The following is a 53,306-nucleotide window of genomic DNA, read 5'->3' as shown; positions in this document are numbered from 1 at the left end:
AACTAACAACACGCCGCCATTAGCAACGATTTTTGTCTATTAACCCGGGGAGTCCCGTCGTAGCGACCCGCTGGAGTACCGGACTTGAAGAACTGGCCGCCAAGCACACCACGCATGAACTTGCCGGTGTGATGCTGCTTCTTACGGAACTCCAAAACGCGCTTCACGTAGATGTTCTGCATGTGGGTCATGCATCCGCCAATGAACTCGATATTGACCCAGTTCAGGGCCTTCATGGCGACTGAGTCAGGTTCGTATCCGATACGCCAGTGATTGATCAGACGCGTGCGACCGCCCTGAAGCGGAACGACGTAGAAGCACCATGCTGCTGCGAAGTGGGTCATTCCAGGGAAACGGAATGCGTAGGAGCCAGGTGCCTTTGGCGGATTCTTGGTGTCGACCCACTGAACCATGTATTTGCCGGGGACAATATCGGCCCATTCCATTGACATTCCGTGGTAATCGAAAGCGGCGATATCGCCGGGCATCATGGAATCTGGCTGTTGGAATTCTTCTTGAATTTCGTAGGAATTAAAGAAGGGGAGTCGAGCAAATGTTCTTTCTAAGAATTCTGAAGAAAATGAACCACTCTTTTCCGCGCCGATTTGTTTGAATAATCTCCACACTGCGTAAGCGGGGGCTTCAATTGTAATAGCGTAGGTTGAAGAATAACCATTATCGTAATTTGCGTCGATTAAATCGTCGCCCGGATAACGCCATGCTTGTTCTTCCGGAGTTGCTTTGCCGCTGAGCTGGCTGAAGCCATACATCCCGCTCAGGACACCTAAAGCCCCCAGACCGATAGCGGTGCGAAGGCCACGTTTCGACGAATTCTTTGACATTTTCTTCCTCTCGTCAAGGCCCAGTTGTGGGCAAGCAGAGGAGATAAATAAAACCCCGGCCAAAAGTCCTAAGCGTCTTTGCTAAAAAAACTTTCTGCGGAATTATAAATCCCTCTTTGGGTCAATCTCGCTCCGCGTTTTTTCTTGTTCACTAGACTAGCCGAATAACTACTATCCCGTCTGTGTTTCAAGGAGGAAACTGATGGAGTCACTTTGGCTGTGGGAAATTGGCTCCCCGAAGGTCTATGCACTGTGGCTAGCGGTATTCGTCGCTCAGATGCTTGTTGCTGAGATCAACCGGCGGTGGAACTGGACCATCTTCGTTATCTGGACGATCGGTGGCATTGCACTTATGCCCTATGCTTGGATTCACGGCACACCAATGGTCGGTTGGTTCCCATTCGGCAAATACGCCATCATGATCCTTACTGCAACAATGACCGGAACCGTCCTTGTCTATGCGAAGAAAAATCCGCAAAAGGCGCACAAATACGCTATTTGGCTGGGTGTTGCACTCTGGATCGGTCTCGCAGTCAACATCATGGAAGCTAATATTCGTGACCTCACCATCTATTTCAACGCGGACACCTACTATGCGTGCGGAGCAGATTGGCAGTGCCTGAAGCATGTCAATGACACTCACACTCTCGATATGATCGCGGGCCTTCCGGAAGCCAGGGGCGTGACCGCCGAACTCCATTCACAAGCATGGTACGAAGCAGTCGCGTCGAATCTTTCCGCTCGCCATATCGGTATTGATCCAGAAACCGGTTTTAGAACTATTGGTGGCTACTGGAACCTGATCAGCGCAGCAGCTGGCTTGCTCAACATCATCACAATCACCGGTCTAGGCAAGATCATCGCCACATCGCCAGGTAAGCAGAAGGTTCGTGGCCTGATCTGGGTTGACATGGTGTGGCCGTGGGTTATTGCCTACGACCTGTGGAACCATGCTTTCCTCTACAACTCGCTTGCTGACTACACCTGGTATTGCACAGCCGCCCTTCTTCTGGCATGTACAATTCCCGCCTTCACATGGGCAAAGGGTCAGTGGATTTGGTTCAGGTGCTTCACGTTGGTGTTCTGGATTTCTATGAACACATTGCTACCGGAAATCCTCGTTCCACCAAACAGCACCTTTAACTTCTCCACGATGGATCCGAACGCGAACATCATCTGTGCTGTTCTTGCATTGATCGCGAACATTGCTCTGTTCGTCTACTGGCTCTACAAGATCGTTCGCTACCACCGCAACCCGATCACCGGTGTTTTGTACCCCGAGCTCGCCGAATTCAAGACGATCGTTCGCACCCACTGCGATGACAAGGACAAGTACTTCCTTGTTGATCGCATTCCCGAAACTCCGACAGAACTCGGCTTCGAACCCGATTCTCCGAACCCGCCAGCTGACGGCTATGTGTCATACATGCCGTGGTGGGGAGATAAGGACCATCGCTACCCGAAGGCTCGAACCGAGCGCTGACTATCATCAGCGTTCGTGTGCTACGCCAGAGTTTGGGGGTGTTATCGTCATTGATGGCACCCCCAGACGAATTTCATGGTGGTGTATTTAGTCTGACGTTGGAGCAGGAATCCCGACATAGCGAGGCCTGAGTACGGGCTGGGGGATATAGGTTTTTGCGTCGATTTCCCGCTCAAACTTCAGAAGGTACTCTTTGGCTTTGCGCCCGCCACCATACTCACCGTACGACCCATCTTTTCGCGTGATCCGATGGCATGGAGCAAGGATAGGCAACGGGTTATGGGAACACGCTGACGCAGCCGCGCGATGAGCTTTCTTATTACCTGCAAGCAGTGCCAGGCCTGAATACGGCAATGTCGTACCGAAGGGAACCATCGTCAATTGTTGGGCAGCGCGCGCATAGAATCCCGAGATCAGGGACCAGTCCAGTACAAGATCGAAAGTCTTACGCTGACCAGCGAAATACTCTTCAATCTGCTCTACGGCCTCAAACAGTTCTTTACTGTCTTCGACCATCTCATCATTCAACGAGTTTGCGACATCACGTCGTACTGTGGCGAAGTCTTCGCATTCGAAGGCAACTCTGACGATGCCTTTGCCAGACTTGATGAGCATCAGGTCGCCAATGGGGGAAGAAAGTGTTGTCCAGTGAAGCATCATTACTCCTTGGGTGAGCTCAACAGCGAATGGTACGAAACAGACTTTATGCACAAAGTCAACCCCGTGGTAGTTATCCACAGGGTTGACGTGTAAAAACGAGTTGGTTCGGTGCCCGTTACTTGCGACGACGTTCGCGAACGCGCATACCGATCTGAATCGGAGTCCCTTCAAAGCCGAACTCCTCGCGCAAACGGCGTTCAATGAAACGGCGATATTGCGGGTCAAGGAAACCCGTTGTGAACAGGACAAAACGCGGGGGACGTGATGACACCTGCGTGCCAAAAAGAATACGAGGTTGCTTACCGCCACGTAGCGGGTGCGGGTGGGCGGCAACGAGTTGACCGAGGAACGCGTTCAACTGACCTGTGGGGATACGCGTTTCCCAACCGGCAAGAGCCGTGTCGAGTGCGCGCGTAATTCGGTTCGTATGCCACGTGGTCAGAGCGGACACGTTGATTCGCGGAGCCCACTGGACTTGGACAAGTTCGCGTTCGATTTCGTTCTTCAGTTCGTTCTGTCGATCTTCGTCAACGAGGTCCCACTTGTTCGTGACAATCACCAGTGCACGACCAGCATCAACGACCTGCTGAACGACGCGAATATCCTGTTCTGTCAGTGACTGGGAGCCATCGAAGAGGACAAGAGCAACTTCCGCCTTCTCAATTGCTGCCTGAGTGCGAATCGACGCGTAGTAATCAGCACCGGTCGTACGGTGCATCTTGCGACGAATACCCGCGGTGTCAACAAACCACCAGAGGCGCCCATCAAGCTCAATGAGTTCGTCGACAGGATCGCGGGTCGTGCCAGCAAGTTCGTTGACGACAACGCGTTCGGCTTGCGCGAGCGCGTTGAGCAGAGAAGATTTGCCGACATTCGGGCGTCCGACAAGTGCGATGCGACGAGGCCCACCCTTAGGCAGTGCGCTTGCCACGGCGGATTCATCGGGCAGAACATCCATGATGGCGTCCAGCAAGTCGCCGGTACCGCGGCCGTGGAGTGCAGAAATCGGGTGGGGCTCACCCATTCCGAGGCTCCACAGGTAAGCGGCGTCGGCTTCTTGTTGAGGAGAATCAACCTTATTTGCTGCCAGAATCACCGGCTTGCCTTTTGATCGAAGCATCGTAACGATGCGTTCGTCTGAAGCGGTGACGCCAACGGTTGCGTCAAGAACCAGAACGACGGCGTCGGCAAGGTCAACGGCAATTTCTGCCTGCTCAGCAACCGAACGGTCTAGACCTTTAACGTCGATTTCCCAACCACCGGTGTCGACGACTGTGAAGTCGCGACCTGCCCATTCGGCGGGGTAGGAGACCCTGTCACGAGTAACACCGGGAGTGTCCTGAACGACAGCTTCGCGACGACCAATAATGCGGTTGACCAGCGTTGATTTGCCGACGTTCGGGCGTCCAACGATGGCGAGAACCGGTAGACCGGCGAGTTCTTCTTTAGGCTCATCGAAAGAAGCTTCACCGTCGATCAGTGCAAGATCATCCTCGTCAAGCTCGAATTGAGCAAGAGAAGCTCGCATGTGCTGAGCGCGTAGCTCAGCTTCTTCTTCGGTGGCCGGGTCCTGATTCAGGTTCTCGTCATTCACCCGTTCATCTTACGTGGCATCACACCCATAAGCGGTGTCAGCCTTGCGTTCACGCGTAATCTCACACGTTCTTAGATGTGCGAGCGAACGTCGTAGTAGAGCACTTCGCGCGATACGGGAACGTCGTTGTACTCGTGTTTAATGCCTTCGAAATCTTGGTACCACTCCGAGCCTTTGCCGGTGATAATCACCGTGTCACCTGGCTGGGCTGCCAAGATTGCTTTGCGCACTGCATCGCGACGGCACGTCTTAATTTCTGTTACATCGTGCATGTCCGGACGTACCGAAGTAATACCGCGCAACAGATAGTCGCGAATAGACTGCGGGTCTTCGGTACGTGGATTTTCGTCGGTCACCCACAAGACGTCAGCTTCTCGTGCCGCGATTTCGGCAAGGTATTCACGCTTTGATGCGTCACGGTCTCCGTCGGTACCGAATACGATATGAAGCTTTCCAGTCGTCAGCTCAGCTGTTGAGCGCAGAGTCCACTCAAGAGCCTCGGGAGTATGGGCATAGTCGACGATGACGAGTGGCTGATTATGAGGCTTGGGATTAATCATTTCCATGCGCCCTGGAATCTGCTCCGCCTTTTCAATGGCGGCGATTACTGCATCCACGTCATACCCAAGCTGAACGGCAGCAACAATGGCGACGGCAGTGTTCTGAACGTTCACTTCACCAAGAATCGGCATTGCGACATCATGCCCTGCGCCATTCGGATCCACCAACGTAAAGACCGTGCGACCGATCGAACGGTCGGGGTGAGTATTTTCAACGTGCCACTCGGCTTCGTTCGAGCTCAGCGCGGCAACGGTTGTCACCGGTACTTCAGCTTCGCGGGCAAGGCGCTGGCCCCACTCGTCATCGACGCATACAACCCCACGTCGTGAGTGTTCTTGAGTAAACAGCGACTTCTTCGCGGCGAAGTAGTTCTCCATGTCGCCGTGGTAGTCGAGGTGATCGTGTTGCAAATTCGTGAAGCCGACAACGTCAAACACAATGTCGTTAACGCGCTCGAAGCTCAGAGCGTGCGAGCTTGTTTCAATAACCGCTGCGCCAAGGCCTTCTTCCAGTGTTTGGGCAAGGAAGCGCTGGATGACAGGGGATTCAGCCGTAGTCTGATCGGAACGGAAACGTAGGTTACCGATGCGTGTTTCGACGGTTCCGCAGATGGAGGGATTCGGAAACTCAACTCCCAGAGCTGCACGCATGAGGAACGACGTAGTGGTCTTCCCGTTCGTGCCGGTCACGGCCATCGTCTTCAACTTTGTCGCAGGCTGGCCGTAGAGGGTTGCGGCGATAGTCGCTGCGCATCGACGAGGATCCTTAAGAACAACGATCGGCAATCCGACTTTCTCATCGATTGCTCGCTTCGCTCCCTCGCTATCCGTGACAAGGAGGGCTGCACCAGCCTCGGCTGCCGCGTGGGCAAAACGAACGCCGTGCTGGGTGAGCCCAGGAATAGCGATGAACGCCCAGCCTTCTTCACAGTCGTTCGAGGAAACGGTAATGCCCGTGATGGTAAGCACGCTTGGATCCCCAAAAGGATTTCCCAAGGCATCGCATACTGAATAGGAACCAGCGTTGGCCAGAGCAACCGGAACACTCAGTGGCACAACTGAGGGGCGAATATCTACGACTGAGCTCATACCTCATACTGTAGCGCCGGATAGCGAAACGCTTACAGCCACTTCTCGAAGTGTTCAAGAACGCGCCGTAAACTACGGTTATGCACGTCTTATCCCGCGATGAAGCCCGTCAACGTTCACACGCAATCGACCTTTCGACGATGAAGGTCAATCTTGATGTGCGCGGTGGGGATAGCCAAGACAATACCGAGTTTGTGGTTACGTCCACCTTCACCCTGACCTCCCACGCGGATTCCACCTTCATCGACATCGCAGGCCAGGTTACCCGGCTCAGTGTGAACGGCGAGGCGCGAGAGATCACGCAAAATGACGAGTGTCTGACCCTCAGGGGCCTGCCCGTCGATACTGAGTGCACGGTTGAGGTTCAGGCGCGATGCCCGTATTCACACTCCGGTGAAGGTCTGCATCGGTATATTGACCCAGAAGATGGGCGCGTTTACCTGTACACGCAGTTTGAGCCCCAAGACGCTCACCGCGCATGGCCGTGCTTCGACCAACCAGATTTGAAAGCCGAGTGGTCATTCATCGTCGATGCACCCAAACAGTGGGTTGTTGCCTCCAACGGAGCAGAGCTATATACCGAACCCATTGAAAACGGCACACGACATGTCTTTGCTCGAACGCGCCTGTTGTCCAGCTACATCACCGCCGTCGTCGCCGGTGACTGGGCTGTCATTGACGGAGGTACTTGGAGCGGGGGAGCAAGCGACGGTCAGAAGATTGACGTCCCACTGCGCTTGATGTGCCGTTCAAGCTTGGCTCAGGCGATTGATTCCGACGATATTCTGTCCGTTACTCGCGCTGGCTTGGACTTCTACCACCAGCACTATGGCATCACATACCCTTGGGGCAAGTACGATCAGATCTTCGTTCCCGAATACAACTTGGGAGCCATGGAGAATCCGGGATGCGTGACCTTTAACGACTCATATCTTTCACGTGACACCCCGACCTTCGCCCAGCGTCAGCATCGAGCAAACACGATTCTTCACGAAATGTGCCACATGTGGTTTGGGGATCTTGTGACACCTCGATGGTGGGACGACCTCTGGTTGAAGGAGTCATTCGCCGAGAATCAGGGTGCCCTGGCAGCAAGCCGAGCAACCGTGTACACGGGGGAGAGGGCCGCATTTGCTGCAGGTCGCAAAATCTGGGCCTACGAGCAAGACCTCATGCCGACAACTCACCCGATCATTGCTGACATTCCCGACGTTGGCGCAGCCAAGACCAACTTTGACGGCATCACCTATGCCAAGGGCGCTTCGGTACTCAACCAGTTGGTAGCAACCGTCGGCGAAGAAGCCTTCTTTGAAGCCGCGCGAATTTACTTCCAACGCCATGCCTTCGGATCGACCTCATTCCAGGACCTCGTCGATTGCCTGCAGGAAGCAACGGGCAAGGACTTATCCCACTGGGTGTCCACGTGGCTTACTACCTCCGGTCCCTCGAAACTCGTTCCTCACTTTGATATCTCCCGTATTGGTAGCGTCACCAACTTCCAGATCACGGATGAGTCTGAGTCAGATACGACTCGCCCGCATCGTTTCGATGTCACAACGTGGGCGATGAAACGCGATCAGCTTCAGATGACGCATCGTTTTGAGCTAACAATGGAGGGACGATCCCAAGAGGTTGACCCCTCGGGGCTTCTTAGCCGACCAGCCGGTATTACGGATATGGATCTAGTCGTCGTCAATGACGGCGATCTGACGTATGCGGTCACCTACCTCGACGATCGCTCAGCATCCAATGCACTTGCCTTGATTTCGGCATGTCCCGACCTGATGACGCGATGCGTCGTGTGGGGTGCCCTGTTCAACGCTGTTCGTGACTGTCGCTTGAACCCCAGTGACTTCACTCTTGCAGCATTCCGTCATGCAGAAAACGAAGTCGACGAGACACTTGCGGATCGTTTGTTGGAGCTCGGTCGCATTACCCTGGGCACCTACGTGCCAAAGGAACAGCGTGGCGCGATTGCTACAACGGTAGGAACACTTGCGCTACGTCTGTCGCGTGAGCACGTCACAGATCGTGGTCGCGCATGGTTGAAGACCTTGTTCTTTACCTATCCGATGACCGATGACCCCGCGATTAGTCAGACCGTGGAATCGTATGCAAATACTTTGACCAGTGAGATCGTTTGGACAGGTCGTACTGTCATTGCTGCTTCAGGTTCGATTGGACGCGATCGTATTGAAGCATGGCTCGCTACTTCCTCAACAGGCGAAGCAAAGACCGCATCAGAACGCGCAATTGCAGCTCTGCCGTACGAAGAAGAACGCGAGGCCTCGTGGTCGAAACTCTTCGTTGACGGGATCGCAAACGACACATTGAGCGCAATCCTCGACGGATTTGCTGCCTCCTCGTGGCAAGGCTCAAGCTTCATTGACCGAGGTCTTGGCTCACTCGAATACTTCTGGAATACACACTCGATTGCCCTGTCGATTCGCTACATCAAAGGTCTTCTTTCGCTCCCGGTTTATGCCGACAGCCCCGAAAGCGTCGAGGACCATATTGATCGGGTGAATCGTTGGCTCGGCGAACACGAGAATGCAGCATGGCCGTTGAGACGTCTTCTCATTGAGCATGTTGATTACGCATCTCGCGCAATTAACGTACAACGCAACTGGATGTAGGCGTGCAAGAATACAATAAGCACACAACGTCTTCTTCGCCGGCGCAGGGCAGTGATCCTGCTGCGTCGATGTCGTTGCTGACCTCGTTGCTGAATAATCCGCTCGATGTTGGGTACGAAAGCTATGACGATACTCAGCATCCCAAGCATTGGTGGCATCGCCCGATTGCTTTTGTTTTCACGCTGGCGCTCGGCTTCACGCTCACAATCGCAGTGATGTCATTGCGTACCGCTCAGGACGCTGACATTACTCAAAGCCTTCGCGATCAGGCACAATCGAGTCAAAGCGTCGTGGCTTCCCTTCAAGACAACGTTCAATCGTTGTCCACCCACGTCAACCAAGCTGCGTCGTCGACAGCTCCTCAGGTCCTCGTTGATCCTTCGGTTGCACTGACGAATGCAATGGAACCCGTGGTTGGTCCGGGAATTACGGTCACGGTCAAGGATTCGTCGTCAGCGAAAACACTGGCACAAGGGTCCCGAGGTCAGGTCCGCGACATTGACTTGAATGTGATCGTGAATGCCCTCTGGGCTGGGGGAGCCGAGGCAATTTCAATCAATGACCTACGAATTGGCCCAGGCACGTTTATTCGTACTGCTGGTTCGGCAATTCTTGTGAACGTCACTCCCGTTGAATCTCCGTACGAGGTGAGAGCTATCGGAGATGCGAACACACTGTCCGTTGGTCTTGTGCGCGGGTCAGCAGGTGATTTTCTTTCAACTGCGAAGTCAATGAACGGCATTGAAATCTCGGCTGCGGGCACCGCCGAAATTCAAATGCCAGCGCTTAATGTCCGTACTCCGCAGTATGCGGTAGCGTCGAATTCCCAAGGAGAATAGTCATGGTTGTTGTCATTGGCCTGGCGGCTGGCATTATCTTGGGACTTTTCCTTGATCCGACGATTCCGATTTGGCTTCAGCCGTTCTTGCCGGTTGCGGTAATCGCGGGCTTGGACGCTCTCTTTGGCGCGACACGCGCTTGGCTTGAAGGGGTGTTCCATGATCGCGTGTTCATCACGTCGTTCTTCTGGAATGTCGTTGTTGCCTGTTTGCTTGTGTGGTTGGGAACTCAACTTGGCGTGGGGTCCGCGATTACGACGGCCGTCATCGTCGTGTTGGGTATTCGTATCTTTTCGAATACAGCGTCGATTCGTCGTCTGATTTTTAAGGCGTAAAGTCCATGAGTTTAGATCCGAAGAATTCGCGTCATGGGCGACATGGAGCTTCTCGAAGGGACGAGGTTGCGTCCACTGAAAAGGACGTTAAGCCGGGTCGCGCGCAGTTTATCAAAGCTCTTTTTGCCGTTCCGCGCACGATTCACCTTGTCCTTGTTCTAATCTGTTTGGTTCTTGGTTTTGCGCTGGTGACAACCGTTCGTGCTCAACGGGAAGATCCCTTGGAAGCGTTGAGCGAACAAGACTTGGTTGTGTTGCTTTCTGAGCTGAATTCTCAGGAGAATAACCTTCGTCAGGAGCGTTCTGCTTTGCAACAGCAGGTTGACGAGATTGAAGCCAACAAGTCGGAGCAAGAAGCGGCAGCTCAGACGGCTCAGAAGATTAATCAGCTCGCTCAGATCAATGCAGGCAGAGTTCCTGTCGAGGGACCCGGGGTGCTCATGCACATCGGTGATGACGCGAATCGTTTAACGGCTACCGAGTTTGTGATGACGCTAGGGGAGTTACGTAATGCCGGGGCTGAGGCAATCGAGTTGAACGGCGTGCGTCTTTCCACCCGGAGCGCGTTTACGTCTGACAATAATATGATTGCGGTCGATGGCGTTGTCTTGTCGCAACCGTATGATTGGCATGTGATCGGCGAGGGGCAGACGATAGCGACTGCTCTAGAGATTCAAGCTGGTTCGGCTGCCCAGATGCGCGCAAAGGGCGCGAATGTGACGATTTCAGTGGTCGGACACATTTCGATTGATTCGGTGTCATCTGTGCCTCAGCCTCAATATGCCGTGGTTGATACGTCAGAAGATTCCAAATCTTCTGACGAGTGAGTACATTTGCCCTTTACCCTTTAGACTATTGAGGGTAATTAATGCGTCTATCACAGGGGGAGATCATGGAATCCACTAACGATTTTGATCCAACCGCAACTTCCATCTTTGGGCTTTCGCCGGTTGAAGAGCAAGTTGATGCTCCTCTTGTGTTGTCTGCACGCGACCAGGAAGCGGTGAATTCACTTCCCGCTGGTTCTGCTCTGCTGATCGTTCAGCGTGGCCCGAACTCGGGTGCTCGTTTCCTTCTCGATGGTGAGATAACGAATGCTGGCCGTTCCCCGAAATCCGATATTTTCTTAGACGATGTGACCGTTTCTCGTAAGCATTGCCAGTTCAAGGCTGAAGACGGCGGTCATATTGTGCGTGATTCCGGTTCGTTGAACGGCACGTATGTGAATCGGGAGCGCGTTGACTCCATTCGTTTAAACGCTGGCGACGAGGTCCAGATTGGAAAGTACCGCCTGACATACCAGCCTTCACCCTTGCAAGCATGAGTTCTCAGGCTGCACAGTTCAGCTCTGAGGCTGAACACACGAGTATTACGGGGCCGTGGCCACACGATGCGTCCAGGGACCCGGTTCTTTCGATCGGTAGAGTTGTCGAGGAACTGAAGAAAGAGTTTCCTGCTATCTCTGTGTCGAAGGTTCGCTACCTCGATGACCAGGGGTTGGTAACTCCTGCGCGTACGAAGTCGGGCTATCGCAAGTACTCGCAGACCGATTTGGAACGTATGCGTTATGTTCTGACACAACAGCGCGACTCTTTTACTCCTCTTCGAGTAATCGGTGAGCACCTGCGCGCCCTTGATGCGGGTCATCAGGTTGAAGCAGTCAGGCGGCCTCGTATCGTTTCTTCTGAGGGCGTCAGTGTCGCGCCGTCTTCTCCCTATCTGTCGGCTAGGGAACTGACCGATCTGGCCGGCGTCGATTTCTCAACGCTGGAACGTTATTCTTCTGCGGGATTGATTGCCCCTGATATTGCGGGCTATTTCCCGGTGCGCTCGTTGCAGATTGTGCGACACGTTGCCACTCTTGAATCCCAAGGATTCGATATTCGTCTGTTGCGTGCAGTGAAACTCAGTGCGGATCGTTGTTCTGACGTGATCGATCAGACTGTTCAATCTACTCGTTCGCGTGGACGTTCATCTGACAATGAACGTTTGAACGCGAAGGTGACTGAATCTGCCGAAATCATTGCTGACCTGCACAGAGAGTTCTTGCGAGTCTCTGTTGGTCAGATTCTCTAAGAGGGGATCTCAACCCTCAAGTTCAACTTGAACTTGAGGCTCGCCGGTCGTGTCATTGACCTCGCGTTCAATAGCGCATAGCGTGGTATCACCATCAACTGATACGTCTTTCATTATTGCAGGAGTCCTAGTGAGCGCCGAACCATACGAGGCCGAATCGCGCCAAGCGATGCTCTTCGGTGATCCCCTTGAAGGCATTGACGGTGAAGGCCTCGGATACCGTGGTCCCGTCGCATGTGCAGCCGCTGGCATCACCTACCGCCAGCTCGACTACTGGGCTCGCACCGGTCTTCTTCAGCCTTCCGTTCGTGCCGCACGAGGTTCAGGTTCGCAGCGTCTGTACTCGTTCAAAGACATTCTTGTTTTGAAGATCGTTAAGAAGCTTCTGGATACCGGCGTTTCTCTTCAACAGGTTCGTCAAGCAGTTTCGCAACTCCAGAACAGGGGAGTGGACGACCTTGCATCTATCACGTTGATGAGTGACGGCGCGTCAGTCTACGAATGCACGTCGACGGATGAGGTCATTGACCTTCTTCAGGGTGGTCAGGGCGTTTTCGGTATTGCCGTTGGTCGCGTGTGGCGCGAGGTTGAAGGCTCTCTTGCTGAGCTTCCTATTGAGCGTTTGAGCGACCACGTTGATGAACTTGCTGAACTTCGCAAGCGTAAACTCCGTTCGATTTCCTAACGCTTTGCTTTCATAGGTCATCGCCTACGTCAGAGGGTCAGTGATTATTCATCACTGACCCTCTTTTCGTTGATCGCTTGTCACTCAGCCCAGGCGCGCAGACTGCGTGTAACCGGTTTCAGTGTCAACAATTTCAACGTCAACGATTCCGTTCTCATCTACTCGGTAGCGTTCCTCGATAAGGTGCCCGATGTCAGTGCGCTCAATCGAGACATGTTTCAGGTCAACGTCTTCACCCTGTAGCGCAGGATCAAACGGCATGATGATTTCGCCGGCTGGGCTTACCTGACCGCGCGGAACGCCCTGCTCGTCAACGCTACGATACTCAACAAAGCGGTAGTAGCCAACGTTGTGGGCAGCCATGTAACGCCGAACGACAAGGGTGTCTTCGCCCGGTGTCCATCGATCATCGGGGGTAAGTAACGGGTCGAAGGAGAGGGATGCGCCCGAGTCGTATTCACGGAAGACGCCAAGCCCGCGCGCAAGACGTTCTGACACTGTGTATCCGGCCTGTTCATCGGCCGCAATGGCAAGGCCGATAGCCGTCGAGCCGGCGTTGTGAATCGAACGATGGACGCGACGACCAAATCGACGTCGGAGCACCTTCGAGACCAGTGGGAATTCAGAAGCGCCACCAACAACATAAAGACCGGCAACGTCCTCTGGAATCACACGTTCGCCACCGTTTTCGGTGGGGGAAAGGAGTGAATCTAAGACCTCCAGTGTGTGTTCAACAAGCGGAGTTGCAGCCTCGTAGTAGTCCTTGACGGAAAACGAGATCGGGGTGTCACCAACGGTGACGACAACGTTGCGGCTGTTGGGGTTCAGCGATTCTTTAACAACGCGGCATTCTTCGATCAGTGCTTGCCACCCCATATCACTAAGAGAAGCGGGCATCACGTTGGCGTTGCGAAGTGCAACCTGTGCCAGCACCATGTCGAAGTCGTCTCCGCCCAGTAGATTATCGCCGGCGGAATCGAGGACAGCGTGGTCGCGCCCGACCGCTTCAACAAGAGAAGCATCGAAGGTGCCACCGCCCAAGTCGTAAACGAGAATCCGAGTGCGTTTTGCGTTCAAGCTGGAAGCATGGCGGTGGGTGTATTCAAAACCTGCAGCTGAGGGTTCGTTCATCATTTCGATGACGTGCCAACCGGCTGCTTTAAATGCTTCGAGTGTCATAAAACGCTGAGCAGACCACGCATGCGCGGGGATACCGATGACCGCTTCAAGCGGTTCATCGCCGTCGATAACGGCGGAAGAATTCTCTCGCACCATACCTGCGACGTACTTAAGGAAGCGAGTAAGAACATCGATGATGAGGAAGTCGCGGTTTCCAAGGCGAAGAGTTGTCCGAGGCGTGACGTCAGGATCGGATAGAAGGCGCTTGAAAGATCGGATGTGTTCGCCACCTTCGAGAGCTGCTTCGTGAGCTTCAAAGCCAAAGAGCAAGCCTGTGTCATCCAGAGCAACAACCGAAGGGACGTGGTCAAAGGCGTCGCCATCGGGTGAGATGAATGAGATCAGGGGATAGTTGCCTCGATCAACGAGGGCAACGGTTGTGCGGGTGGTGCCAAAATCTACTCCGAACTTCATAGGTTCAAGAGTATCGGCTAGGCCGAATGGCCCCGCTCAGACACCTCGGGCTTCAAGTGATTGACGCTGTGATACTCGAGTAATGATGAGGTTGATCAGAAGGAAACCAAGTAAGCAGAACACAATGCCACCCACTGCGTCCAGCACGTAGTGATTGGCGGTCGCAAGGATTACCCAGATTGTATAGAGGGGATGTAGGGCAAGAATTGCTCGGGCTCGCCAGCTCTTAAAGACGAATGTACCTAGGACAATGGCACTCCACACAGCCCAGCCCGTGTGCATGGATGGCATCGCAGCATAAGAGTTCGCCAAATGAGAAAAGGCAGTCGAGTATCCAGAGCCAAGCGTTGATTGGGTAGCTACGGCATCGACGTACCCCAGTGAGGGGAAGAATCGCGGAGGAGCCAGGGGATACACCCAATAGGTGATCATTGCGCCACCAGTCATCACGAAGAGTGAGTTGCGAACGAAATCGTAGCGATCTGGGCGTTTCACCCACACAATAGCTAAGGCTGTGAATGTCACGGCAAAGAATGAAACGGAATAGAAAACCGCTGAAACATTGGCGAGCCACGGGTGGTGGGAGAGCCATGTGTTGAGCGCGAGTTCGACGTCAATCCCGAGATAGTTTTCGAAGCGCAGAATCTGACGCGCATGCCGAACTGCAGTAACTCGCGTAACGGGCGCAATGGCGCACATCAGCGAATAGAGCAGAGCACAGGTTCCGACAAGAGCAATTTCAGGGAGGGGTTTTCGGACATTCGATGAAGCGTCGGAATTGGCGGTCCGCTGATCGGTTTTCAGTGCAACACTCATGTCATCCCTTCCTTTCACATTCCGTAGATGTCCTACACCTATCCTTGTCTAGTTGTCTTCCGGTTGCACATTGGTTTCGTCGTGGTGTTGGCAACCATTTGTGAGGGGAGCGCATGGATATTGAAGCTGGATCAGAATCCCAACAATTCTGACATAATGTACATTATCGGCTTTAGGTTCGCGCATGAACGATCCGCCCGTAATGCAAATGCCAACATCTCAGCTAAAATAGAGTGCTAGCTTCAATGACCTTAAGGAGATCACCATGGCAGATCGCGCGCTCCGAGGAATGCAGATCGGCGCAAAGTCTATGGAGTCTGAAGACGGTGTCGTCTTTGCTGACCGCTACACCGTTTCGTACGTCTGCCCGAACGGTCACGAGTTCGAGGTTCCTCTTGCTAGCGAAGCAACTCCGCCAGCAACTTGGGAATGCCGTTGCGGTAGTTCTGCTGAGCTGATTGGCGATGCGCCAGAAGATGAAGAAACAAAGCCCGCCAAGGCCGTTCGCACCCACTGGGATATGCTCCGCGAACGCCGCAGTCTTGAAGAACTTGAAGTTGTCCTTAACGAACAGCTCGCCGCATACCGCGAAGGGCGCCTTCAGCCCGAAGGACACTACCGTAAAGGCTGATGCCCCTAGGTCTTGCTAGACCTAGACCTAAACTAAATAAAGCCTCCAGATACTCCTGACTTCCTGAGCGAAGCTAGGAGTATCTGACATAATAATACCCTCTGCCAAGTATTCCACGCGCATTTTAAAGCATATTTATGCAGGTCAGAGCCTGTTTTGACGCCTTAGAGACTTCCAGTTCACCACAGCCTGAATCGACGCATAGAGCAAGGCAAAAACGCCGTACACACCCGTTGCTCCCATAACCACCTGAGCGGGCAACTCCCCCAACTCAGCACTCTTCGTAATCGACGTCCTCAGAGGCACTGAGTCAGCAAGCCACGCAGCACTTTGAGGATCGGTTGTCGCCTTCATACGACCATCAGGCAAAATCACTGACGACATTCCGGTAGTCGACGCTTGGATCGCTGAACGCGAATACTCCATTGCTCTAAAACGCAGAAGCTGATTCTGCTGGGCAGACTCCGACGAAGATTGGAAATGATAGTTATTCGACGGAGTGATAATAAGCTGTCCACCTGCCATAACACCAGGACCAATCACCGCCGGGTAAGCGGATTCAAAACAAATCCCTATAGCGATCGGAATCGTCCGCGAATCATTGAGATGAACATTCATTAATGCAAGATTTTCAGCGGCAGCCATGTCCATATTGATCTGAGCAGCCTGGGTAGCAAGCTTCGAAATCAGCGAACGGAAAGGAATGAATTCTCCAAAAGGAACAGGCTTTTGCTTAGCATAGAGGCTTTCTTCATCGAGCCCCTCGGACCCGTACCAGACGCCCAACCAATTCCACCGCTTGTCATCTTTAACGTTCGCGAAACCGAAGAGCAACGGCGCATGAGCCAACGTGGCCGAAGAATCAACAAGCTGGGCAACCAAACCGGATTCTCTCGGGTCACGATCGGCGCCGGTTTCTCCCCAGATCAGCAGATCAACAGGATCAGACTGAGCCACAAGCTCCCGAGTCATCACAGAATTGTTCGTTGTGACCTTACCTTCGATACCAAAGGTGTGTGCTCCCGGTAGTTCAACATCTCCCTGAACAACTCCCACACGAATCGTGCCCGCCTCTTGCGACAAAGGAAGCGGAATCATCCACGCGGCAAAAAACACGCCGAGACTTCCAACAAGCAGAGCCGGCCTCGTGAACCAATGCTCATCACCCAAATCTGAGCGGAAATAGAACACTCTCCGAAGCGCAACTGCGAGGGCAACGCTCACAAATGACACCACCACTTCCCCACCCCACGGGGCAAGCTGACCAAGCGGTGAATCAACCTGTGGCATCGCGACATTTCCCCAAGGAAAACCAGTCCAGGGATAGTGACTACGAAGCTGCTCGACACCCACCCACGTCAACGCATAGACAAAAGACTGTCCCAAAGGAGAATTCACCAGTGGAATCGACTGCGACAGACGTGCGATCACTGCCCACAGGCACAACGCAATCACCTGAGTCGTAGCAAGAGCAACCCACGGTAAATATCCTCCGGTCGCCAGCGTCACCCAGTGAATCAGAGGAAGCCACCAGGAAAAACCAAAAACAACGGTGTTCAGCAGCCCGCGTGAAAGAGTCGAATGATCAACACGTGAAAAATAGATAGCAAGAGACGGAAAGATCAGCCACCACAACGACAGGGACGGGAAGGCTGCCCACATTCCTACGCCGGCAAGAGCGCTGAGAAAAACATCAACAATCAAAGAAGAATTTTTCATAACACCGACCACGCTACTACGCCGTGAACAAGTTGGTGTCGGGCACGCTTCGCCTGCGACGCCATCGCTTCGTCAGTGTCATGACGCAGCTGATCCAACAGATCCATGACTTGACGAATCCAACGAACGAAGTCGCCACCGAGCATCTCTTCGCCATCGAGCGACGTTCCCAACGATGCCCCATGAGCCCACGCCAGACACGCTTCCATCATTCCCGAATCAGGCTCAGTTGTCGGTTCAAGCCCGGCCCGCTTCTCAACAGCTGCGACCTTCGCACTTGCGTAGAGTGTTGCCTTGAGTGCGCGCGTCAAATTCTTTGAAAGACCAACCGGGATTGCGGGACGCGCACCATCTTCACGACGCGACTCAAACACACACGTCGACACGATCGCAGCCAATTCCGCGTCATCCAATCCGCTCCATGCTCCGCTTCGCAAACACTCCATGACGATGATGTCGCGCTCGCCAAAGATATGACGCAGACGTTCACCCTGGTCGGTCACAGTATCGCCGTCAAGAAAGCCTAGTTCCTCCAAAACCTGGCATACTCGGTCGAACTTATGGGCAACTGAGTGTGTTCGAGAGTCAATGCGTTCGTTTACCTTGCGCAACTCGCGATTAATTCGGGCCCACTGATGCCCTGCACGCGCATGGTGTTCGCGTTCAGGACACTGATGAACAGGATGAGCCTTCAGTTGCTTCTTGATTTGGGCGCTCTTGGTCGCATCAAAGTCCGGCGTATCAAGCGGAATCTCAATAGATTTCGCCCGAATGCGGCGCTTGAGTTCATCAGCGATTTTCATTCGTTCTTTATTCCGACGCAACGCAGATCCGCCGGCAATCTTCATCGACCCCACAACCGCGAAAGAAGATGAGACATCTTTAGCTGACAGCGAATGGAACTTCCCATCCGTACCAATCAGCGTTGTAGAAACGTGCTCGATAGCAGTGTCGGAATGGAACGCAACCACCGCGTACCGGCTACGACGACCAGATCCATAACGAATGATTGTTCCTGGCTGACAGGTCGCCAATGCCACACGATTTGCACTGCGTTTTTCGGCAGCCCTCAGCTTAGATTCGGACTTCTGGGCAAGAACAAGATCGTCACGAAGAGCAAAATACTCGCGCGCATCTCCGCGGTCACATGTCATATCCTGCTCGAACTTGGCAAGCTGGCGTGCGAGCGCACGGGCTTGCTGTGCAAGTTCAACGACCCCACCATCGGCTTGGAACTGAGCGAACGATGTCTCAAGCACATCACGCGTGGCAGCCCGCGACGAATGGTGAAGCAGGTTCACAACCATGTTGTAGGTCGGAGTGAAAGCACTGATCAGCGGGTATGTTCGTTTAGAGGCAAGAGCATTGACCTCTTCAGGAGCAACTTGGCCACAGTGAAGAACAATTGCATGTCCCTCGGTATCGATGCCTCGCCTACCAGCACGACCCGACAATTGGGTGTACTCCCCCGGTGTCAGCTGAACGTGGGCAGCTCCATTCCATTTGCGCAACGACTCGATGACAACACTGCGAGCCGGCATATTGATGCCTAGCGCAAGCGTCTCAGTCGCATACACCATTTTGATCAAACCGCGTGTGAAGAGCTTTTCTACCGTCTCTTTCTGAATGGGAAGAAGACCCGCATGATGAGCTGCGATTCCACGTTCTAATGCGTCACCCCACGCATTAATCCCTAAGACATGACAGTCTTGTGCGCCAACCTGAGTTTTAACCTCATCAACCACTGCCGCAATCTGCGTCTGCTCTTCTTTATTGGTCAGCCAAATTCCCGCGTGGACAACCTGGGTGACAGCGTCTTCGCACCCTGCGCGCGAAAAAACAAACGTGATCGTCGGTAATAGGCCAGCTCGATCCAACTCAATCAAAGTCGACGGACGCGACTCGCGTGGAGGTCTGACACGAGCAGTTTCATGCCAATTCCTTCCACCTCGTCCCGTTCTCCCAGGAATCGACGGACCGATAGCCGAACGTAGCTCCGGGTTGATTCGCGTTGATTCGCCCTTCTTCGACGGCGAATACAAGTCATAGAGATGTCGCCCGACCATCATGTGCTGATACAGCGGGACAGGACGATGCTCGGAAACAACAACCCGGCATCCCCCACGAACATGACCGATCCACGTACCGAATTCCTCAGCGTTCGAAACGGTTGCCGATAGAGCGACAATCTTTTGCTCAGCGGGAAGATGGATAATCACTTCTTCCCATACGGGGCCACGGAAGCGATCTGCTAGGTAGTGCACCTCGTCGAGCACAACCGAATCAAGATCCGATAGATCCGCACCCGCATAAATCATGTTCCGAAGAACCTCAGTTGTCATCACAACGATTGACGCGTGAGAGTTGATCGACGTATCACCGGTCAAAAGACCAACATTGTCTTCACCGAAGCGACGGCGTAGATCCGAAAACTTCTGATTAGATAACGCCTTAATCGGAGTTGTATAAAAGCTTCTCTTTCCCTTCTGAAGGGCAAGGTACGTCGCGAATTCACCCACAACCGTCTTACCAGCACCGGTTGGAGCAGCAACTAAGACTGACTGTCCAGCTTCGAGAGCATCCATCGCTTCGATCTGGAAATTATCAGCCTGAAAACCGAGGGTCTCGCACCATGCGTAACGCATGGATCGTTGGATGTGCTGATCCTTCTTAAACGCCTGCATTCGCTGGGCCGGACTCAGTTGCTCAACAGGCTGTGGTTCCCCGGAAGCTTTGCTTGCCTGACGCCTTCTTTTTGGGCTCACAATGTCTCCACGCTGGCTAGAACCTCGTCCCATGATGACTTCATCCGACGCGCAACTTCACCCGCTTGCACGAGCGAGTCCTGCGGAGCGGATTCCAGGGACCCTGAAATATCAATAAGCAACGTTAAAAGCCACTGTCGGCTCCAGATCGGAATCAACAGTTCGGTCAATTCATCGTTGACCTGACGACTGACTATCTGCGGGTATTCGTCTGCTACCCAACGCCCATTGGGGCCAACAACCAATTGTTGTGTCTCAAGTGGTTGGTTGCCACGCATTCTATTGGGTGACTTCCGCCGGGCATTCTTACGCGACATATTGATTTCGAGGTCGCTCATCCGATCAACAGCGAACGTTCTCCACTCATTGTGAATCATGCACCAGCCAAGAAGCATCCAGCCGGTTCCTTCCAAATGAAGTTCACGAGGTTCCACTTCACGACGGTGGGTCGCCCCATTCGCTGAGGTATAGGTGAACACAACCGGTCTGCGAAGCCCGATGGCACAGTCAAGAAGAGCAAAGGCATTCTGACGCTGTTGATCCTGGTGATGAAGCACAATCTGCTCATCGCTACGCTCCCCAACCAACTGGCCAATCTTGTCCAGAACGGTGGGAATACGCTCGACAAGGTCTCGGGAAAGAACACTCGACAGAGACTCAAGACCGATACGAATCGCCAACGCCTCGCTTGGAGTAAGGCCCGGTAGCTGATTAGCATCAATATGTGACATCAGCTGGACAAGACCTGAGTCGTTAAGAAGATCAACATCAACCCAGAAACGATCGTCAAAATCGAACGTGTCATCATCAGCTGCTGAGAGGGTATTCAAATCACGAAGCATTTTGTCTCGCGTTCCACCAAACTGGCGGACCAGATCGTCAAGTGGCACCGGTTCGAAATATGCGTTCGTTGCAAGCCAATCACGAATCGCGAGCAGGCGAACAAGCGCGTCAGTAGATCGTGCTCCCATCACTGAACTCCCCACGACGAGGCCCTGTCAATTCGGGCATAGATCTCATCCCTCAAATCTTGGGGAGCAAGAACAACAACATCTTCCCCCTCGGTGAGAACGCGCGTCATCCACGTATTACGGGAAGCTCGCAGTCCGACGGCTTCACACCAACCATCTGTTATCAGGCGCCCTGTTAGTTGGACGTAGGCGCGAATCGCAAGCGATGCATCATCGCGAATTGCAAGAAGAGGCTCGATCTCTAGAAGAGTGAAGGGATCTGCCGGGATCTCGGGAAGATCCTCCGCGTCGAAAGAGTCGCCAATAACTTCAATCTCGGAAGCAATCCGCGACAGTTTGAACAAACGCGGTGCGTACCTATCCATATCAAAACCCCATAAGTACATGGAGTTCGAGCGCATCACAAGCTTTCGGGGAGCAACGCTACGTCGGAATGAATCCGATTCAGACGTGTAGTCAAAGCTGACAAAGCGCCCATGCGTGATTGCTTCACTCAGCGCACAAATCACATCGCTTTGATCAAGACCGATACTCACGTGAGAAAAAGACGTTTCAGGCGGATCCATCGAAAGCGCTAGCTTTTTCAATGCCGTCGTATTCGCGTCATCGTCCCACACTTTGATTGCCATCGAAATGAGCCGTGACTCGGTGGCATCAAAACGAACGTCCTCTCCTTGGAACTGAGCCGATGCTTTCGGATCAATTTCATAGGTGAAATCAGGATTCATTCCCCGCATTGAAAGTGCAATACCGATGGTGTGAAGAGTTTCCTTATCGTCTTGGAATTGGCCCTCGAAGTTATCGTGAGTCAGTCCTTGATACTGAAGAACCTGTTCCTGAATCTCCCGCTTAGACAGTGGGCGTCCAGAATGCCTCAGACACTTCAATAAGGCAAGCAACCGAGCATCGCGCGAGCTGTCATTTCCCATAGGCATAAGCCTACTTATGCTCGCTAGCAAAAGCCCTGTTCTAGAGACGAGAGGCACGCAATTCGGTGACGATAATTCCTCGTGCTCCAGCCTCATGAAGCTGATCCATAATCGGATTCACTTGGTGCGCTTCCACCATCACGCGAACCGCTCGCCACGCAGAATCCTGCAATGGAGAAACAGTCGGAGAGTCAAAGCCAGGCGCAATAGCGATCGCCGCATCAAGAGCAGACTCGCGAACGTTGTAGTCAACAATCACATACTTGCGAGCAACCTGAACACCTTCGAGGCGCTTGACCAGCGTTGCCAGCGCCGGATCATCAACGGCATCGGGACGTGTGATCAGAACAGCTTCTGACTTCGCCAGAGGCTCACCAAACACCTCAAGGCCGGCAGCCTTCAGGGTTGAGCCGGTTTCGACGACGTCAGCAATCAGGTCAGCAACACCCAGGCGCACCGAGGACTCCACTGCCCCATCAAGGTGAACGACCTCAGCATCCACACCACGCTCATCAAGATATGACTTCACCAGATGGTCATATGACGCAGCAACGCGCTTACCGTTGATCTGTTCAATCGAGGTAATCGTGCCTGTAGGAGCTGCAAAACGGAACGTTGAACGAGCAAAACCCAACGGAAAATGCTCGATTGCTTGAGTCCGCGAGTCAAGCAGCAGATCGCGACCGGTAATACCTACTTGAATGGAGCCTCGTCCCACATAGACCGCGATGTCTCGCGGACGCAGGAAGAAGAGTTCGACATCATTCAGGGTGTCGGTAAGAACAAGCTCACGACCGTGGCGACGAGTGTTGTAGCCAGCCTCAGAAAGCAGACGAACAGCAGGGTCAGACAGTGAGCCCTTATTGGGCACAGCAATGCGAAGCATGGAGATCCTTAAACGAAAATGCTTAGAGCTTCTTGTAAATGTCGTCGAGGGTCAGGCCCTTGGCAATCATCATGACCTGCGCATGGTAGAAGAGCTGCGAGATCTCAAGAGCGAGATCGTCAAGAGTCTCGTATTCGGCAGCCATCCACACTTCGCCGGCTTCTTCGATGATCTTCTTTCCGATCGCATGGATGCCCTTGTCCAGTTCAGCAACAGTCCCAGAACCCTCGGGGCGGGTCTGAGCCTTTTCGGACAATTCGGCAAAGAGATCTTCAAAAGTAGCCATGGCCTGACTTTACGACGCCTCGGACAACAAATGAAACCCTATCCGCCTAGCGGACAGCCTTATTCGTTCACATACTCGTTAGTAGCAGCCAAAGAAGCATCGGGCTTCTGAGAGACGACACCCGGCACAGAGCCCAAGAACTCTGCCATCATCTCCCAGCGATCAAGATCCTGCATCGCCACAGCCGGGCCACCAGCGTTCATCATCAGAGGAATTGTCGCCTGAAGCACTGCCATCGCATTGGACTTCGAGGTTTCGTCGCTGAGAGTCTCATCCCACGCCATCGTGACGTCAAGGGCATGGTCGGGATCATCAATCACCGAGTTAATACCAGCAGTTGTTGCGCTGACAACCGCTGACGCAAGTTCAGGGTTTGCCTCAGCCCACTGACGGGTCGTGATGATCGACGCCGCGACAAGAGGCGTCTGCGATTCCAAACTAATAGCTCTGACATCCATGCCCGACTGGAGCATCTGAACCAGGTCATTATTCGCAAAACCAAGGACAGCATCCACTTCACCTTGAGCAAGAGCAGCTCGTTGCGTGTAGCCAATCGACGCAATCTCGACATCCTTCTCGCTCAAGCCACCCTGGAAGATAGCCGAGAGGGTCGCATACCAGTTCGACCCATACTCACCGGGAATACCGATGCTGTGTCCTTTAAGGTCCGACAGAGTGTGGATCTCAGAATCCGCTGGAACAATCACAACGCCGGGGTACTGACGGTAATAGGTACCAATCGACACCAGATCCATCCCGGAATCACGCGCCACCATTGCCTCGTCACCCGAAGCAATCACAACATCTTCTTCACCGGAAATGAGGGCCGTAAACAGTCCCTCATCGGAACCGTGGTGACGAATTGTCACATCTAACCCAGCATTCGAATACACGCTGTCATCATGGGCGACATACACGGGAGAGAACTGCACATTCGGAATATAAGTCAGACCAACGGTCACTGCGTTTGACGCCGACGCACCGGACTCAGCGGTCGAAGGCTCGGGAGCACATGCTCCCACACATGTCACGCCGAATAGGGCGAAAGCCGCGATAGATGCGCGAAGACGAACAGACATGAGGAACCACTTTCATTGCGAGATCATGTAACGATGCGAGCGCTCAATGCGATACACGAGGATGTATATCGCTGTTGCCATCACACACAAGAGCCCAATCGTGACGAACATTCCTGCCGTATCAACGTTTGAACGCGCCTGTGTAAGAACCTGCCCCAAGCCATTGCCACCCATTACCATTTCGCCAACAACTGCGCCAGTCACCGAAAGAGTAAAACCGTTGCGGACACCGCCGAGGACTGCGGGGGCTGCAAGAGGAAGCTCTATCGAAATCGCCATCGTTAAGCCCGATGCTCCATCCAACTGGGCGGCCTCGAGAATGTCAGAATCGAGATGCCGTAGACCCACCACCGTAGAGACGAGAATCGGGAAGAAAACGAGAAGCGCACAGAGTGCAGTGATCGACCAAAAACCGTAGCCGATCCACAAGACAAGAAGTGGTGCGAGAGCAATAGCAGGAAGCGCCTGCGTAGCTCCAAGGAAGGGTTCGACCGCAGCACTGACAAGTGGCGAACGATAGATGAGATACGCCAGCGGCAATGCGACAAGGGCGCCAAGAACGGACCCCGCAATCGCCTCCCCCGACGTCACAAGCGTTTTATTCCAGAACGACGACCCTACTGCAAGCGTCAATGCACGCTGCCACGTTTGTGCAGGCGACGGTAGACGCCACGACTCAATGCCTGAAAAGGTTACGATCACCCACCACATTCCAAGTAGGAAGAGCAGGAAGACGACAGGTGCAATGAGCGTCACCGTACGCGATGCGCGTTTGCGATGTGCCACGACCCTAGCCTTTCTGGCATCCGGGTGCGTCGCGAGGCAAGCAACACGGCACAGTAGTCCGCCTGCTTGACGCGCTCCTCCCATCCGGACTTTCACCGTCGGTATCGGAATTACACCGATTCAGCCACCTGATAGCAGGCGGGTCGCGGACTTTCACCGCCGGCTCGGACTTTCACCGACCCCGGAGCTTCCTCAATCATGCCACGAACGCGCCCAAAGCGCGAAACAAAAACCGGTGTGTGGTCTTACGAATAAAGACCACACACCGGTTGGAAACTCAACAATCAGTGGCAGTGATGTGATGCGAGCGCGCGAAGTGCTGCGACCTCTGCATACGCGTCTTCTGCACGGAACACAGCAGAACCGGCAACAAAGTTGTCTGCGCCAGCTTCAGCTGCCAATTCGATGGTCTGACGAGAAACACCACCGTCAACTTGGATCGAAACCTCAAGACCAGAAGCATTGATCGCTTCGCGGGTACGGCGGATCTTCGGGATCATCGAGTCAATAAACGACTGACCGCCAAAGCCAGGTTCCACAGTCATCACGAGGATCATGTCGAACTCCGACAGGATGTCGACGAACGGAGCGATATCGGTTGCGGGACGAAGCGCCAGACCGACCTTTGAACCGATGCTGTGGAGCTCGCGTGCAAGGCGGAGCGGAGCTGCCGCAGCTTCAGCATGGAACGTGACCGAATGGCAACCAGCTTCCGCATATGCGGGCGCCCAACGATCGGGGTCTTCGATCATCAGGTGGGCATCAACCGGAAGGATCTTCGATGCGATGACGGACTTGACGACGGGCAGGCCCCACGACAAGTTCGGAACAAAATGGTTGTCCATCACGTCAACGTGAGCAACGTCCGCGCCGGAAATCTTCGTGAGTTCGCCACGCAGATCGCCGATATCGCAGTTAAGAATCGAAGGAGAAATAGTTGGTTTCATGGTCCCTATGATACGTGGCGATTAGCGCGCTGATGTGGGCTTTTCGACCTTTCTCATCGCTGCAATGAACATCAAATCCGTACCGTTACGGTGTTCCCACAGTTGGAGGGTGCGACCGGGGTATTTCTTAATACGACCAGCAGGGTCTGGGACGTTTAAAGGCTCCGGTGCATGTCCTTCGCCAAGTGCAACTGTATCGAGAAGCTCTACCTTCCCAGTTTTCAGTAGCTTCTCCACCTGAGCAAGCGTTTCGTCGACGTGCGGAGAGCAGGTGATATACGTCAGGATTCCACCTTCGCGAACAAGTTCGAGACCGCGCGCCAAGAGTGCCGCCTGCAAATCGACGAGGTCGCCTACATCTGCTTGCGTGCGCCTCCATCGTGATTCGGGGCGACGCCTCATTGATCCCATGCCTGAGCAGGGAGCATCAATCACAACTCGGTCGAAGCTTCCAAGAGACCACTGACTCTTGGCCCCACCGAAGGTACGACCATCGGACGAGACGACCTCAACGTTGTCAAGCTGGCGACACGCGCGTTCTACGAGGCGAGCACGGTGAGGATGGACCTCGTTCGCAATCAGTGTGGCTCCTTGAAGAGCGCCGATCGATGCGAGCATCGACGCTTTGCCGCCCGGGCCTGCGCACAGGTCAAGCCAGCAATCGTCTTTGCCTTCAATCGGGGCGGTAGCCGCGATCATTGCGCCGAGCTGAGAACCTTCGTCTTGGACCCCGGCGCGCCCTGAGCGGATCGAATCGAGACTACCCGGATCACCGTGTTCGAGAAGAACCGCGCAATCACTAACATCGCCTGGAGCGACGCGAGTCCCCAACACTGATTCAGCTTCTTCAGCCAGATCGATTGCTGCGATAAGACCTGGGCGAGCAACGAGAGTCACCAGCGGGGGCCGGTTATCGCCGGCTAGCAGATCATCTAATTCGCTAGCCTCGAAGCCATGCCCAATCAGAGCGTCTTCGAAGGCATCGACCATCCAGCGCGGATGCGAAAACTCAATGGAGCGACGTTCGTTCGCATCGCTGATCTGGGCGATTGCATCTTCGATTGCTCCAGGAGCTTCACGCGTGATTGAACGCAAAACCGCATTCACCATTCGCGTTGGTCCCTCGGTCAGGTAGTGGCGAGCGAGATCAACGGTGGAAGCAACTGCCGCATGGTCGGCAACGCGCATATTCAGAAGCTGATGAGCTCCCATACGCAGGAGGACTCGAACAGGGGTATCGACCTTATCGATGGGCCTGGTCAGATAGCGTCCCAAAACCCAGTCGAGACGTCCCTGGGCTCGCAGGCTTCCATTGACAAGTTCGGAGGTAAATGCAGCGTCACGAGAGTCCAGGCGCTCATGTGAACGCGCGTCACGCAACGCCTTCGTTAGAGCGATGTTGGCAAAGGCATCTTCAGTTTCAACTGCCATGAGCACGTCAAAAGCAATGCGCCTAGGCATATCGACATCCTGAAGCTTGCGATATCCATCGGAGTAACGACGGGTTGCCATCAGTTTTCCTCCATCGTGCCAAGCACTGTGTCTTCTGAAAGCCGGGCTCCCCTAGCCCATGCGGCAGCGTCCATCCAGCCTTTACCTGCCGGAGCAACCTGTCCAAGACGAACGATTCCGTCCTGGCAGCCGACTTCAACGCTCTTCTTCGTTACTCGAATATGACCGGGTTCAAGATCATCGCCCTCTACGACCGTTACCGCGGCCAGTTTCAATCGCTTTGAGTCTGGAAGAAGCGTCCACGCGCCCGGGTTGGGGCTAAGACCAAGAATCTGTCGGTCCGTCGCCTGAGCAGACGAACGAAAATCGACAAACCCGTCGCTGGAGCTCAGTTGACGTGCGTAGCTTGCCCGCGGGTCCTCTTCGTTTTGAGGCACAGCTTGTGCGGTTCCATTCGCAATCGAGTCAACAACATCTACAACTTGTGGAGCGCCGAGAATTGCCATGCGTTCAAGTAATTCGCCCGCTGTTTCATGCTTGATGTCGACCGGAATCGAGGAGTAAACAGGACCGGTATCAAGGCCTTTTTCGAGTTGGAAAACACTGGATGCCGTAGTGGTATCCCCGCTGATCAATGCCCATTGCACGGGAGCAGCACCGCGCCACCGCGGAAGAGACGAGAAGTGGAGATTGATCCACCCATGAGTAGGCATTTCAAGAACAGACTGAGGAATGAGTGCACCGTATGCGACAACGACACCGAGATCGGGGCGTAGTGACTCGACTTGATTGCGTACTTTAGGGTCTTTAAACGAAGACGCTTCAATCACAGGTAGATCGTGCCCACGCGCGAACTCTGCGACTGGACTGGGGTGTAGCGTGCGTCCACGACCTACTCTGGCAGGTGGACGGGTAATGACACCGACGACCTCATGAGTAGATTCGACAAGACGCTCAAGCGTCGGGATAGCGGGAGCTGGAGTTCCAGCGAAAACGATACGCACGAGGATCAGTCTAACGAACGAAAGGAATCGCTTTAGAAAAGCTCTGGCGGATTGACCGTGATCTTCACGGTAGGGAGTTTGTGGGCACTGCGATATTGTAGGAGCTTCTTCAGTTTGACTAAGACTTCGGGAAGCTGGTCACGTTCAACGCTGACCAAGGAGCGCACAATAGGTAACGTCCCTTCCTTCACCGCCTGATACGTGTACTCGCCCAAGAGTTCGCCGCCGGAGGACTCGGCGACTCCGAGAGAGTCTTTGCGTTGTCCGTCGATCGCGATCACGGTTTTTGCAGGGAAGAATCCGTTGGCTTTGCGGTCTTCAAGCAGATCGTGAGCAAATGAAACAGGGTTATAGCGGATAAGAGCCTGTGCCATGGAAGGCGTGATGCCACCACAAATGAGGGCACTTGCCTCGGGGCGAGCGAGTGCCAACGCGTTGAACCACCGGCGCATTGCTTCTTGAGGTGCCCAGAGTTCTGGTCGACCAGCAATCGCTTGGGCATCCAAGATCACCACAGCGTGATACCCACCTTCAGCCAGCGGTTCACTACCGGGGGTTGCGACGACAAGCTGTGGTTTATGACTGATCGTGCGGGTCAAGGCATTGCTTGATGATGAAACCAAGACTGACGCCGTCGGCATTGCGCGGGCGAGCTCTTCTCCCGTTCGTTCAGAGCCGATGCGTGCGTGTCGTAACCGCGTTCCTGCGCACGTTGGGCACTGCCATCCCGACGTGGGTCGGTGACACCATGAACACGAAATGGTGTCCTGGTCTGATTTCTCCAGTGGCCCGTGACAATGATAGCAACGCGCAACACTCCTGCATTGGGAGCATGAAACGACAGGAACATATCCAGCATGAGCGACCTGAACTAACACTGGGCCGGTGGCAAGTCCCGTGCGGATAGTGGCGAGGGCAGCTGAGGGAATGCGCATTGCTCCACTGGGGCCTTCCCTCTCGATGTAATCATCATCAACAACGCGGACGGTTGGGACAAGTGCGCGTTTCTTTGGACCATCTTCCATTAAGGAAACGGCCCAACCGGATTCAACAAGTGCTTGTGCTTTAACAGAACGCGAGAAAGAGGCGATGAGAAGCGAACAGTGTTCTTCGGCGCATCGTGCCATTGCGATGTCAAGCGCATCCGCACGCGGTGCTCGCTGTTCGACAAGACGATCATCGCTGTCATCCCAAATGACAATGAGACCGAGATTCTTCAACGGCGTCCAGATACTTGAACGAGTACCGACGACGATGCCAAGTTCACCTGCCATCGCTTGGAGGTGTATCAGATATCGGTCTTCCGCTGATGTCTGCGTTGTCATCAGTGCAGCTGGAACCCCGAGGCGGGTCTGGATCAGTCTATACAGCTGCGATGCCTGCCAGTGTGTGGGCGCGACGATGATGGCTCCACGGTGTGCGACGGCGTTGGCCTGAATACAGTCCACAAGGCGCTCATCACGCGTTGGGCCCAAAGCTGTCCAGACGCTGCGGACTGGATTAGCGTGAGATAGGTGAGCAAGAAGCGTACATCCCACGGGATTGTCGTGCCAGGCTCCCCCATCTGTATCAGTGTCTACATTCCACTCAAGCTGTTGGCTTTCGTCCTGTGCTAAGAATGATTTTTCGGCACCCACATGACGCTGTGGAAGCGCAAGCGAGAGTGCTTGTGAGAGCGTTGCTACCTGGCGGTCTGCGATCTTCCGAGCCACTTTCGCAATCGAAGGCGAAAGGACGGGCAGGGGCGAGATAACTCTATCGATCGGACTTAAACGATGTTCGGGGACCTCGGTTCTGACGCTGAGGACCCAACCGGTAACGCTTCTTCCGGCAAGATGAACCTTTACGGCAACGCCTGGAACAACAGCATCGGCGAGCTCTTGTCCAATTGCATAGTCCAGCGGGCGATCAAGGTGTGGGACATCAACATCCACGCACACGCTGGCAATAGCCTGCGCGGTGGCGACCCGCTCTAGGCCAAAAAGAACGCCACTGTTACCTTGAATATCCATGGCTCTATTGCACCATGAGCCATGGAGGAATTGAACTGCACATCGGTTAGCCGAGCAGAGCTACTCCGTACCTGGCTACGACCATCGCGATCAGGATGAACAGCAACAATCCCCAGAACGACCAGTCATAACCCAAGGTCACACTGCGTTTCAACCACGCAGGCGCCGGAAGAACGCCTTCGCGGATATTAATCCGTGTCAAGCCCGCAAAGACAAGGGTTGTTGTCACGGTGATCGCCAAACACCACGGGCAAAGCACGTGGATCACGAAATAGGACTGGCTGAAAAGCCAGTACGCGAAGAACAATGCGATTGTGTACAGCATATTTGCACACGCCATGTACCAGCGGGCAAACTTCACTCCGCTCAACAAAGCGACCGAAATGGCAAGAACAACCGCTTCGAAAAAGATTCCTAGGAATGCGTTCGGGAAACCCAGGATACGAGCTTGAGGCGTCTGCGCCACCGTGGAACATGACAGGATCGACGAGACATCACAAGCGAATGTTTTCGCTGAGTCGGCAGCTAACTGCCATGCTTCAATCGAAAGGACGAAAGAAGCGTAAAGCCCAATCAGCCCAGAAATGATCATTTCTACTGTTGTTCGTCGCCGCCATTTCAAGTCAAATGACGAATCGGTGGAGGCGGCCTCGTCAATCAGAGCAGAGGTAGCGGTCATCAGATCACACTCAACAATTCGTCGACTCGGTTCGTTTCTTCCCAGGGGAAGCCTGGACGACCAAAATGGCCGTAGGAAGACGTGGCAGCGTAAATCGGACGCAGCAGATCCAAGTCAGCGATCATGCCGGCCGGGCGCAAGTCAAAAACAGTCTCGATGGCGCGTGCAATCTGCTGGCCACTCGCATTGCCAGTACCAAATGTTTCAACGTAGAGACCGACAGGATGAGCGCGGCCAATCGCGTAGGCAAGCTGAATCTCGCACTTGGAAGCGAGGCCGGCTGCAACAACATTCTTCGCCACCCAGCGCGCAGCGTACGTGGCGCTACGGTCAACCTTCGATGGGTCTTTACCGGAGAACGCTCCACCGCCGTGACGTGCCATACCACCGTAGGTGTCCACGATAATCTTTCGCCCGGTTACGCCCGCATCGCCAGCGGGGCCACCGATGACGAAGCGTCCGGAGGGATTGACGAGGATCTTCATATCGGCTGTGTCGAGATCGAGACCGGCGTCGCGAAGAACCGGGTCAATCACGTGTGCCACAATCAGGTCGCGCAAATCTAACTGGTTCAGAGCCTCATCGTGCTGAGTAGAAACGAGAACCGAATCAATACCAACCGGCTTGCCGTCCTCGTACGCCAATGTGACTTGAGTCTTCCCATCGGGACGCAGACCTGTCGCAATTTCGTCATGGCGGACATCAGCCAGGCGCTTCGACAGCTTGTGCGCCAGCCAAATTGGAGCAGGCATCAGATCGGGTGTATCAGCGCAGGCATAACCAAACATGATTCCCTGGTCGCCAGCGCCCTGGCTATCCCGGGCATCGCTTGCGCTACCTTCACGCTCTTCAAGCGCGTGGTTTACTCCCCCGGCAATATCCGGGCTTTGCTGTCCAATTGAAATCGATACGCCACACGATGCACCGTCAAAGCCCACTCGTGAAGAGTTGTAGCCAATTTTCAGAATCTCATCACGAACAATCTGAGGAATCTCAACGTAGGCCTCGGTTGTTACCTCACCGGCAACATGCACGAGTCCCGTGGTCACCATCGTCTCGACCGCGACACGAGAATGCGGGTCTTTTTCCAAAAGAGCATCAAGGATTGAATCCGAAATTCGGTCACAGACCTTATCCGGATGGCCTTCGGTCACGGATTCTGACGTAAAGAGCTGTCGATTAGAAGTCACTCGCCAATAGTAGCGAGTCTCTGAGCGATTGTTGTGGTCAGAAAGTCCGCAACGCGAGCTTTCGAGCCTGAGACTTCACCGACAAGCTCGCCTTTCGAGTCGACGATCGTGACGTGGGTGTCGACGTCACCAAAACCGAATCCATCACCCACGCGGTTAATCGCGAGGAAGTCAGCGCCCTTACGACGTGCCTTCTCTTTGCCATAGGCAAGCACGGTGTCGGCCTGACCTGTTTCAGCGGCAAATCCGACGACCACCGTGGGCCTTGAATCACTGTGGGCGACGGTGGCAAGAATATCCGTCGTACGTTCCAATTCAATGGTGGGAACGTTTGAAGAATCATCCGTCTTCTTGATCTTCGCATCAGCAACGCTGGTGGGACGAAAATCGGCGATTGCCGCGCACATCACCAGCGCGTCTGCGCCATCACACTGAGCCTGAACCGCGAGTTCAACATCGTGGGCCGTGGGTGCGAAGGAAACGCTAATCGAAGGTTCAAGATTGTCCAGCAGTGACTTTTCAACGTTCGATGCGATCAGGTGTACTGTCGCGCCCATTCGAGCCGATGATCGAGCAATCTCGATGCCTTGGCGTCCCGACGAACGGTTGCCAATGAAACGCACCGGATCCAGTGGTTCTTGAGTTCCGCCTGCGGTCACGACAATATGCCGTCCGAAAAGCACCCGTTCGTTGGAAGAGAACGAAGTCTGCGCTGACGCGAGAGTATCGAGGCACACACGAGCAATTTCTTCAGGTTCAGGGAGCCTACCAACTCCATGATCTCCGGATCCAAGCGCACCGGACGCTGGATCGATGATGGTTATTCCACGCTGGCGTAGAACGGCAACGTTATCTTGAGTGGCAGCGTTATCCCACATCGCCGTGTGCATTGCCGGGCTGAGAACAACCGGGCAACGAGATGCCAATACGGTGGTCGTCAAAAGATCATTCGCAAAGCCGGCGCGAATGCGTGCCATCACATCCGCTGTAGCAGGCGCGATAACAATCAAATCAGCGATACGAGCAAGCTCCACGTGGTCAGAGCCTGGGTGATCGGTGAGCCCGGTGTGAACCGGGTGACCAGTCAGTCCTTCCCACGTTGCTTTTCCAACAAACTCTAAAGAGGCAGGTGTTGGAACAACACGAACATCGCATCGAGCGCGAATCAGCTCACGTACAAGAATCGCCGCCTTGTAGGCGGCGATTCCAGCGCTGACCCCGACGATCACCGTGGGGCGCATACGCGTCAGGCTTTCTGCTCGGTTTCGACCGAGATCATGCCATCGTTGATCTCACGAAGTGCGATACCCAGAGGCTTCTCGTCGGGTTCAACATCGACAACGGGTCCAACGAACTGAATCATGTTCTGTTCAAGCTGAAGGTTGTAGGAGTTGATCTGACGTGCGCGACGAGCGGCAACGATCACGAGAGCGTACTTCGAATCGACGTGCTCAAGCAGATCATCGATCGGTGGCGACGTGATGCCTTGGGGCTGTGCGACGATTCCGGCCATGCGGTCCTCCTGGATTCAAACGTGGCCATTTGGCCACACTGGGGGCTAGTTTACTCCAGCCCCATAAGGTGAGCCAGTTCAGTAACGGCGTCGTCGAGGTCGTCATTCGTCACAGTTACGTCGAATTCCGACTCTGCGGCCATCTCAACCTTCGCAGTTTGAAGACGACGCGCGCGTTCTTCCTCGTCTTCGGTTCCGCGACCGACAAGGCGCCTCACAAGCTCATCCCACGACGGAGGTGCAAGGAAAACGAAGAGCGCATCGGGACGCGTTTTCATCACCTGACGGGCGCCATCAAGGTCAATCTCGAGCAGGACAGGTTTACCCGCTTTCAAGGCCTCGTCGACAGGGGGCGCAGGCGTGCCGTAGCGATGAACTCCGTGGACTGTCGCCCATTCGAGCATCAATCCCGATTCGACAAGCGCGTCAAATTCTTCATCTGTCTTGAACAGATAATGAACGCCATCAACTTCACCCGGTCTGGGCGAACGAGTCGTCGCAGAGACGGAAACAACCAGTTCCGGGTGACGTTCACTAAGAGCTTGAACGACGCTCCCCTTACCTACAGCAGTGGGACCGGCAAGCACAGTCAGTCGTGGTTTATCCATGCTGACAATCGTGCCACCTTTACCTGTTACTAGCCGAATCGCTCGATCAGAGCCTGAGCCTGAACGTGCCCAAGACCCCTGACACGACGTGATTGAGCAATACCGTACTCATCCATCAATGCGGCAGCCGTTGTGACTCCAACGCGCGGCATTGACTCAAGCAGAGAGACAACACGCATCTTGGCGATTGACTCGTCCTTTTCGGCAAGGTTGAGAACCTCTGAAAGCGTGATTTCGCGATTCTTCAGACGCGCTTTGATATCCGCGCGCACGCGACGTGCTGCAGTTGCTTTTTCTAGAGCCTGAGCACGTTGTTCAGGTGTCAGATGAGGTAGCGCCATTGCCTCCCACTCCTTCACAGATTGTGACTGTTACAGGCGATTTTATCGTGTTAGCAGGGCTTTTGTGTGAAGAAAGTGGGAAGCAATATTCACTCAGCTAATTCGGCGACCGCTTGAGCGTATGCCTGTTGAAGGCCCAGAGCATCGGGGCCTTTGACCAAAATCGCTCGAGATGACGACGCGAGCACGTTCAAAGCTGCTTGGCCGAACACCTCCCTGAGTTCCTTCGGTCCGGCACCTTGAGCTCCCACCCCGGGGGCAAGAATTGGGCCATTGAAGGCATCAAAAGAAATGCCCAGGCGATGCGGAGCATCCCCAACGGTCGCGCCCACAACAATTCCTGCAGGACCCATATGCTCAAAGTCGAACGTCGCATTGAAATCGGACAGTGCTTGAACGACTCCCCCAGCAACCGATTGCCCCTCGGAGTTCACACAATGTTGAACCGAAGCACCCTGGGGGTTCGATGTCAGAGCAAGAACGAACACTCCCCTGCCTGTCTCTTTTGCCATTTCAAGCGCCGGGGTAAGCGAGCCAACACCCAAATACGGTGAAAGAGTCACAGCATCGCCAGCCAGCGGAGAGCCATCAGCCAGATACGCATCGGCGTAACCGTTCATAGTTGAACCAATGTCACCACGTTTAGCGTCCACGATGCACAAGGAACCCGCATTTCGACAGGCGTCAATGACTTCTTCCAATACGCCGACGCCGTGTGATCCAAAACGTTCGAAGAAGGCTGACTGCGGTTTGAATGCCCCAACTCTGCCTCCCAACGCTTCAACAACGCCCAGAGAAAACCTACGCAACCCGTCAATCGAATGATCTAAGCCCCACTGGTCAAGCAGACCGGGGTGCGGGTCAATCCCAACGCACACAGGCCCATGCTCAGCCATTGCGTCGGCAAGACGATCACCGAAACCTCGCATGGTCATCGTTCATTCTCCTTTCGAAGCGCATCCCATTCCTGCAATGATCGCACGTGATACGCACCGTGAGTGCGCACCTCAATCGCTTGAACAAGCGCGTTAAACGCCTGGAGCGTCGTCACAATCGTCTTGTCGTGGGTCATTGCAGCGGTACGAATCTGATAGCCGTCGTGGCGGTTATCGCTCTTCTGCGGAGTATTCACAACGATGTCGATCATCCCATCGTTGATTAGGTCAACGATGGTGGGCTCACCTTCATTGCCTCGTCCCTCAGAGCGCTTGCGAACAGCCTGGGCCTCGATCCCGTTTCGGCGCAACACCGAAGCTGTACCCGTTGTCGCCCAAATCGTAAAACCAAGGTCCCGCATACGAGCAGCAGGGAACACGATCGCACGCTTGTCCGTATCCGCAATCGAAATGAAGACCGTACCTTCGGTCGGCAGTTTTCCGATCGCACCGGATTGCGACTTCGCGAATGCCGTCGGGAAGTTGTGATCGATACCCATGACCTCGCCCGTCGAGCGCATCTCAGGCCCGAGGATCGTATCCACGACCAATCCCTCCGCTGTACGGAAGCGCTTGAATGGCAGAACAACCTGCTTCACTGCAATCGAGGCACCATCACGGATCTCGCGCGCATCCGTAATCGGAAGAATGCCACGCTCACGCAACGATGCGATCGAGTCGCCCACCTGGATCAAAGATGCTGCCTTCGCCAAAGGTACGCCCGTCGCCTTCGAAGCAAACGGCACCGTACGAGAAGCACGAGGATTCGCCTCAATCACGTACAGGACATCGGACAAGAGGGCGAACTGGATATTGATCAGACCACGCACCCCCACCTCACGTGCAATCGCTTCGGTCGATGCAGCAATCCGATGAAGCTGGCTGGACGACAGAGTCATCGGCGGCAACACGCACGCCGAGTCACCGGAGTGAATACCGGCCTCTTCAATGTGCTCCATAATGGCGCCCATAAACAATTCATTACCGTCATACAGCGCGTCCACGTCAATTTCGATCGCCGCATCCAAGAAACGGTCAATCAACAGTGGACCGCGTGAGAACAGCGCGCCAATATCCGGCCTATCGAGATAGCGATCGAGCGCGGCCTCGTCGTTCACGATTTCCATGCCACGACCGCCCAAGACGAAGCTGGGGCGCAGAAGCACCGGATATCCAACGCGCTCAGCAACCTCGCGAACCTGCGAGACCATATGAGCCGTATCGTGCGCCGGAGCCGGGCAACCGGCAATCGCCAGCACCTTAGCAAACTCTTCACGGTCTTCAGCCACATCGATCGACGACGGCGACGTGCCAAGAATCGGCACACCCGCAGCCTCAAGATCACGCGCAAGCGACAGCGGAGTCTGACCACCCAACTGAACAATGACACCTTTGACCGGACCGGCCACGCTTTCTGTCCGGTAGATCTCGAGCACGTCCTCAAGCGTCAGGGGCTCAAAGTAGAGGCGATCTGAAATGTCGTAGTCAGTCGACACGGTTTCTGGGTTGCAGTTCACCATGATCGTGTCGTAGCGCTCGCGCAGGCTCATCGCTGCGTGCACGCACGAATAATCGAACTCAATGCCCTGACCGATACGATTCGGCCCAGCGCCCAGAATGATGACTGCTTCGCGCTCGCGGGGCGCAACCTCGTTCTCGAAGTCGTAGCTCGAGTAGTGGTACGGAGTCTTCGCCGCAAACTCTGCCGAGCATGTATCCACCGTCTTGAAGACGGGGTGAATCTCGAAAGCACCTCGTACTTCTCGCACGCTCGTCTCCGACAGGCCTCGAATATCACCAATCTGACGGTCGGAGAAGCCGTGACGTTTCGCAAGACTCAGTACCTCGCGGTTGAGCGCGGGAGCTTGAGCGATTTCACGAGCAATCTCGTCAAGCAAGTAGAACTGGTCAAGGAACCAGGGGTCGATCTTCGTCGACTCGAAGAGCTCGTCGAGCGTCGCACCTCCACGGATTGCGTCCATGACCTGCACAAAGCGCTGTTCGGTGCCTCGTGCAGCCTGAGCGACAAGTGCTTTTGTCTCTTCTGTGGTGGGACGAGGCCGCGCCCACGAGAATTGAACTCCCGACTTGTCGATGGAGCGCAACGCTTTTTGAAACGCCTCCGTGAAGTTGCGCCCGATTGCCATGGCCTCGCCGACTGCTTTCATTGAGGTCGACAGCGTGGGGTCAGCTTCCGGGAACTTTTCGAAGGTGAATCGCGGAACCTTCACCACGACGTAGTCCAGCGTGGGCTCGAAAGAGGCAGGCGTGGAGCCCGTGATGTCGTTCGGGATTTCGTCGAGCGTGTAACCGGTGGCGAGGCGCGCTGCGATCTTCGCAATCGGGAAGCCCGTCGCCTTGGATGCCAGTGCGGATGAACGCGATACACGCGGGTTCATTTCGATGACGATGATGCGACCGGTCTTCGGATCCAGAGCAAACTGGATATTACAGCCACCAGTATCCACACCGACCTTACGGATCACTGCAATGCCGATATCGCGCAGGCGCTGCAACTCGCGGTCGGTGAGCGTCAATGCGGGTGCAACGGTCACCGAGTCGCCCGTGTGAACACCCACCGGGTCAATGTTTTCGATCGAACAGACGACAACGACGTTATCCGCCTTGTCTCGCATGAGCTCGAGCTCGTATTCCTTCCACCCGAGGATGGATTCTTCGAGCAAAACCTCGGTGGTGATCGACGCCGCGAGTCCCTGGCCTGCGATGCGTTCGAGATCTTCGGGGGTATAGGCGAAGCCTGAACCTAACCCGCCCATCGTGAACGAGGGACGTACGACCAGCGGGTAGCCCAGTTGAGCTGCCGCTTCGTGGCATTCTTCCATCGTGTGAGCGATATAGGAACGTGCGACTTCGGCGCCACACGTCTCAACGATCTCCTTGAAGATCTCACGGTCTTCGCCCGCGTTAATCGCCTCGATGGACGCGCCGATCAGCTCAACGTTGTACTTTTCGAGAATGCCAGCTTCGTTCAGCGCAACTGCAGTGTTCAGTGCAGTTTGACCACCCAGCGTCGGAAGCAGAGCGTCCGGCCGTTCCTTTTCGATAATCGACGCAACGACTTCGGGGGTAATCGGTTCAACGTACGTGGCGTCGGCGATCTCCGGGTCGGTCATAATCGTGGCCGGGTTGGAGTTCACGAGGATAACGCGCAGGCCTTCTTCTTTGAGAACACGGCATGCTTGCGTACCCGAATAGTCGAATTCGCACGCTTGACCAATAACGATCGGACCGGACCCGATAACAAGGACGGACTGCAAATCTTGGCGCTTAGGCATCAGTTCGCCTCCTTCGAAGCCAGAATCATGGATACAAAACGATCAAAGAGGTGCTCACCATCGTGAGGACCAGCTGCCGCTTCGGGGTGGTATTGAACCGAGAAAGCGGGGATATCACATGCCCGTAGGCCTTCCACAACCCCATCGTTTAGACCAATGTGGCTGACTTCGACCTTTCCATAGCGGCCATCCTCGAACGGTGCGACCGAGGGAGCCCCAACAGGGGCGTCCACTGCGAAACCGTGGTTGTGGGCGGTGATTTCAACGCGACCGGTCTCCAGATCCTTCACCGGCTGGTTGACACCGCGGTGGCCGAATTCGAGCTTGTAGGTTCCATACCCCAGAGCGCGACCGAACAGCTGGTGTCCGAAGCAAATGCCGAAGTACGGGAGCCCAGCATCTAGGACTGCACGTAATAGCTCAATCTCCAGGTCAGCAGACGCGGGGTCACCCGGCCCATTCGAGAAGAAAACTCCATCGGGGTTCAGAGCCTGAATATCCGCGAAGCTCACGGTATTGGGCACAACATGAACCTCGACCCCTCTTTGCGCAAGCTGCTCCGGTGTGCGCGATTTGATGCCCAAATCCACGGCCACCACACGACATACCGGTTCGCCTTCGCCTTTAATAACGTAGGTGTCTTTTGTCGAGACCTCGGATGCTAAGGCTGCGCCGGCCATCATCGGTTGATCCACGACAATACGTACCAGAGCCTCGCGCACCTGGTTATTCAGGTGCTCAGCGCCTGCGGGAAGCGCACCACCGGAGAAGATTCCAGCGCGCATCGCGCCGTGTGAGCGAATGTGGCGCGTGATAGCGCGAGTATCAACACCACTGATTCCCACGATCCCCTGCTCAATGAGCTCTTCATCAAGGGTGCGCTTCGATCGCCAGTTTGATGCTCGACGTGCAGGCTCACGCACAACGAAGCCGGCAACCCAGATCTGCTTGGATTCAGGATCTTCATCGTTAACACCGGTATTACCGATGTGAGGTGCCGTCATCACGACGATCTGGCGGTGATATGAAGGATCGGTGAGTGTCTCTTGATATCCGGTCATGCCTGTGGAAAAGACAATCTCACCCAGTGTGCGACCGCGTTTGCCCCAGGCGCATCCGGGGAATACCGTGCCATCTTCAAGGACGAGCAGTGCGAGTTCTGATTGGATCATTGCCGGTCCGCCTTTTCAATCGGCATTCCACTCAGCACGGTTGCCTCACCGGCGTACAGCGTGTACAGAACCTGGCCGGGCAACTCCATCCCGCGGTACGGCGAATTGGTTGAGCGCGTGAACTGCTGGGCGGGATCCACTTTCCGGCGCACGCTCGGATCAACCAGCGTGATATTGGCCAGAGCGCCCACCACAAGGCCCTGTCCTTGAGTGGCAACCTTGCCGATCTGCGCAGGCGTTATCGACATCACTCGAGCAATGTCGGCCCACGTCATGCGGCCGGTTTTCACCATCGTTTCGATCAGGATCGGCAATGCAGTTTCCAGGCCGGTCATGCCGAACGCGCCCGCCTGCCACTCACAGTCCTTGTCTTCCAGCGGATGCGGAGCATGGTCGGTTCCCACAACGTCGATCGTGCCATCGGCGAGGCCCTCGCGGACTGCCTCCACGTCTTCGCGAGTGCGAAGTGGCGGGTTGACCTTGTAGAGCGGATCGTAAGTCGCGGCCATTTCCTCAGTGAGGAGCAGGTGGTGAGGAGTTACTTCTGCCGTCACGTCAACGCCCATGCGCTTGCCCCAGCGGATCAGATCTACCGATCCAGCAGTCGAAAGGTGGCACACGTGGAGGCGCGAACCGACGTGCTTTGCCAGCAAAATGTCACGGGCGATGATCGCCTCTTCAGCGACGGGAGGCCAACCGGCCAAACCAAGTTCGCCAGACAGTGGCGATTCATTCATCTGCGCACCATCAGTCAACTCCGGATCCTGCGAGTGTTGAGCAACGACACCACCGAAGGTCTTCACATATTCGAGGGCACGACGCATGAGAACCGGATCCGACACGCACTTGCCATCATCAGAAAAGACGCGCACCTGAGAGCGGGAATGTGCCATCGCACCCATCGACGACAGGTGTTTGCCAGCGAGGCCTTGAGTCACGGCACCGACCGGGCGAACATCAACCCATCCCAGGTCGTGACCGATCTGCCACACCTGATCGACAACCGATGCACTATCGGCAACCGGGGTCGTATTCGCCATCGCGTGAACGGCTGTGTAGCCACCCACTGCCGCAGCACGCGTGCCGGTTTCGATTGTTTCAGCGTCTTCGCGCCCGGGTTCACGCAGGTGCGTGTGCATATCGACGAGGCCGGGAAGCGCGATCAGACCGTCGGCATCAATATGCCGGGCATTGGCGGCATCCTCCTTTGCTTCGTCACCGATAGCAACAATGACGCCATCACGGACCAAGATGTCGCTGGATTGCTCTCCCAGAATCGATGCGCCGGAAATGAACCAAGTTTTCGAGGTGTTTTCAGTCATTATTGTTTCCTTCCGCGGCAAGAAGCAGGTAAAGGGCAGCCATACGAACGCTGACGCCATTGGAAACTTGTTCGACGACAACGGAGCGCTTTGAGTCAGCTGCCTCCGCGCTCATTTCAAGGCCTCGGTTCATCGGGCCGGGGTGCATCACGATGCATTCGGGGTTGAGAGCGTTGAAACGCTGATTATCGAGGCCGTATGCGGTGTGATATTCGCCCGGTGACGGGAAGAATCCGCCACCGGCAGTGCTCATGCGCTCGCGCTGGACGCGTAGCATCATCACGGCGTCGAGGTCAGTGGCGAGAGCCTTATCGAAGTCGTATTCGATATCGCAGGTCCAGTTTTCAACGCCCACGGGAAGCAACGTAGGAGGCGCGACCAACGTGACGTGGGCGCCCAGCAGAGTCAGAAGATCAACGTTGGACCTCGCAACTCGCGAGTGGAGAACATCGCCGACGATTACGACGCGCGCGCCTTTGAGATCGGTGCCCGGTGCCAGCGGTTCAACGTCGGGGTCTGAGGGGTTGCGTTTGTAGTGGCGACGCAGGGTCATGGCATCAAGGAGCGCCTGAGTCGGGTGCTGGTGAGTACCATCGCCCGCGTTCAGCACCGGCAGGTTCATCCAACCAGCGTGTGCAAGGCGGTGAGCCGCTCCGGAAGAAGAGTGGCGGACAACCACCGCGTCGGCGCCCATGGCTTGGAGGGTGAGAGCCGTGTCTTTGAGCGATTCGCCTTTGGAGACCGACGATCCTTTAGCGGAGAAATTAATAACGTCTGCCGAGAGGCGCTTTGCAGCAGCCTCAAACGACAGACGTGTACGGGTTGAATCCTCGAAGAACAGATTGACAACAGTGCGACCGTGAAGTGTTGGTAGTTTCTTCACTCGACGTGACTGCGTTGCCGCCATCTGTTCAGCCGTGTCGAGAAGCAAGAGGGCATCACGATATTCGAGGTCACGAATGGAAATGAGGTGGTTCAAGGACATCAGTTGTTCCTCTCAATCAGAACGCAGTCTTCGCCATCAGTTTCATTCAGCCAAATAGACACTGACTCATCACGAGCGGTGGGGAGATTCTTGCCCACGTAGTCGGGGCGAATAGGCAGTTCACGGTGGCCCCGGTCAACGAGAACTGCGAGTTGGACTGCCTTCGGACGGCCGATCGATGTCAGTGCATCGAGAGCAGCCTTGATGGTGCGTCCCGTGTACAGTACATCGTCGACCAGAATGACGGTACGTCCGTCGATGCCATCGGCCGGCACAAATGATTCCTTAGGCTCGCGAAGGGGCTGAGAGGAAAGGTCATCCCGGAACATTGTCGTGTCGATGATGGCAAGTTGCGCGCGCCTGCCACCGACCTCGTTGATCTTTTCGACTACGCGCTTGGAAAGGGTCGCGCCACGAGTCGGGATTCCCGCGACGACCAGCGTCTGCTCTTCGCCATTTCTTTCAATAATCTCAAACGCGATTCGCGTGAGTGAACGGGCAATGTCATCGGCATCTAAAACCTGCCGTGCAGAGCTGCCCCGCTCTGCGTGTGGGTGCACTGATCCCATCAGTGAATCTCCTTCCCCGCCTCACAGGACGGAATTTAAAGGAACGCTTCGCCTACAAGTGTAGTGCTCTACCCCGCAGATCTGTCTAGGTGACGGCGTGCTGATCATCACCGATGTTTGCCGAGCAAGCAGGTGGTTTTCTTCCACAGCACACCAGCCCGACTCCCCTATTCACACCGGGCTGGAGAAGCAATGAGAGGGGGAATCGGGCTGGATGATGGGGGTGGCTCAGGCATTCAGCTCATGGACTGCTTCCACGATGCCGTCAACGGTGATGCCATTCATTTCGAGGAGCTCCTCGTAGGTTGCGCTTTGACCGAACTGATCCTGGATGCCGATCTGGCGGACGCGCGCACCACCCTCGCGGGCAACAACCTGCGAAACGCCAGCACCGAGGCCATGCATAATCGTGTGGTCTTCAACCGTGACCGTCATAGCTCGCGTTTTCTCCACCTCTTTGTGATTGTCAACACCATTGCTGACTTATTGTTAACAGTAGACCGTTAACTATCTACTGTCAATCACTTTGGTTCGGCAATCTAAACGTTGACGAGCTTCGAAAACAAAGGGCGACACTCCCCTTTTTTAGGAGACGTGTCGCCCTTGAAAAAATGCGATTGAACTAGGCTTCGTCGACTCGCGACTCTTGTTTTTCCCTGTTCACTGCCCAAACCTCACCCGCATAGCGCATGTGCTCATTCAGAGTCTCGCGTGCCGTTTCGGGATTTCCGGCGCGAAGGGCGTCAACGATCGGTTGATGATAAACACCGCTCATCAGCTCAGCGCGTTGCGCAGATGCGTCAGACATGATTGCAACGCGCATCCGGTCCTGCAAGTCGTTCCACATCTCCAACAGCACTTCATTGCCGGATTCGTGACACAGAATCTGATGGAAACCAAGGTCTTCATCCAGAACTTCCATGACACTCTTGCCGTCCGCCCCCGCAGGGAGATTCTTTTCAAGGAGATCAGCGACTTCGCTTCCTCGCCCCCGGGTTACGATCGTCGACGCCGCCAGTCCCTCTAGAGCTGCGCGTACAGCAAAGAGCTCACGAAGTTGCTTGGGAGTAAATTGAGCGACGCGCAAACCAATGCGGTCTTCACCTTCGACAAGACCAGACTGCTGGAGCTTACGTAGCGCCTCGCGAACGGTGCCACGACTCACGTTCAGTTGTTCGGCAAGATCGACCTCACCCAGACGTGAACCAGCTGGCAAGTTGCCCTCAAGGATCTCCGAGCGCAGCGTCGTCCACACCTGCTCACGCAGTGTCAGTCGGTTAATCCCCTTCATGGGCATAGTGACGACTCCTCATCTTTGACAGTCGTTAACACTCAACAAATATCACTGTCACATTAACACTTTTCATCAAGGTTAATAAGTACAGAAAGCAAGTGGCGGACCATAGCTTTTGCTACGATCCGCCACTACAAGCCAACCTGCTCAGTATTCGTCGAGCAACTCGTCAAGCTCTTCAAGCTCATCGACACTCAAATCTTGCGTCTGAGGGGAGCTAGCCTCATCTGAGCCTGCCAGGCTGGACGCATCATCACCGGGAGCCGACACGTCAGCGTCATTGTCACGACTACGACGCGACCACGGGGATGCCTCGAGTTCACGTCGAATCGCGTCAAGAACAGCATTGACGAACTGCGGAGCCCCGTCACCAGAAATCGACTTCACAATTGCAATTGCTTCATCGATCGCGATGATGTTCGCAACATCGTCGTTGTCCAGCATTTCCCACACGCCAACGCGCATAACCGCCAGGTCAACACCGGCGATTCGATCAAGGCCCGCTACGTTCGCGTGCTTTTCGATCAAATCATCAATGCGACGCAGGTTATCAGCGACACCTTCGATTGCTTGAATCGAATATTCCGGAAGCGGGGTTTCTGCTGCCGTGATCACTTTGCGCTGACGCAAAAGATCGCGCAAGACGTCGGGGTTACGCCCCATGCCTCGCTGATCTGCTTCAAAAACGACGTCAGCAGCGCGCTTGCGAGCTTTCGTTCGTGAAGTGAAACGAAATGCCTTGGACATCAGTCGTTGACACGTCCCGAGAAAGAACCATCGCGGGTGTCAACCTTGATGCGAGTGCCTTCTTCCATGTAGAGCGGGACCTGGATCTCGTAGCCGGTTTCAAGCGTTGCGGGCTTGGTGCCTGCCGAGGAACGGTCGCCCTGCAGACCGGGTTCGGTGTGCGTGATGGTCAGGACAACAGTAGCCGGGAGTTCAACGAACAGGACAGTGCCATCGTGCTGGGAAACGATGACGGACTGGTTGTCGATCATGAAGTTACGGGCATCGCCAACGATCTCTTCGGGAACGTTGATCTGCTCGTAGGTCTTTTCGTCCATGAAAACATAGTCGGTGCCGTCCTGGTACAGGTACGTCATGTCGCGACGGTCAACGGTTGCGGTTTCGATCTTGAGACCGGCGTTGAAGGTCTTGTCGACGATCTTGCCACTCATCACGTTCTTGATCTTGGTGCGCACGAATGCGGGGCCTTTACCCGGCTTGACGTGCTGGAATTCAACGACCTGCCACAGCTGGCCGTCGATGACCATGACTGTGCCGTTCTTCAGATCATTCGTCGTTGCCACAGATATACCTCACTTTGGTTTTTCAAGAAATCAAGGCGATTTTACACTGTTCGATAACGGTTCTACTAACCTCATCGACGGTTTTACCGCGTGTATCAACTAACACATTAGCGATCTCTGAGTATTTTTCATGCAGGTTTGCAATCATCAGCCTGAGCATTGCCCGTGGTGCACCCAGGCCAACCGAACGCGGTTTATTCAGTCCCTCGCGTCGAGCCACTTCACTCACGTCGGCATAGAGCTCAACGATTGTGGCCCCCTGATCGTTTAAGCGTTGAAGCTTGCTGGCCACGGCCTCGTTCTCAATTTGCGAGGCACCAACTGTGACGATTGCACCTGCGCTACCGAGCGCCCGAAGCGCACATTCTGCTCGCACCTGCTCCACATCCCCTGTGCCTCCGATGATCAGTTGTGCAACGCTTTTGCCGCTCTGGCATTCAACAAGGTCGTCAGTTTCAACCAGGTGCATTCCGGTCAGCGAAGCAATGGCGTGGCCAACCGCTGTCTTTCCCGCACCGGAAACTCCCACAAGGACGAGGCCGGGGACCCCAGATGAATCTCTATCACGGATAGTGCCCGCCACAGAAGTATCAACACACTCGATTGTCATGCGATCCCCAAACGCGCAGCTGTCTGCCTGGCTTCATCAGGCGATATCCGATAGGTCGCCGCATTTCCAATGCCATCAAGCAAAACGAAACGGAGCTGACCTGCTCGCACCTTTTTATCTGAGAGCATGACGTCCAGCAATTCATCGAAGGACGTACCGGAATAGGTAACCGGCAAGCCAACTCGTGAGAATGCACTGACATGACGTTCAACGTCGGCATCTGTCAGAAGTCCACGAACAACGCCGAGGTGTGCGGCAAACACGCATCCGACGCCGACCGCTTCACCATGACGCCACGAAAAGTTCTCGCACTTTTCAATCGCATGAGCCAGCGTGTGCCCATAGTTGAGGATTTCGCGCAATCCCGATTCTTTCAAGTCAGCTGAAACAACATCCGCTTTCACTGCGATAGCACGTTCGATCAGCTCTCGAATCTGGCTGGAGCGCGGATCGCTCAGGAGGTTCGTGTCGGTTCCTTCGATAATGCGAAGAATTTCCGTATCGCGAATGAATCCGCACTTCACAACTTCGCCGAGACCAGCTACGAAGTCTTTTTCCGGCAACGAGGACAGATAATCGAGGTCTGCGATCACGCGCAACGGCGGGTGGAAGCAGCCAATCAGATTCTTGCCCGCTGATGAGTTGATTCCCGTCTTTCCACCAACTGCAGCATCCACCATGGCTAGTAAGGTCGTCGGAATATTAATCAAACCGATCCCACGTAGCCACGTTGCTGCAACAAAACCCGCCATATCAGTTGTTGCACCACCACCAATGGCAATAACAGCATCTGCTCGGCCGAGCTTCATGCGCCCAGCTTCATCCCAGAGACGTGCAACGACGTCGAGGCTCTTGCCCGCCTCACCATCGGGGTGCGTAGCAATACCCACCTCAAAGCCCATCGTTTCAAGACCGTTTGCGACCTCGCGTGCTTTCGTCACAAGAGGCTGGGCGTGGACAATCAGTACCTTCGAAGCATCGGATCGCAATGCTCCTACAATCGCGCTGACTGGAATCGAGTGACCAACACACACGTCGTAGGGAGCATCTCCCCCAACGTGAATCCGTTTCCATCCAAGATCCACCAAATCCACCACGCGATCGGCAACCTCTGAAGCAGGCCCATCGTCAGACTCAAGCCGAATCGTCTCTACTTCCTCGTAGAGTGGCAAACGTTCGCGACGCAGTTGGCGGAGCATCCCATCAGGATCTTCACGAAGCAAAGGGCGGTGAGCCTTCTTCGTCACCCGACGCACTAACTCATCATGTTCTACATGAATATGGACGACACAGACATCACGCAGGGCATCGCGAACCTCTTCAGATGTCACAGCACCACCGCCTAACGAGATCACCCCACCCATCTGCACAGCCTGATGCACCGCGCGAATCTCACGCTGACGAAAACCCTGCTCGGCCTCGTCCATAAAAATCTGCGAAATCGACTTACCTGCGCTCTTTTCGATGAGGTCATCAGTATCCACGTGGGAAACCCCAAGCTGGGCGGCAACAAGGCGCCCAACCTTCGACTTACCCGCGCCGGGCAATCCAACAAAAACAAGCGGAAGATGCAGTCGAATCGATGAAGGTGAAGAGACACTCATGCACGCTCCCGAATTGACACGATATATGCGCCAAGATTGCGACGCATTTCCTCTACCGACGTTCCTCCGGCGTGGCCATCGAGAACATCGGCCAGCACAAGCGCGAGCTCAGCTTGCGCAATGACAGCACCGGGAACAACCTGACAGGTATCAGAACGCTGATGCAAGCCGACGGACTCTTCACCCGTCGCAAGATCCACGCTACGAAGAGCACGCGGAACCGTAGAAATCGGCTTGAACGCAGCACGAGCAACAATCGGCTGACCATTCGAGGTACCACCTTCGATACCACCGGCACGATTTGACGTACGACGCAGATGCCCGTCGTCACCCTTCACGATCTCATCGTGAGCAACACTGCCCCGCAACGCCGCCTGAGCAAAACCATCACCGATCTCAACACCTTTGACAGACTGGATCGACATCAGCGCAGCCGCAACCTTCGTATCCAAACGACGCTGGGCATTCACGTGTGTTCCCAAACCAATGGGCACGTTCCACGCAATCACTTCGACGACACCGCCGATGGTGTCCCCGGCCCTCTTCGTTTCGTCGACGACATCAACGAAACGCTGGTCAAGCTCGGTATCAAGGGTACGCATGCGAGATTCGTTCAGAGCACCCTCATCATCCGGAGTCGGAAGATGAGGATCAGTTGCGATCTGCGTTCCCACCTGCACAACATGGCTGACCAGACGAATACCGGCCACCTGGTCCAAAATCGCCTCGGCAACGCAACCGAGCGCCACACGAGCGGCGGTCTCACGCGCACTCGCACGCTCCAGAATTGGTCTGGCATCATCAAAACCGTACGACAGCATTCCTGGAAGATCCGCATGACCTGGACGCGGGCGAGTCAGCTTCTTGTTCCGCGCAATCTCACGTTCGTCGCCAGTACCGGCATCAATCAGCAGAAGATCTGGGGCAACTGGATCGGAGCTCATCACAACTTCCCATTTGGGCCATTCTGAGTTCGCAATCTCAATCGCAATCGGAGCACCCGTCGACATACCATGACGGACACCGCCGACGATACGCACGACGTCCTTCTCAAAAGACTGGCGTGCCCCACGCCCATAGCCAAGACGACGACGGGCTAGAGCCCGAACAAAATCGTCAGATTCGATACGAAGACCGGCTGGAACACCATCAATGACAGCGATCAAAGCCGGACCGTGTGATTCACCTGCGGTAAGCCATCTGAGCATGGCTCCAGTCTTTCACAAGTGACCGTGCAAGGCCGTGGTGTATCACATGCGAACGGGGAAACCGGCCTGATCCAATGCCATCTTCACGTCGCGAATCGCTACTTCACCGAAGTGGAACACGGACGCCGCCAAAATCGCGTCGCTTCCCGCGCGAGCAGCCTCAACGAAATGCTCAACCGTTCCGGCGCCACCCGAAGCAATAATCGGCACGTGCACGCGTTCTTTCACGAGATTCAGTAGCTCGATATCGAAGCCCTGCTTCACCCCATCCGCATCCATTGAGTTCAGCAGAATTTCACCCACACCACGGCGCTCGGCATCCATCGCCCATTCGAGCGCATCAATACCGGTCGACCGCTTTCCACCGTGAGTGGTCACTTCAAAGCCCGAAGATGTTTCAACGCCGGGCGGGCAACGCCGAGCGTCAACGGACAGGACCAAAACCTGATTACCGAAACGATCCGCAACCTCGGAAATCACGTCAGGGTTGCCGATTGCAGCGGTGTTCATTCCAACTTTGTCAGCGCCCGCTTTGAGTAGTGTCGCCACGTCTTGGCCAGTCCGAACTCCACCGCCAACGGTCAAAGGAACAAACACCTGTTCCGCCGTGGCCGACACGACGTCAAGCATCGTGCCACGGTTCTCAGTCGACGCACTCACATCAAGGAAAGTTATTTCGTCAGCCCCTTCAGCCCCGTAGCGCTTAGCCAACTCAACAGGGTCTCCAGCATCGCGCAGATTCTGAAAATTCACGCCCTTCACGACGCGCCCAGCATTCACATCAAGGCACGGGATAATTCTCAGTGCGACGCTCATGTTTATCCTTCTTCGTCGAGGTCTCTTCACTACCTTAGGACAGTCCTGCCGTGTGCATGCAAAGCATGTGTGGGAGAACTACTGGCTGACTGGCTGTCACTTACGTTAGCGGTATTCGGACTGTATTTCGCTCCGCTTACTCTTCGGCGGTGCTCTGCGCGTCGGAAGAAGACTCCGGTTAATCTGACGGAGCTACGCCCGTATGCTCGGCTGAAGCATCCGACTGAGACGCATTATCGGAAGCTGGTTCAGTGCCCAGAATATCGATGACGATGCACAAAGTGTCGTCACCGTTCGCCAGATCGGGCGGAATGGAAATCGCCAGTCGCGATCCCACACGTTGATCAACAAGAGTCTGCTTCAAGCCGGTCATCGCGGTGAGCATTGAGACGACCTCTGGCTTGCCCGTCTGCCATGTCGATGCTCGAACAACGCCGTCGTTCCATCCCACTGCGGCGTACTGAACCACAATCTGATCGCTCGATGTGACCTGCTGTCCTTCACCTTTGATTAGGATCTGGGTTGTCACGTCCGTGGGAACATCGCTTCCATGTTCGATCACAGGGCCTTCGTCGGTCATCTTCACAGACAGGACCCCAGAGGATTCACCGGTGTCTTCACTACCATTCGCGATCGAATACAAAATATCAATCACGAGAAGCTCAGTGTCCTGATCGCTCGCCTTCGCGGCCTCACCCTGGGACGAAGCCAACGGATGGGCGACAAGGACTCGTGATCCCTCGTGAAGTCCAACGACAATGTCAAGAAGAGCATCGTTCAAGGTTGCTTGGTCTGCGGATCCGACAACAAGGTCGGGGCGCCCATCCGCGGACAGGTTCTCGCCTGTTTTACCGTCGAACGAGGTGATAGCCAGCAGAATCGGTGAATCCTTCGTAATTTCCCGCCCAGTTCCGGTCTCAAGAACCTTGGCTTTTGCGAGATTCACCGTCACTGGCTGTCCCATGGTCACAACAGGGATCGCGCCAATACGACCCGAGACTGACACGGAGTCAAGGGGGCCTCTGATGCTCTGCACGTTCGATGAGCCCGACTCGTTGTGGGTCGCGTGTACTACGGCGACGATTGCGATGCCAGCAACCACGACGATGGCAAGCAACGCAATGATTAGATTGCGCAGACCATGCCTATGCGAGGGTGTGAAAAGATCAATCATGCTCATGCGGGAAGCACCGGTGACCAGGACGCGATCTTTCCAATGAGCTCATCCACGCGCGGATCTTCATTGGCCAGAGGATCCTGCAGTGAAAGCGGGGAAGCCGACAAGTCGTCAACGCGCACGTGAACCCAGTCAACACTCAGGTCAACGCGTGCATCTTCGGCAGCGCCGATGATGCGGCCTCGTAGATGAGCGCGGGTGGTCGCAGGCGGGGTATTCACGGCCGCCTGCACACTTTCGCGCTTCGTTAGTCGTCTCACGAGGCCGGACGCCTCCATACGGTCAAGCAGGGAGCTGCCGGTAATGTCGTGGTAGCTCAAATCCAAACGAGCCACACGCGGATCTGCAAGGTTCGTCCCTGCCTTTGAAACGTAGGACGAGAAGAGCTTGGCTTTGATAGCGATATCGAGTTCGGTGTCGATCGGAGACCAATCGCCGGATTCGATCGCGTTCAAACCGCGTTCCCAGAGATCAAGAACATAGCGATGCGTATCGTCAAGCTCTGCGGTGTCGATTGTGCCCAAGACACGTTCGCGAATCTCACGCTGGATTTGGACGGGAGTCCAGCGACGACCATCGGCAAGTTCGACTTCAGTTCCACCGGTCAAATCAATGGAAATCTCGCGGATGGACCGCATGGGGTCAGCCATCGCCAGGTCTTCGATATGCAAGCCGTCTTCAACTGCTTGAAGAAGCATCTCGGTGGCCCCCACCTTGAGCGCAGTCGTTGGCTCGGCAACGTTCGTATCGCCAACGATCACATGCATACGACGGTATGAACCGGAATCTGCCAACGGTTCGTCACGGGTGTTGATGATCGGGCGTGAACGCGTTGTTGCGGATGAAACGGCATCCCACATCTGCTCAGCGCGCTGGGAGAAAGCGAGCGTCGCACCGGAGGCATTACGTCGAATCAGACCGTTGCCCACCAGAATCTGGCGAGTGATAAAGAATGAAACTAGAGCATCTGCGACCTGACGGAAATCACGACGACGGTGCAGAAGGTAGTTTTCATGGCAACCGCACGAGTTTCCCTGCGAGTCGACGTTATTGCGGAACAGGTGCAGACGCTCAGCGCTCCCCTCTTTTTCAAGTGACCGATCAGCATCAGCTACCAGCATCGCGAGCATCAATGAGCCTGCGCGATCCTGGTTCAACAGGTCTTCTAGGCGATCGCATTCAGCAGTCGCATATTCGGGGTGCGAGCCAACATCAAGGTAGAGCCTGCCACCGTTGCGTAAGAAGAGATTCGATGATCGTCCCCGATGTAGCAACGGTTCAAAGAGCTTGCGTGCAGCCATGTCGGCGTCCATTGCTGGAACCCCGGGCGGTGCGGCGCTCATCAGGCCATATTCAGTTTCGATGCCGACTACGCGACGCCTCACTTCACTGGCCACCCTTCTGGACGAAGCCCTGAACGAACGCTTCTGCATTCGTTTCAAGCACAGAGTCGATTTCGTCGAGCAGATCATCAATCGACTGAGTCTGGGCGTGGACCTGGCCAGCAGCCTCGGTATCGTCGAATTCGTCGTTGTCCCCCGAAGGACTAAACAGTTGACGGATATCCATTCGTATCTCCTAAACCTGTGTTTCTTTACGATGTGAAATTATTCCACCGGTGCGGATCATTCCACGGGGCTACGTGTTTGCGCAGTATCCGCAATCGGATAGCGGATAAGATTCCCCTGCCCCGGATCAATGACGAGGGACGTCCACGAGGCTTTCACCAAGTCTGGACGTGACGCCACAGCGTGACCGCGGGCAAAGGCGCGGGTCGTTGTCGGAGGCTGAGAGGCTGCATCTTCAACCTGCTGGTCACTAAAGAGTCTCTTGATGCGTCCGGCTTTACCCAGCTTCAAAGCAAGCGAGTACTCCGGGCGAAGATCAGCCCACTGCAAGTCCATCGCCGTCAAACGGGGGTCGTTCCACTCAACTCCCAGACGATCCTTTTTTCGACCCAACAGCTGGTACTTTCCGATCCATTCAACTTCAGTGGAAACAG

The 53,306-nt window shown here is 54.9% G+C and carries 50 protein-coding genes, 1 pseudogene and 1 riboswitch (1 of these 52 only partly in view); of the genes and pseudogenes, 9 read left to right on the top strand and 42 right to left on the bottom strand.

The features are described 5' to 3' along the window. Nucleotides 1–47: 47 nt before the first annotated feature. Nucleotides 48–770, bottom strand: a pseudogene (locus tag PG731_RS04635) (hypothetical protein); the annotation flags it as partial. A 274-nt stretch (nt 771–1,044) separates the two neighbouring features. On the opposite strand from PG731_RS04635, the gene PG731_RS04630 reads away from it, so the two are divergent. Continuing rightward, the gene (locus PG731_RS04630; RefSeq protein ID WP_101628142.1) at nt 1,045–2,325 is read left to right on the top strand and encodes a DUF5692 family protein; all 1,281 of its coding nucleotides are present in this window, start codon (nt 1,045–1,047) and stop codon (nt 2,323–2,325) included. An 87-nt stretch (nt 2,326–2,412) separates the two neighbouring features. Here the strand turns inward: PG731_RS04630 and PG731_RS04625 are convergent, their stop codons facing one another. The 3 genes from PG731_RS04625 to PG731_RS04615 form a co-directional block, all read right to left on the bottom strand. Further along, nucleotides 2,413–2,985 (bottom strand): methylated-DNA--[protein]-cysteine S-methyltransferase, encoded by a 573-nt coding sequence (locus PG731_RS04625; RefSeq protein WP_270772449.1) that lies wholly within the window; start codon nt 2,983–2,985, stop codon nt 2,413–2,415. A gap of 115 nt (nt 2,986–3,100) precedes the next feature. Then, nucleotides 3,101–4,579: a ribosome biogenesis GTPase Der gene (gene der, locus PG731_RS04620; RefSeq protein WP_270772447.1), complete on the bottom strand. Its 1,479-nt coding sequence runs from the start codon at nt 4,577–4,579 to the stop codon at nt 3,101–3,103. Nucleotides 4,580–4,650: 71 nt separating this feature from the next. Then, on the bottom strand, nt 4,651–6,228 hold the full coding sequence (locus PG731_RS04615) for a UDP-N-acetylmuramoyl-L-alanyl-D-glutamate--2,6-diaminopimelate ligase (protein ID WP_270772446.1): 1,578 nt from the start codon (nt 6,226–6,228) through the stop codon (nt 4,651–4,653). 80 nt (nt 6,229–6,308) lie between these two features. Between PG731_RS04615 and pepN the strand changes: the two genes are divergently transcribed. From pepN to PG731_RS04580, 7 genes are all read left to right on the top strand, one after another. Continuing rightward, complete coding sequence (gene pepN, locus PG731_RS04610; RefSeq protein ID WP_270772445.1) at nt 6,309–8,864, top strand: aminopeptidase N; 2,556 nt, start codon at nt 6,309–6,311, stop codon at nt 8,862–8,864. 2 nt (nt 8,865–8,866) lie between these two features. Beyond that, complete coding sequence (locus PG731_RS04605; RefSeq protein ID WP_270772444.1) at nt 8,867–9,703, top strand: DUF881 domain-containing protein; 837 nt, start codon at nt 8,867–8,869, stop codon at nt 9,701–9,703. Nucleotides 9,704–9,705: 2 nt separating this feature from the next. After that, complete coding sequence (locus PG731_RS04600) at nt 9,706–10,038, top strand: small basic family protein (RefSeq protein ID WP_270772443.1); 333 nt, start codon at nt 9,706–9,708, stop codon at nt 10,036–10,038. A gap of 5 nt (nt 10,039–10,043) precedes the next feature. Beyond that, entirely contained in the window at nt 10,044–10,865 is an 822-nt protein-coding gene (locus tag PG731_RS04595; protein WP_270772442.1) for a DUF881 domain-containing protein, read from the top strand. A 65-nt stretch (nt 10,866–10,930) separates the two neighbouring features. Next, nucleotides 10,931–11,362: an FHA domain-containing protein gene (locus PG731_RS04590; RefSeq protein ID WP_270772441.1), complete on the top strand. Its 432-nt coding sequence runs from the start codon at nt 10,931–10,933 to the stop codon at nt 11,360–11,362. Continuing rightward, on the top strand, nt 11,359–12,114 hold the full coding sequence (ftsR, locus tag PG731_RS04585) for a transcriptional regulator FtsR (protein WP_270772440.1): 756 nt from the start codon (nt 11,359–11,361) through the stop codon (nt 12,112–12,114). The genes PG731_RS04590 and ftsR overlap by 4 nt, the downstream gene beginning before the upstream one ends. Before the next feature lie 130 nt (nt 12,115–12,244). After that, nucleotides 12,245–12,799, top strand: coding sequence for a MerR family transcriptional regulator (locus tag PG731_RS04580; RefSeq protein WP_179370357.1), 555 nt, complete (start codon nt 12,245–12,247; stop codon nt 12,797–12,799). Between the two features lie 84 nt (nt 12,800–12,883). On the opposite strand, the gene PG731_RS04575 is transcribed toward PG731_RS04580, so the two are convergent. After that, complete coding sequence (locus PG731_RS04575) at nt 12,884–14,392, bottom strand: Hsp70 family protein (RefSeq protein ID WP_270772437.1); 1,509 nt, start codon at nt 14,390–14,392, stop codon at nt 12,884–12,886. 36 nt (nt 14,393–14,428) lie between these two features. Continuing rightward, nucleotides 14,429–15,208 carry a phosphatase PAP2 family protein gene (locus PG731_RS04570; RefSeq protein ID WP_270772435.1) on the bottom strand — a complete coding sequence of 260 codons (780 nt, stop codon included), beginning with the start codon at nt 15,206–15,208 and terminating at the stop codon, nt 14,429–14,431. 265 nt (nt 15,209–15,473) lie between these two features. Between PG731_RS04570 and PG731_RS04565 the strand changes: the two genes are divergently transcribed. Then, the gene (locus PG731_RS04565) at nt 15,474–15,839 is read left to right on the top strand and encodes an RNA polymerase-binding protein RbpA (RefSeq protein WP_101628159.1); all 366 of its coding nucleotides are present in this window, start codon (nt 15,474–15,476) and stop codon (nt 15,837–15,839) included. Nucleotides 15,840–15,983: 144 nt separating this feature from the next. On the opposite strand, the gene lnt is transcribed toward PG731_RS04565, so the two are convergent. From lnt to dop, 36 genes are all read right to left on the bottom strand, one after another. Further along, nucleotides 15,984–17,558: an apolipoprotein N-acyltransferase gene (gene lnt / locus PG731_RS04560; RefSeq protein WP_270772433.1), complete on the bottom strand. Its 1,575-nt coding sequence runs from the start codon at nt 17,556–17,558 to the stop codon at nt 15,984–15,986. Next, complete coding sequence (locus PG731_RS04555) at nt 17,555–20,323, bottom strand: DEAD/DEAH box helicase (RefSeq protein WP_270772431.1); 2,769 nt, start codon at nt 20,321–20,323, stop codon at nt 17,555–17,557. The genes lnt and PG731_RS04555 overlap by 4 nt, the downstream gene beginning before the upstream one ends. Then, entirely contained in the window at nt 20,320–21,294 is a 975-nt protein-coding gene (locus tag PG731_RS04550) for a helix-turn-helix transcriptional regulator (protein WP_270772430.1), read from the bottom strand. The genes PG731_RS04555 and PG731_RS04550 overlap by 4 nt, the downstream gene beginning before the upstream one ends. After that, nucleotides 21,294–22,223, bottom strand: coding sequence for a helix-turn-helix transcriptional regulator (locus PG731_RS04545; RefSeq protein WP_270772429.1), 930 nt, complete (start codon nt 22,221–22,223; stop codon nt 21,294–21,296). The genes PG731_RS04550 and PG731_RS04545 overlap by 1 nt, the downstream gene beginning before the upstream one ends. A gap of 40 nt (nt 22,224–22,263) precedes the next feature. Continuing rightward, on the bottom strand, nt 22,264–23,109 hold the full coding sequence (gene hisG / locus PG731_RS04540) for an ATP phosphoribosyltransferase (RefSeq protein ID WP_195224362.1): 846 nt from the start codon (nt 23,107–23,109) through the stop codon (nt 22,264–22,266). 22 nt (nt 23,110–23,131) lie between these two features. Then, complete coding sequence (locus PG731_RS04535; protein WP_006681010.1) at nt 23,132–23,395, bottom strand: phosphoribosyl-ATP diphosphatase; 264 nt, start codon at nt 23,393–23,395, stop codon at nt 23,132–23,134. 59 nt (nt 23,396–23,454) lie between these two features. Then, nucleotides 23,455–24,474: an ABC transporter substrate-binding protein gene (locus PG731_RS04530; RefSeq protein WP_270772426.1), complete on the bottom strand. Its 1,020-nt coding sequence runs from the start codon at nt 24,472–24,474 to the stop codon at nt 23,455–23,457. A gap of 12 nt (nt 24,475–24,486) precedes the next feature. Further along, the gene (locus tag PG731_RS04525; protein ID WP_442952646.1) at nt 24,487–25,260 is read right to left on the bottom strand and encodes an ABC transporter permease; all 774 of its coding nucleotides are present in this window, start codon (nt 25,258–25,260) and stop codon (nt 24,487–24,489) included. A 68-nt stretch (nt 25,261–25,328) separates the two neighbouring features. Next, a riboswitch (FMN riboswitch) is annotated at nt 25,329–25,453 on the bottom strand. Between the two features lie 91 nt (nt 25,454–25,544). Then, nucleotides 25,545–26,207: a ribulose-phosphate 3-epimerase gene (rpe, locus tag PG731_RS04520; RefSeq protein WP_270772425.1), complete on the bottom strand. Its 663-nt coding sequence runs from the start codon at nt 26,205–26,207 to the stop codon at nt 25,545–25,547. A gap of 21 nt (nt 26,208–26,228) precedes the next feature. Further along, the gene (locus PG731_RS04515) at nt 26,229–27,719 is read right to left on the bottom strand and encodes a transcription antitermination factor NusB (RefSeq protein ID WP_270772424.1); all 1,491 of its coding nucleotides are present in this window, start codon (nt 27,717–27,719) and stop codon (nt 26,229–26,231) included. Then, nucleotides 27,719–28,663: a methionyl-tRNA formyltransferase gene (gene fmt / locus PG731_RS04510; RefSeq protein WP_270772423.1), complete on the bottom strand. Its 945-nt coding sequence runs from the start codon at nt 28,661–28,663 to the stop codon at nt 27,719–27,721. Before fmt ends, PG731_RS04515 begins: the two co-directional genes overlap by 1 nt. 32 nt (nt 28,664–28,695) lie before the next feature. Further along, nucleotides 28,696–30,675 (bottom strand): primosomal protein N', encoded by a 1,980-nt coding sequence (locus tag PG731_RS04505; RefSeq protein ID WP_270772422.1) that lies wholly within the window; start codon nt 30,673–30,675, stop codon nt 28,696–28,698. Between the two features lie 46 nt (nt 30,676–30,721). Continuing rightward, the gene (locus tag PG731_RS04500) at nt 30,722–31,267 is read right to left on the bottom strand and encodes a vitamin K epoxide reductase family protein (RefSeq protein WP_442822475.1); all 546 of its coding nucleotides are present in this window, start codon (nt 31,265–31,267) and stop codon (nt 30,722–30,724) included. 86 nt (nt 31,268–31,353) lie between these two features. After that, entirely contained in the window at nt 31,354–32,544 is a 1,191-nt protein-coding gene (metK, locus tag PG731_RS04495; protein WP_101628171.1) for a methionine adenosyltransferase, read from the bottom strand. Continuing rightward, complete coding sequence (gene coaBC, locus PG731_RS04490) at nt 32,541–33,785, bottom strand: bifunctional phosphopantothenoylcysteine decarboxylase/phosphopantothenate--cysteine ligase CoaBC (protein ID WP_270772417.1); 1,245 nt, start codon at nt 33,783–33,785, stop codon at nt 32,541–32,543. Before coaBC ends, metK begins: the two co-directional genes overlap by 4 nt. 5 nt (nt 33,786–33,790) lie before the next feature. After that, nucleotides 33,791–34,057, bottom strand: a complete 267-nt coding sequence (gene rpoZ, locus PG731_RS04485; protein ID WP_195224353.1) for a DNA-directed RNA polymerase subunit omega — start codon at nt 34,055–34,057, stop codon at nt 33,791–33,793. A 50-nt stretch (nt 34,058–34,107) separates the two neighbouring features. Further along, nucleotides 34,108–34,665, bottom strand: a complete 558-nt coding sequence (gene gmk, locus PG731_RS04480) for a guanylate kinase (protein WP_195224352.1) — start codon at nt 34,663–34,665, stop codon at nt 34,108–34,110. Nucleotides 34,666–34,694: 29 nt separating this feature from the next. Continuing rightward, nucleotides 34,695–35,006 (bottom strand): integration host factor, actinobacterial type, encoded by a 312-nt coding sequence (mihF, locus tag PG731_RS04475; protein WP_195224351.1) that lies wholly within the window; start codon nt 35,004–35,006, stop codon nt 34,695–34,697. Nucleotides 35,007–35,095: 89 nt separating this feature from the next. Continuing rightward, nucleotides 35,096–35,941 (bottom strand): orotidine-5'-phosphate decarboxylase, encoded by an 846-nt coding sequence (gene pyrF, locus PG731_RS04470; RefSeq protein WP_270772415.1) that lies wholly within the window; start codon nt 35,939–35,941, stop codon nt 35,096–35,098. Further along, the gene (gene carB / locus PG731_RS04465; protein ID WP_270772413.1) at nt 35,938–39,237 is read right to left on the bottom strand and encodes a carbamoyl-phosphate synthase large subunit; all 3,300 of its coding nucleotides are present in this window, start codon (nt 39,235–39,237) and stop codon (nt 35,938–35,940) included. The genes pyrF and carB overlap by 4 nt, the downstream gene beginning before the upstream one ends. Beyond that, nucleotides 39,237–40,409 (bottom strand): glutamine-hydrolyzing carbamoyl-phosphate synthase small subunit, encoded by a 1,173-nt coding sequence (gene carA, locus PG731_RS04460; RefSeq protein ID WP_270772412.1) that lies wholly within the window; start codon nt 40,407–40,409, stop codon nt 39,237–39,239. The genes carB and carA overlap by 1 nt, the downstream gene beginning before the upstream one ends. Next, complete coding sequence (locus PG731_RS04455; protein ID WP_270772411.1) at nt 40,406–41,731, bottom strand: dihydroorotase; 1,326 nt, start codon at nt 41,729–41,731, stop codon at nt 40,406–40,408. Before PG731_RS04455 ends, carA begins: the two co-directional genes overlap by 4 nt. Continuing rightward, complete coding sequence (locus PG731_RS04450; RefSeq protein ID WP_101628180.1) at nt 41,724–42,716, bottom strand: aspartate carbamoyltransferase catalytic subunit; 993 nt, start codon at nt 42,714–42,716, stop codon at nt 41,724–41,726. Before PG731_RS04450 ends, PG731_RS04455 begins: the two co-directional genes overlap by 8 nt. After that, nucleotides 42,716–43,285: a bifunctional pyr operon transcriptional regulator/uracil phosphoribosyltransferase PyrR gene (gene pyrR, locus PG731_RS04445; protein WP_270772409.1), complete on the bottom strand. Its 570-nt coding sequence runs from the start codon at nt 43,283–43,285 to the stop codon at nt 42,716–42,718. Before pyrR ends, PG731_RS04450 begins: the two co-directional genes overlap by 1 nt. A 228-nt stretch (nt 43,286–43,513) precedes the next feature. Beyond that, nucleotides 43,514–43,738, bottom strand: a complete 225-nt coding sequence (locus PG731_RS04440; protein WP_270772408.1) for a transketolase C-terminal domain-containing protein — start codon at nt 43,736–43,738, stop codon at nt 43,514–43,516. A gap of 169 nt (nt 43,739–43,907) precedes the next feature. Then, the gene (locus PG731_RS04435) at nt 43,908–44,582 is read right to left on the bottom strand and encodes a GntR family transcriptional regulator (protein ID WP_270772407.1); all 675 of its coding nucleotides are present in this window, start codon (nt 44,580–44,582) and stop codon (nt 43,908–43,910) included. 144 nt (nt 44,583–44,726) lie between these two features. After that, nucleotides 44,727–45,326, bottom strand: a complete 600-nt coding sequence (gene nusB, locus PG731_RS04430; RefSeq protein WP_101628183.1) for a transcription antitermination factor NusB — start codon at nt 45,324–45,326, stop codon at nt 44,727–44,729. Beyond that, a complete protein-coding gene (efp, locus tag PG731_RS04425; protein ID WP_006680989.1) occupies nt 45,326–45,889 on the bottom strand; it encodes an elongation factor P in 564 nt (187 codons plus the stop codon). The genes nusB and efp overlap by 1 nt, the downstream gene beginning before the upstream one ends. Nucleotides 45,890–45,911: 22 nt before the next feature. Beyond that, nucleotides 45,912–46,499 (bottom strand): shikimate kinase, encoded by a 588-nt coding sequence (locus PG731_RS04420; RefSeq protein WP_270772405.1) that lies wholly within the window; start codon nt 46,497–46,499, stop codon nt 45,912–45,914. Beyond that, a complete protein-coding gene (gene aroB, locus PG731_RS04415) occupies nt 46,496–48,103 on the bottom strand; it encodes a 3-dehydroquinate synthase (RefSeq protein ID WP_270772403.1) in 1,608 nt (535 codons plus the stop codon). Before aroB ends, PG731_RS04420 begins: the two co-directional genes overlap by 4 nt. Beyond that, nucleotides 48,100–49,311, bottom strand: coding sequence for a chorismate synthase (aroC, locus tag PG731_RS04410; protein WP_270772400.1), 1,212 nt, complete (start codon nt 49,309–49,311; stop codon nt 48,100–48,102). The genes aroB and aroC overlap by 4 nt, the downstream gene beginning before the upstream one ends. Nucleotides 49,312–49,353: 42 nt before the next feature. Further along, nucleotides 49,354–50,127, bottom strand: a complete 774-nt coding sequence (gene hisF, locus PG731_RS04405) for an imidazole glycerol phosphate synthase subunit HisF (RefSeq protein WP_195224340.1) — start codon at nt 50,125–50,127, stop codon at nt 49,354–49,356. A 178-nt stretch (nt 50,128–50,305) separates the two neighbouring features. After that, nucleotides 50,306–51,307, bottom strand: a complete 1,002-nt coding sequence (locus PG731_RS04400) for an FKBP-type peptidyl-prolyl cis-trans isomerase (protein WP_270772397.1) — start codon at nt 51,305–51,307, stop codon at nt 50,306–50,308. Further along, nucleotides 51,304–52,689: a Pup--protein ligase gene (gene pafA / locus PG731_RS04395; protein WP_270772394.1), complete on the bottom strand. Its 1,386-nt coding sequence runs from the start codon at nt 52,687–52,689 to the stop codon at nt 51,304–51,306. Before pafA ends, PG731_RS04400 begins: the two co-directional genes overlap by 4 nt. Nucleotide 52,690: 1 nt before the next feature. Then, complete coding sequence (locus PG731_RS04390; RefSeq protein ID WP_101628190.1) at nt 52,691–52,873, bottom strand: ubiquitin-like protein Pup; 183 nt, start codon at nt 52,871–52,873, stop codon at nt 52,691–52,693. Nucleotides 52,874–52,929: 56 nt separating this feature from the next. Continuing rightward, on the bottom strand, nt 52,930–53,306 hold the end of the coding sequence (gene dop, locus PG731_RS04385) for a depupylase/deamidase Dop (RefSeq protein WP_270772392.1). 1,147 nt of this gene lie beyond the right edge of the window; 377 of the gene's 1,524 nt are visible here — the last part of the coding sequence; its start codon lies beyond the right edge, outside the window — the gene reads right to left on this strand; its stop codon occupies nt 52,930–52,932.

It is taken from the genome of Pauljensenia sp. OF14-1SRA (assembly GCF_027694595.1).
Taxonomy (GTDB): Bacteria; Actinomycetota; Actinomycetes; order Actinomycetales; family Actinomycetaceae; genus Pauljensenia; species Pauljensenia turicensis_B.
The sequence above is the reverse complement of the archived record's forward strand: the minus strand, read 5'-3'. Positions and strand labels throughout refer to the sequence as shown.

Excerpts from the sequence above, each read along its gene's own strand:
- PG731_RS04630 (WP_101628142.1), top strand. The coding sequence starts at position 1,045 with ATGGAGTCACTTTGGCTGTGGGAAATTGGCTCCCCGAAGGTCTATGCA.
- PG731_RS04625 (WP_270772449.1), bottom strand. The coding sequence starts at position 2,985 with ATGATGCTTCACTGGACAACACTTTCTTCCCCCATTGGCGACCTGATG.
- PG731_RS04615 (WP_270772446.1), bottom strand. The coding sequence starts at position 6,228 with ATGAGCTCAGTCGTAGATATTCGCCCCTCAGTTGTGCCACTGAGTGTT.
- pepN (WP_270772445.1), top strand. The coding sequence starts at position 6,309 with ATGCACGTCTTATCCCGCGATGAAGCCCGTCAACGTTCACACGCAATC.
- PG731_RS04600 (WP_270772443.1), top strand. The coding sequence starts at position 9,706 with ATGGTTGTTGTCATTGGCCTGGCGGCTGGCATTATCTTGGGACTTTTC.
- PG731_RS04595 (WP_270772442.1), top strand. The coding sequence starts at position 10,044 with ATGAGTTTAGATCCGAAGAATTCGCGTCATGGGCGACATGGAGCTTCT.
- PG731_RS04590 (WP_270772441.1), top strand. The coding sequence starts at position 10,931 with ATGGAATCCACTAACGATTTTGATCCAACCGCAACTTCCATCTTTGGG.
- ftsR (WP_270772440.1), top strand. The coding sequence starts at position 11,359 with ATGAGTTCTCAGGCTGCACAGTTCAGCTCTGAGGCTGAACACACGAGT.
- PG731_RS04575 (WP_270772437.1), bottom strand. The coding sequence starts at position 14,392 with ATGAAGTTCGGAGTAGATTTTGGCACCACCCGCACAACCGTTGCCCTC.
- PG731_RS04570 (WP_270772435.1), bottom strand. The coding sequence starts at position 15,208 with ATGAGTGTTGCACTGAAAACCGATCAGCGGACCGCCAATTCCGACGCT.
- PG731_RS04565 (WP_101628159.1), top strand. The coding sequence starts at position 15,474 with ATGGCAGATCGCGCGCTCCGAGGAATGCAGATCGGCGCAAAGTCTATG.
- lnt (WP_270772433.1), bottom strand. The coding sequence starts at position 17,558 with ATGAAAAATTCTTCTTTGATTGTTGATGTTTTTCTCAGCGCTCTTGCC.
- PG731_RS04550 (WP_270772430.1), bottom strand. The coding sequence starts at position 21,294 with ATGGGAGCACGATCTACTGACGCGCTTGTTCGCCTGCTCGCGATTCGT.
- PG731_RS04545 (WP_270772429.1), bottom strand. The coding sequence starts at position 22,223 with ATGGGAAATGACAGCTCGCGCGATGCTCGGTTGCTTGCCTTATTGAAG.
- hisG (WP_195224362.1), bottom strand. The coding sequence starts at position 23,109 with ATGCTTCGCATTGCTGTGCCCAATAAGGGCTCACTGTCTGACCCTGCT.
- PG731_RS04535 (WP_006681010.1), bottom strand. The coding sequence starts at position 23,395 with ATGGCTACTTTTGAAGATCTCTTTGCCGAATTGTCCGAAAAGGCTCAG.
- PG731_RS04530 (WP_270772426.1), bottom strand. The coding sequence starts at position 24,474 with ATGTCTGTTCGTCTTCGCGCATCTATCGCGGCTTTCGCCCTATTCGGC.
- rpe (WP_270772425.1), bottom strand. The coding sequence starts at position 26,207 with ATGAAACCAACTATTTCTCCTTCGATTCTTAACTGCGATATCGGCGAT.
- PG731_RS04515 (WP_270772424.1), bottom strand. The coding sequence starts at position 27,719 with ATGGCAACCCGTCGTTACTCCGATGGATATCGCAAGCTTCAGGATGTC.
- PG731_RS04505 (WP_270772422.1), bottom strand. The coding sequence starts at position 30,675 with ATGGATATTCAAGGTAACAGTGGCGTTCTTTTTGGCCTAGAGCGGGTC.
- PG731_RS04500 (WP_442822475.1), bottom strand. The coding sequence starts at position 31,267 with ATGATCATTTCTGGGCTGATTGGGCTTTACGCTTCTTTCGTCCTTTCG.
- coaBC (WP_270772417.1), bottom strand. The coding sequence starts at position 33,785 with ATGCGCCCCACGGTGATCGTCGGGGTCAGCGCTGGAATCGCCGCCTAC.
- rpoZ (WP_195224353.1), bottom strand. The coding sequence starts at position 34,057 with ATGGCCGGAATCGTCGCACAGCCCCAAGGCATCACGTCGCCACCGATC.
- gmk (WP_195224352.1), bottom strand. The coding sequence starts at position 34,665 with ATGGATAAACCACGACTGACTGTGCTTGCCGGTCCCACTGCTGTAGGT.
- mihF (WP_195224351.1), bottom strand. The coding sequence starts at position 35,006 with ATGGCGCTACCTCATCTGACACCTGAACAACGTGCTCAGGCTCTAGAA.
- pyrF (WP_270772415.1), bottom strand. The coding sequence starts at position 35,941 with ATGACCATGCGAGGTTTCGGTGATCGTCTTGCCGACGCAATGGCTGAG.
- carB (WP_270772413.1), bottom strand. The coding sequence starts at position 39,237 with ATGCCTAAGCGCCAAGATTTGCAGTCCGTCCTTGTTATCGGGTCCGGT.
- carA (WP_270772412.1), bottom strand. The coding sequence starts at position 40,409 with ATGATCCAATCAGAACTCGCACTGCTCGTCCTTGAAGATGGCACGGTA.
- PG731_RS04455 (WP_270772411.1), bottom strand. The coding sequence starts at position 41,731 with ATGACTGAAAACACCTCGAAAACTTGGTTCATTTCCGGCGCATCGATT.
- PG731_RS04450 (WP_101628180.1), bottom strand. The coding sequence starts at position 42,716 with ATGTCCTTGAACCACCTCATTTCCATTCGTGACCTCGAATATCGTGAT.
- pyrR (WP_270772409.1), bottom strand. The coding sequence starts at position 43,285 with ATGGGATCAGTGCACCCACACGCAGAGCGGGGCAGCTCTGCACGGCAG.
- PG731_RS04435 (WP_270772407.1), bottom strand. The coding sequence starts at position 44,582 with ATGCCCATGAAGGGGATTAACCGACTGACACTGCGTGAGCAGGTGTGG.
- nusB (WP_101628183.1), bottom strand. The coding sequence starts at position 45,326 with ATGTCCAAGGCATTTCGTTTCACTTCACGAACGAAAGCTCGCAAGCGC.
- PG731_RS04420 (WP_270772405.1), bottom strand. The coding sequence starts at position 46,499 with ATGACAATCGAGTGTGTTGATACTTCTGTGGCGGGCACTATCCGTGAT.
- aroB (WP_270772403.1), bottom strand. The coding sequence starts at position 48,103 with ATGAGTGTCTCTTCACCTTCATCGATTCGACTGCATCTTCCGCTTGTT.
- aroC (WP_270772400.1), bottom strand. The coding sequence starts at position 49,311 with ATGCTCAGATGGCTTACCGCAGGTGAATCACACGGTCCGGCTTTGATC.
- hisF (WP_195224340.1), bottom strand. The coding sequence starts at position 50,127 with ATGAGCGTCGCACTGAGAATTATCCCGTGCCTTGATGTGAATGCTGGG.
- PG731_RS04400 (WP_270772397.1), bottom strand. The coding sequence starts at position 51,307 with ATGAGCATGATTGATCTTTTCACACCCTCGCATAGGCATGGTCTGCGC.
- PG731_RS04390 (WP_101628190.1), bottom strand. The coding sequence starts at position 52,873 with ATGGATATCCGTCAACTGTTTAGTCCTTCGGGGGACAACGACGAATTC.